Here is a 57671-nt window from a genome sequence, read left to right on the forward strand (position 1 = left end):
CGCCCGCGCCGAGGCCCTGGGCCAGGGCGACATGTTCGGGGTGCTGGTGGAAGAGGACAACATCGAGCACGCCTTCGCCGATGTGCCGGCCTGGCCGGACCAGGTGTGGCTGGAAGGGGAGCGGGACACGCTCGGGCTCTACCTCACCGGCCACCCCATCAACCAGTATGCCAAAGAGCTGCGCCACTACACCGGCGGCCGGCTGAACGAGGTGCAGCCCACCGGGCGGGATCGCAGCACCACCGTGGCCGGGCTGGTGATCGCCGCCCGGGTGATGACCACCAAGCGCGGCAATCGCATGGGCATCCTCACCCTGGACGACAAGTCCGGCCGGTTGGACGTGACCCTGTTTTCGGATGCGCTGGATCGCTATGAGTCTTTGCTGGAAAAGGATAAAATCCTGGTCATCAGCGGACAGGTCAGCTTTGACGACTTCTCCGGCGGACTTAAAATGTCGGCACGGGAAGTGCTTGACATCAATGAGGCGCGCGAGCGGTTTGCCCGCGGGCTGCAGTTGAACATCGACAAAAGCCAGATCGATCAGGGCTTTTTCACCCAATTATTGGACATTCTCACGCCGGTGAGGGCGGGAGTCTGTCCTGTTCGAGTGACCTATCACAGACCGGGAGCACGGGCGCAGCTTCAGCTTGGAACCGAATGGCGGGTAACCCCCACCGATCAGATGCTGGAAGCGCTGAGACAGTTGCTGGGTCGGGATAAGGTCGAACTGATTTTTGAATAGAGGGGACCTATGAGCCACCATTTTCTGGATTTTGAACAACCCATCGCAGAGCTTCAGGCCCAGATTGAAGAACTCCGTCACGTGAGTGAGGGCGATGGCCTGGACATCGACCTGGACGAAGAGGTCAAGCGCCTGGAGATGAAGCGGGACGAGCTGACCCGCAAGGTGTTCAGCAACCTGGGCCCCTGGCAGATCTCCCAGTTGGCACGCCACCCGCGCCGCCCCTATACCCTGGACTACATCGAGATGATGTTCGGCGAGTTCGACGAACTGGCCGGTGATCGCGCCTACGCGGACGACAAGGCCATCGTCGGCGGCGTGGCCCGCTTCGAGGGCCGCCCGGTGATGGTGATCGGCCAGCAGAAGGGCCGGGAGACCAAGGAGAAGATCAAGCGCAACTTCGGCATGCCCCGGCCGGAAGGCTACCGCAAGGCGCTGCGGCTGATGGAAATGGCCGAGCGCTTCAAGATGCCGATCCTCACCTTTATCGATACCCCCGGCGCCTACCCGGGCGTGGGCGCGGAAGAGCGCGGCCAGTCCGAGGCCATCGCCCGCAACCTCAAGGTGATGGCCGGGCTCAAGACCCCCATCGTCTGCACCGTGATCGGCGAGGGCGGCTCCGGCGGGGCGCTGGCCATCGGCGTGGGCGACCGGGTCAACATGCTGCAATATTCCACCTATTCGGTGATCTCGCCGGAGGGCTGTGCCTCCATCCTGTGGAAGAGTGCCGACAAGGCCTCGGTGGCGGCGGAAGCCATGGGCATCACCGCCGGCCGTATCCACGAGCTCAAGCTGATCGACAACGTGGTGGAAGAGCCCATGGGCGGCGCCCACAGCAACCCCTGGCTGATGGCCGAGCGGCTCAAGGCCCGCCTGTTGGCGGATCTGGGCGAGCTGGATGCCCTCGACACCGACAGCCTGCTGGAGCAACGCTACCAGCGGCTGATGAAATACGGTTACTGCTGATTTGGGGCGCGGGCGAGCCGCCTGCGCTCCAAAACGGCCTGCGCCCTAAATGCCGGGGCCGTGCACGCCCTGGGGCGCGGGCGGCCCGCCCGCAAAGGAGCCTTGCACCCACGCCAAGAGTCCCCGCTGTGCTCCTGTTGTAGGGTCGAATTTATTCGACCGGACCACTGCGCCGGTGGCGGGACGGTCCACTAAAGTGGACCCTACAAGTTAGAAATGCAGGCGAGCCGCCTGCGCTCCAGGCAAAGTGCCCCCAAACGGCTCGAACGTATTGGACCAGAGGTATGAAGTTCTCGCCATGAAGCTCAAGATCCCGCCGCCTCTCCTTCGTCGATTCCACCGGATCTTCGGCCTGCTACTGCTGGTATTGTCATCCGCTCTCGCCGCCGCCCAGGCGCCGCTTTCCCACTACTATCAGGACGTCTGGACCACCCGCAACGGCCTGCCCCACAACTCCATCAACGCCATCGCCCAGACCAGCGAAGGCTACCTGTGGTTTGCCACCTGGGAAGGGGTGGCCCGCTACAACGGCCGGGAGTTCAGGGTGTTCGAGCGGGGCGAGCACACCGGCCTGCCCGACTCCGGGCTGCGCAGCCTGACGCCGGACGGCCAGGGCGTGCTGGTGGCCGGGGCGCGGGGCGGCGTCAGCCGCTACGAGCAGCAGCGCTGGACGGCCGAGCCGGTGGTGGCCGCCATGGTCAACCATGTGTTGCGCGACCGCCGCGGCCGCTTGTGGTTCGCCACCGAAGGCGAGGGCATCTATATGCGCGACGGCGGGGGCGAGCACCACTACGGCGCGGCCGAGGGCCTGCCCGGGGCCGGGGTCTACCGCCTGCTGGAGGACGAGGACGGGCGGATTTGGGCCGGCACCTCCCAGGGCCTGGCCTGGATCCGGGAAGGCGAGGTGGCCGTGGTGCCCGGGGTGCCGCCGGTGCCGGTGTTGGCCCTGCTGCACGACGAGCGGGGGCGCCTGCTGATCGGCTCCGAGCAGGGGCTCTATGTGTGGGAGGACGACAGCGCCCGGCCCCATTCACCGGCCCTGGCCGGGGAGGCCGTCAGCAGCCTGCTGCTGGATGACGAAGGTTCCCTCTGGCTGGGTACCATCGACCGGGGGCTGGTCCGGGTCAGCCGGTTCGGCCTGGAGCGCCTGGGGCTGGCGCAGGGGCTGCCGGACAAGCGGGTGGTGTCGCTGTTCCAGGACGCCGAGCGCAGCATCTGGGTGGGCACCAATGGCGGCCTGCTGCGGCTGCGCGACGCCCCCTTCACCAGCTACACCCAGGACGACGGCCTGGCCGGCAACTATGTGCGCACCGTGCTGGCCCACAGCGACGGCTCGGTCTGGGTGGGCAGCAGCAACGGGCTCAGCCAGATCCGCGGCGACACCATCACCAGCCTGCCGCTGCTCCTGCCCGATGGCGGCATTCCCTCCGTGCTCAGCCTGGCCGAAGGCCGGCGAGGCGAGCTGTGGGTGGGGACCTATACCCATGGCCTGCTGCGGCTGCAGGACGGAGAGTTGGCGGAGATCCTCGACCGGGAGAGTGGCCTCGGCGCCAACGAGGTGCGGGCCGTGCTGCCGGCCCGGGACGGCAGCCTCTGGGTGGGCACGGCCAAGGGGCTGAACCGGCTGGCGGAGGACGGCATCCGCACCTATACCCAGGCGGACGGCCTGCCCGGCGACTTTGTGATGAACCTGTTCGAAGCGGTGAACGGGGATATCTGGGTGGGGACCGGGGTGGGGGCGGCCCGGGTGCGCGACGGCACCGTCACGCCGCTCTACCTCAACAGCCAGGAGAATGCCGAGTACGCCTTCGGCTTTTACCAGGAGCCGGATGGCCGCCACCTGTGGATGGCCACCGACCGGGGACTGTTGCGCTACCGCTACCGGGACGGCAGCCTGGCGGTGGTGGGGCGCCGGCACGGCCTGCCGGTGGAGAAGATGTTCCAGCCCGTGGCGGACCGGCTGGGCGGGCTCTGGCTGACCACCAACAGGGGCATTATCCGCATCGGGCTGGCCGAGGCCCACCGGGTGGCCGACGGCGAGCTGGCACGGATAGACTTCGAGCTGTTCGGGGAAGGGGACGGCATGGCCAGCAGCCAGGCCAACGGCGGCTCGGGCCCGGCGGCGGTGCAGGCCGCCGACGGCAGCGTCTGGATTGCCACCGCCAAGGGCGTGGCCCGGGTGCAGCCGGAACGGCTGGCCGACTTTGGCCGGAGCCGGCTGCCGGTGGTGCTGGAGGGGGTGGAGGTCAACGGCCAGTCGACGGGGATAGCGGGCCCCCAGCGGCTGGCGGCGGGCAGCGAGCGCCTGCAACTGCGCTTTGCCGGCCTGGGCTACGTGATGCCGGAGCGCATCCGCTACCGTACCCTGCTGGAAGGCTTCGATCAGGATTGGGTGCCGCGTGAGCACCAGGCCCAGGCCGAGTACACCAACCTGCCGCCGGGGCGTTATCTGTTCCGGGTGGCGGCGGCCTATCCCTACGGTGACTGGAGCGAACAGGAAGCCAGCCTGGCCTTTACCATAGCGCCCTTTTTCTGGCAGCGGTCCCTGTTCTGGTGGAGCCTGGGCATCCTGGGGCTGGGCGGTGTCTGGCTGCTGATGCGGTTGCGCCTGCGGCTGCTGCGGCGGCGGGCCGAGCAGTTGGAGCAGCAGGTGGCGGAGAAGACCGGCGAGCTGCAACGACAGTCCCAGGCGTTCGAGCGCCAGGCGCGGGAAGATCAACTGACCGGCCTGGCCAATCGCCGGGCCTTCGACGAAGGGCTGCAGGCGGCCTGGGCGGACCGGGGCTCGGCGGCGCTGTGCCTGGCGGTGCTGGACATCGATCATTTCAAGCAGGTGAACGATCGCTGGTCCCATGCGGTGGGCGACCAGGCCATCCGGGCGGTGGCCGCGGTCCTGCGGCACGAGCTGCGGGCCGGGGATCTGGCGGCGCGCTGGGGCGGCGAAGAGTTCACCCTGCTGTTGCCGGGCACCACCGTCGAGGAGGCCCGCCGCATCTGCGAACGGGTGCGCCGGGCCATTGAGGAAATGGACTGCGGCCCCATCGCCGCCGGCCTGCGCCTGAGCGTCAGCCTGGGACTGGCGGAGGCGGGCAGCCTGCCCGACGAAGACAAACTGCTGTCCTGCGCCGACAAGGCCCTGTACCGGGCCAAGCGCGAGGGACGCAACCGGGTGGTGTTATGGTCGTGAGCGCGCTTTACCCGCACTTTTGCCGCAAGATGCAGGAGCTGGCGCCGGCCGGGCGCTGGTTCGTGGCCTTCAGCGGCGGGCTCGATTCCACCGTGCTGCTGGCGCTGTGCGCCCGCCTGGCCGCCGAGCAGGGCAGGGCGCTGACCGCACTCCACGTTCATCACGGCCTGCAGGCGGCGGCGGACGCCTGGCCCGCCCACTGCGCCGCCGTGGCGAGCGCATTGGGGGTGCCGTGCCGGACCCTGTCCGTGCAGGTGGCGCTGGGGCCGCGCATCAGCCTGGAGGCGGCGGCGCGGGAGGCGCGTTACCGGGCGCTGGCGGCGGAGCTGGCGCCCGGGGACGCCCTGCTGACCGGCCACCACAAGGACGACCAGGCCGAAACCCTGCTGCTGGCGCTCAAGCGCGGGGCCGGGGTGGCGGGGCTGGCGGCCATGCCGGCGAGCCGGCCGCTCGGCGCCGGGGTGCAGCTGCGCCCCCTGCTGGACTGCGCCCGCTCGCAGCTGGAAGCCCATGCCCGGGAGGCCGGGCTGAGCTGGGTCGAGGATCCCAGCAACGCCGACAACCGCTTCGATCGCAACTTTCTGCGCAACGAGATCCTGCCGAGGCTGCAGGCCCACTGGCCCTCCTTTATGGATACCCTGAGCCGCAGCGCCGAGCTGTGCGCCGAGCAGCTGGCGCTGGCCTGCGAGCTGGCGGAGCAGGATCTGCCGGGGCTGCTGACCGCCGGCGGCGGCCTGTCGGTGGCGGGGCTGGCCCGGCTCAGCCCCGCCCGGCGCGGCAATGCCCTGCGCCACTGGTTGCAGGGCCGGGGCATCCATTGCAGCCGGGCCCAACTGACGGCCCTGTGGCGGGAACTGGCCCAGGCCCGTCCCGACGCCACGCCACGGCTCCAACTGGGCAGCAAAGAGATCCGCCGCTACCAGGGCGCGCTCTACCTGCCCGAGCCGGGGCCGGCGCCGATACCATTGCCGGCCTTGCAGGCCGGTACCTGGCTGGACTGCGGAGCCGGGCGGATAAGGCTGGAGTGGGTGGAGACGGGCGCGGAGCTGGCCGCCGGGCTGGATCCGGCCCGGCTGCAGCTGGCCTTTGCCGTGCCGGGCCTGCGCGCCCGGCCCCAGGGCAGGGCCGGCTCCCGACCGCTGAAGAAGCTGTGGCAGGAATACGCAATTCCGCCCTGGCAGCGGGAACGCATCCCCCTGCTGCTGGACGGCGACCGGCTGGTGGCGGCGGCCGGCCTGTTCATCTGCCAGGAATATGCCTCCCCCCCGGACCGGCCCGGCTGGCGACTGCAGTGGCAACCCCGGGATGGGGAAGCCCGCTGAAGTCTCCCCGGCCTCCCCGGTAACTGTTTGGAACTCTATCAGTTCATCTCGCTTTAACATACAAGGGTCGATTTCAGTCGACCAAACCACGGCGCCGTGGGTGGGAGGTCCATTGAAATGGACCCTTGTAAGTTAGAAATGCAGGCGAGCCGCCTGCGCTCCAGGAAGCGGCGTGCGTCTTAAACGCAAGACACTGCCATTCAGCCGGTTTTCCGCAGCGGCTCGTCCACCGCCAGGAAGCGGCACACCTCCTCCAGACGGGCGTGGGTGTCCCGGTAGCCCAGCTCGATCAACTCCTGGCAGTAGTCCTGCTCGAACAGCAGGAAGCTGGCCAGACCGGTGGCATCCCCCGCGTTGACCCCGAACAGCCGCAGCAGGCCGCGAATATTGAGCGGCAGCTTGTGGAAGTGATTGAGGGTGAGCTCGTCCAGGTTCTGGCTCGGCTTGAGCACCAGGTTGTCGATATGGCGCAGGGTGAGCTGCTCCCGTTTGCGCTCCGGCACCAGCTTGATGGTGCTGTTGATGCGCTGCAGCCGCTCTATGTCGGAGGTGAGCGCGTCGGTAAAGATGGTGTCGAGCAGGTGGCCGGCGATATCGGAGCTGCTGGGATCGCTCGGCAGCACGCCGGGCTCCGCTTCTTCCGATGCCAGGCTGATGATGAGGATCTTGCGGGCCCCCAGGTGGATGGCCGGGCTGAGCGGATTGAGCTGGTGGATGGAGCCGTCGCCGTAGTGGTGGTTCTGCAGCCGGCAGGGCTTGAACACGAAGGGCAGGGCGCAGCTGGCCAGCAGGTGGGGCGGGGCTATGATGGCGGAGCGCCCCGAACGCCCGGCCCTGGCCCAGGGCTGGTGGTAGGGCCGCCCCTGGAAGAAGGTGGTGGAGTCGCCGGTATCGTAGTTGGAGGCGGTGATGGCCAGCACCTCCAGGGCGCCGTAGAGCAGGTTGTTGTCGATGCGCTGAAAATCGATCAACCGCTCCAGCAGGCGTTCGAGCGGGCTGTTGTCGAACAGGGAAAGGCGGGTCTGGGTGGGCCTGCCGATCAGATCCAGCACCATGCCCTTGAGGGAATGCCACAACACCCGGCCGAGTTGCAGCCGCAGTATGTCCTCGGTATGCAGGTGGCGCCATACATACTCCAGCTTGCGTACCCCCAGGTGAAAGCAGGAAGCGTAGCAGGCCAGGCCGGTGGCGTTGATGGCGCCGGCGGAGGTGCCGCACAGTATGGGAAAGGGAATGGGCTGGCCGCGCGGGAAACACTCGGAGATGGCCTTGATCACCCCCACCTGGTAGGCGGCCCGCGCGCCGCCGCCCGTCATCACCAGGGCACAGGCGCTGCTTTCATCTTGTTCCATGGCGTCCCCCTTTTCTGCTTAGTATAAGTGCCTGTTAATGGAGCAGAAAGTGTCGATTAACCGGCATGTGAGCAAGCGCAGGTTGTCGGGGGAGAGGCGTGAAGGGTGAGGGGGGAAATGGTGGTGGTTCGGTCGAATTTATTCGACCGAACCCGGCGCCGTTGGTGGAAAGGTCCACTGAAGTGGACCCTACAACTCGAACTGCGCCGGCGACAACGCTTAGCCGGCCAGGGCCTGGCGGATCTGGGGTACCACGTCGTCGATGGCCACTTCCACCTTGTCGCCGTCGCGGCGACTCTTGTACTCCACCACGCCGTTATCCAGGCCGCGTTCGCCGATGACGATGCTGTGGGGAATGCCGATCAGCTCCATGTCGGCGAACATCACCCCCGGGCGCTCCTTGCGATCGTCGAACAGCACCTCGATGCCGGCGGCATTCAGCTCGGCATAGAGTTTTTCGGCGACGTCCTGCACCCGGTGGGACTTGTGCATGTTCATGGGGATGATGACCACCTGGAAGGGGGCGATGGCGTCCGGCCAGATGATGCCGCGTTCGTCGTGGTTCTGCTCGATGGCGGCGGCCACGATGCGGGACACTCCGATGCCGTAGCAGCCCATCTCCAGCACCACGGCCTTGCCGTCTTCGTTCAGTACGGTGGCGTTCATCTTGGCGGAGTAGTTGTTGCCCAGCTGGAAGATATGGCCCACCTCGATGCCGCGCTTGATCTGCAGCACGCCCTTGCCGTCGGGGCTGGGATCGCCCTCCTTGACGTTGCGCAGGTCGGCCACGGGCGGCAACGGCAGATCCCGTCCCCAGTTGAGGCCAAAGTAGTGCTTGTCTTCGATGTTGGCACCGGCACCGAAATCGCTCATCACCGCCACGGCACGGTCGATGACCACGGGCACCGGCATGTTGAGCGGGCCCAGGGAGCCGGGGCCGGCACCCACCAGGGCACGGATTTCCTCTTCGGTGGCGAAGGTAAGCGGGCTGGCCACCTGGGACAGCTTCTCGGCCTTGATTTCGTTCAGCTCATGGTCGCCGCGCACCATCAGCGCGACCAGGGGGCTGTCTTCGTCTTCGGCGGCGCGCACCAGCAGGGTCTTGACGGTTTTGGTGATGTCCAGTCCGAACTGCTCCACCAGATCGGCGATGGTCTTGGCGTTGGGGGTGTCGACCAGGGTCATGGCCTGGGTGGGAGCATCGGCGTGCTCCTTGGGCGCCACCGCCTCGGCCATTTCGATATTGGCGGCGTAATCGGACTCGGTGGAGAAGGCGATGTCATCCTCGCCGCTCTGGGCCAGCACGTGAAACTCGTGGGACGCACTGCCACCGATGGCGCCGGTGTCGGCCAGCACGGCGCGGAAGTCCAGCCCCATGCGCTCGAACACCCGGCTGTAGGCCTGGTACATGTCGTTGTAGGTCTGCTGCAGGCTTTGCTGGCTGGTGTGGAAGGAATAGGCGTCCTTCATCAGGAACTCCCGGGCACGCATCACTCCGAAGCGGGGACGCACTTCATCGCGGAACTTGCTCTGGATCTGGTACAGGTTGAGCGGCAACTGCTTGTAGGAGGCCACTTCGTTGCGCACCATGCTGGTGATCACTTCCTCGTGGGTGGGGCCCAGCACGAAGGGGCGGTCGTGACGGTCTTTCAGGCGCAGCAGTTCGGGGCCGAACTTGTCCCAGCGGCCGGTTTCCTGCCACAGATCGGCGGGCTGCACCATGGGCATGGACACCTCGATGGCGCCGGCCCGGTTCATTTCTTCCCGCACTATGGCGGCCACCTTGTTCAATACCCGCAGGCCGCTGGGCAGCCAGGTGTAGAGGCCGGAGGCCAGCTTGCGGATCATGCCCGCGCGCAGCATCAGCTGGTGGCTGATCACTTCGGCATCGCTCGGGGTCTCTTTGAGGGTGGAAAGCAAGTATTGACTGGTACGCATGCGCTTGAACCTTGTTGAGCTTAGAATCCATTAAAGAAGGCGATTGTAGCAGGGGGGCTGTGCAGCGTGAAGCGTGAGGGGGTGAGGTGTGAGGGAGCCTCACGCCTCTTCGGTAATACTCAACACCCGGGTCAGCTGGCCGAACACCTCGTAACGCACATTGTAGTGATGCAGGCGCACCCCGTACTGCTGCCAGCTCTGGGCGCTCCGCTTGTAGGCCGGGCGCGGATCCTGCACCAGCACCTCGGTAATGAACTCCCTGAGTTCGGGGATGGACGAACGCTCACAGGCAAGCGTTGCCGCCGGGCTGAAGATCACCTCCATGCTGATGTCCGGCGGGGCCGGCGCGAAGCCGCCGTGGGCGCCGGGTACCGCATCGGCCCAGGGCAGGTAGGGCTTGATGTCCACCACCGGGGTGCCGTCCACCAGATCGACACCGCCGAGCTCCAGCCACACCTTGCTGCCGTCCCGACACATCTCGTGCAACTCCACCACCGACAACCCGATGGGATTGGGCCTGAAAGTGGAACGGGTGGCAAACACGCCCACCCGTTCGTTGCCGCCCAGGCGGGGCGGGCGCACCGTGGGATTCCATCCTTGCTCTTGGGTCTGGTGAAACACGAATACCAGCCACAGGTGGCTGAACTCGGCCAGGCCGCGAAAGGCGCTGGGCTCGTTGTAGGGCGGCAATATCTCGAGCCGGGCACGGGCGCGGGTAACCAGACCCGGCTGGCGGGGCACGGCGAATTTTTCCTTGTAGGGCGAGCGGACTATCCCTATGGGGTCAAGGCTGACCGGCTCCATCAGTCGGCAACCACTATGGCCTGGCCGCTGCACAGCACCTGCTCGATACAGCCGGGCATGTCGTCGAAGCGGATACAGCTGTTGAGGATCAGGCCGTTGGCGCCCATGTCGGCGGCCCGGCGACGGATCTGGGTTCGAGCATCCGCCTCCTTGGGGGGAGCTTCATTGGCTTCCATCTGGCAGGCCTCGCCTTCGACCGAGCCCAGGGTCACGTAGTTGACTCCTTCCAGTTCGGCCTTGCTGTAGAGCCGGACCCCGTCGCCCTTGTAGTATTCCTTGATGCCGGTAGGGGAGACGTTGCTGTCGAAGCCCCAGCCGGCACAACCGGAGAGGGTGAGGGCTGCGAGGGTGAGACCGAGAAGACGCATGACAAGTCCTTAATATGAAAGTGAAGCCGTGCCTATTCTGCACCATGGTGACAAGGCTGCCAATGGTCGGGCGCAAGGGGGAGGCGTGGAGAGTGCAGCGGTGAATATATTCGAACGGTGCCCTCGACCGCTCCTGTCGCAAAAAAACACTGCCCTCGTGCCCGCAAGCCGGCACCGGACAAAACCCGTCCCCATCATCGCTCACTCCTTGCGCAATCAACCACTTGGGGGATTGCCCATTACACAAAACCAGTTATAGTGGAGTCCTGCAAGCACGCCTTCTTGCGGGTGTAGTTCAATGGTAGAACGGCAGCTTCCCAAGCTGCATACGAGGGTTCGATTCCCTTCACCCGCTCCAAATATTTGAAAAACAGCCTTTTTATTCTCCTAATTACAGTGCTTATATTTTCCATTAAATAATTCCTATTTGATTTTGATATTAATTCTCATTTCTGAATCGTGCCCCCGAGTGCAGCGCAGCAGCCAAAATTGCCTGATATCCAAGGTTTTATCACTTCAATAATTTCAGTACACTTGCCCGCAATTTCTGATTTGCAGCCCGGACAATTCGCAGAATGCAACGAAAGTGCAGTCTGGCATAGGCCTAAACTGAGTCCCTTTGTTGGCCTAGGCGATTGTCGGCAACACCGGCAGCACTGCTGCCGGCCGGGCTGCACCGCCGGCCGTGGGGGATTGGCCTATGCAACCCTACGGGCGGTAGCGTGCCTGACGTAAAAATCCTTGTCTAAAACCAACCCAGAAGAAACCCATGAACAAGCAGCAACTCCCGCAAGATGCCCAGTTCTCCCAGCCTTATCCGCCGTATCAGTACCGTGATGATGAGATCTCTCTGATCGACCTGGCCAAAATACTGGTCAGGCGTCGCAACTGGATGTTTGCAACCTTTATTGCAGTTTTTTCTGCCTCCTTGCTGGTAGCCTGGCTGAAGCGGCCACAGCCGGTGGATAATAGCAAGGTGGCTTTTACTACTCTTTTTGCGGTAGGTTATAAAACCCCAACGGTATTTATAGAACCGTTAAGCAGCATTAAAACTCAGCTGGAATCCGCCTTTATACCGGTTGCATCCGAGGGTAAACCCTTTAGTGCAAGGGTTGAAATAGAAAATCGACGCAATGTCAGCGAGGATGGTAACAATATCGTCAAGTTGATAACACTTGCTTCGTTGGACCAGAAAGAACAAGTTGCTGCATACCATAACGCAATCACTGAACCACTGCTGGCGCGCCATAATCAGTTGGCGGAATTGCTACAAGAGCAGTTAATGTCATCGGCTGAAGTAAGTAAAAGTATCCAACCTTTAAACTCATCCGTTGCTTCCAGTGCACAGCCTCTGCCATTATCCCCCCAGAAAGATAAGAGTAAGCTGATAGTGGCTGCCGGTATTTTTCTTGCGTCAATATTGGCCATCATGATGGCCTTTATTCGAGAGTTTTTAGGCCGATTACGCTCCAGCCTGAATGATTGAAAAACTATTCCAAATTGCAGAAGCTAATGTAAATAGCTGATCCTAATGGTATTGGGTGTCGCTGCTCTAGCGATGGAGAGAGCTGAAGGCATTTGATGATAATTGCTTTTCATAAAGGCGCTCACTTCATCTTGGAACTAAAAATTTAATGCTTTATGTTTAATGATAAGTAGACAGGAATCAATATGTCACAATCTCAAATAACCATTTCCAGACTGAATGGCAGGGAAGCTGTTATAGGTATACTGGGCCTCGGCTATGTAGGTCTACCGCTCATGCTGCGCTATAATGCCATCGGTTACAAAGTGCTGGGCCTGGATATCGACCAGGAAAAAGTTGCAAAACTGAACAGTGGAAAAAGCTATATTGAGCATATTCCCTCGAAGCATATTGAAAATGCGCGCGAGTCAGGCTTTAGCGCTACTACCGATTTCAGCCGGGCCGCCGAGTGCGATGCCCTGATCATGTGCGTGCCTACCCCGCTCAACAAATATCGCGAACCGGACATGAGCTTTGTTATCAGCACCATTGAAGCGGTCAAACCCTATCTGCGGGCTGGCCAGGTGGTGTCGCTGGAAAGTACCACTTATCCCGGTACCACCGAAGAAGAGCTGCTGCCGCGGGTAGAGGAAAACGGCCTGAAAGTGGGTGAGAACATTTTTCTGGTGTATTCCCCCGAGCGGGAAGATCCGGGCAACCCCGACTTCGAAACCCGCACCATTCCCAAGGTGATCGGTGGCCATACCCCGGCCTGTCTGCAAGTGGGTATCGCTCTTTATGAGCAGGCCATCGACAAGGTGGTGCCGGTCAGCTCCACCAAGGCGGCGGAAATGACCAAGCTGCTGGAAAACATTCACCGTGCGGTAAACATTGGCCTGGTCAACGAAATGAAGATAGTGGCCGACCGTATGGGCATCGATATCTTTGAAGTGGTGGACGCCGCCGCCACCAAGCCCTTTGGCTTCACCGCCTACTACCCCGGCCCGGGCCTGGGTGGCCACTGCATTCCCATCGATCCCTTCTACCTGACCTGGAAGGCGCGGGAATACGGCCTGCATACCCGTTTTATCGAGCTCTCCGGTGAAGTAAACCGTGCCATGCCCGAGTATGTGGTCAATAAATTGATGGATGGCCTGAACGACCACGGCAAGGCATTGAAAGGCAGCAAGGTATTGGTATTGGGCATTGCCTACAAGAAAAACGTGGACGACATGCGCGAGTCTCCCTCCGTGGAGATCATGGAGTTGATTGAAGCCAAGGGTGCCCGGGTAGCCTATAGCGATCCTCATGTACCGGTATTCCCCAAAATGCGCGAACACCACTTTGACCTTTGCAGCGAGCCGCTGACCGCCGAGAATCTGGCCAGCTTCGATGCCGTGGTGCTGGCCACCGATCACGACAAGTTCAACTATGAACTGATCAGCCAGCATGCACGCCTGGTCATCGACAGCCGTGGCAAATATCGCACGCCGGCTGAACATATCATCAAGGCCTGATCTTCAGTCGCCAGATATAAAGGAACATCATGAAAAAGTTTGGCCTTGTCGGCGCCGCCGGTTACATCGCCCCCCGTCACCTCAAAGCCATCAAGGAAACCGGCCATGAACTGGTGGTGGCCATGGACGTCAACGACTCCGTGGGCATTATGGACAGCCACTTTCCCAATGCCGAGTTTTTCACCGAATTTGAGCAGTTTTCCGCCTTTGTGGAGGATCTCAAACTGAAAGGCGAAAAACTGGACTACATCGCCATCTGCTCACCCAATTACCTGCACCTGCCACACATGAAGTTTGCCCTGCAGAACGGCATTGATGTGATTTGCGAAAAACCGCTGGTGCTGAACGAGGCGGATCTGGATGTGCTCAATCGCTATGAACAACAGTATGGCGCCAAAGTCAATTCCATCCTGCAGTTGCGTTTACACCCTTCGATTATCGCCCTGCGCGACAAAGTACAGTCTGCCCCGCCCGGCAAGGTGTTCGACGTTGACCTCACCTACCTGACTTCACGTGGCAAGTGGTATCTGAAATCCTGGAAAGGCTTCGATGAAAAGTCCGGCGGCGTGGCCACCAACATCGGCGTGCACTTTTACGACATGCTGCATTTTATTTTTGGTGACATTGTCAAAAACGAAGTGCACTACCGGGATGAGAAAACCGCCTCCGGCTATCTGGAGTATCAGCGGGCCCGGGTGCGCTGGTTCCTGTCCATCGATGCCGGTCACCTGCCGGCCAACGCCGTGCAGGGTGAAAAGCTGACCTACCGCAGTATCACCATCGAAGGGGAAGAGCTGGAGTTCTCCGGCGGGTTCACCGATTTGCATACCCAAAGCTACCAGCGCATTCTGCAGCACGAAGGCTACGGCGTGGAGGAGAACCGGGCGGCCATCGCCACTGTGGAAGTGATCCGCAAGGCCGCCATTACCCAGGAGCCGGCCGCCACTCATCCGCTGCTGAGCAAGGTGAAGCATGGCTGATTTTTACCGGCATGAAAGCGCCATTGTGGACGAGGGTGCCCGCATCGGCGAAGGCAGCCGCATCTGGCACTTTGTGCATGTGTGCGGCGGTGCCGTCATCGGCAAGGGCGTGTCGTTGGGGCAGAACGTGTTCGTGGGCAACAAGGTCACCATTGGTGACCGTTGCAAAATTCAGAATAACGTCTCGGTATACGACAACGTCCACCTGGAAGAAGGCGTGTTCTGTGGTCCCAGCATGGTGTTTACCAATGTCTACAACCCCCGCTCACTGATAGAACGCAAGGATGAATACCGCAATACCCTGGTAAAAATGGGTGCCACCCTGGGCGCCAACTGCACCATCGTTTGCGGCGTGACCATCGGCGAGTTCTCCTTTGTGGGCGCCGGCGCCGTAGTCAACAAGGATGTACCGGCCTATGGACTGATGGTGGGCGTGCCAGCCCGGCAGATTGGCTGGATGAGCGAATACGGCGAGCAGCTCGATTTGCCTCTCCAGGGAGAAGGGGAAGCCGTGTGCAGCCACACCGGTGATATCTATCAACTGCACAACAACAAGCTGATCAAGGTTAGCGCATAATGCAATTTATCGATCTCGCGGCCCAGCAGGCCCGTATTAAAGACAAGATAGACGCCAATATTCAAAAGGTACTGGCCCATGGCCAGTACATACTGGGGCCGGAAGTGGCCGAGCTGGAAGAGCAGCTGGCGATGTTTACGGGGGCCAAATACTGCATTACCGTGGCCAACGGCACCGATGCGTTGCAGATAGCCCAGATGGCGCTGGGCATCGGGCCCGGTGACGAGGTCATTACCCCCGGTTTTACCTACATTGCCACCGCCGAAACCGTCGCCCTGCTGGGGGCCAAGCCGGTGTATGTGGATATCGATCCTCGTACATATAACCTTGACCCCTCCAAGCTGGAAGCCGCCATCACGGCCAACACCAAGGCAATTATTCCGGTGTCGCTTTATGGCCAGTGTGCCGACTTTGATGCCATCAACGCCATTGCCAATAAATACGGCATTCCGGTCATTGAGGATGCCGCCCAGAGCTTTGGCGCCAGTTACAAGGGCAAAAAGTCCTGCAACCTGAGCACCATTGCCTGCACCAGTTTTTTCCCGAGCAAGCCACTGGGCTGCTACGGGGATGGCGGAGCCATCTTCACCAACGATGACGAGCTGGCCAAGGTGATACGGCAGATTGCCCGCCATGGCCAGGACCGGCGCTACCACCATGTTCGCGTTGGCGTGAACAGCAGATTGGATACCCTGCAGGCTGCGATACTGCTGCCCAAGCTGGACATCCTGAGCGACGAAATAAGCCTTCGTAATGCCGTGGCCAAGCGTTATTCGCTGTTGTTGGAAGAGGCCGGTATCAAGACAATGCCTGTGATAGAGGCGGAGAATATTAGCGCATGGGCGCAATACACCATTCGTGTCGAAGACCGTAGTAGCCTGCAGCGGTCCCTGAACGCTGCCGGTGTCCCCACCGCCGTTCACTACCCTATTCCGCTGAACAAGCAACCTGCCGTTGCAGATCGGCACGCTGATTTGCCCGTGGGAGACGAAGTGGCAGAGCAGGTGATGAGCTTGCCGATGCACCCGTATCTGTCGGAAAGGGTACAAGTTGACATCACCCGAGCAGTGCTGGCAGGTATCGGGAAAGGAACGTGAACCAGACAAGGTGTATATTTATTCAGTACGGTAGAGTACTAAAACTACTGACGCTGGTGTTAATTGCGCTTGCAGCAGGATGGTTGCTTAGCATGGGTGCGCCATATTCTATTCGTCATTTTCATAACTCCCTTTTTGCTTGTATCCGCCATTGATGATACCGGCATCCTTTCGTAACGATATCCAGGGCTTGCGAGCCCTGGCTGTTATCTCGGTCATCTTGTTCCACTACGATACGGCTCTGCTACCCGGCGGTTTCGTTGGTGTGGATATATTCCTGGTGATTTCTGGGTATTTGATTACTCAAATCCTATTATCGCGCAAGGCAGCAGAGCATTATCGGTTAATCCCGACACTCGGCGGCTTTTACCTTAGCCGCATCAAGCGCATTGTCCCAGCCTATTACACCATGATAGTGATGGTGTCGGTATGTGCTGCGGTATTGTTCATCGAGTCGGATTTCGATATCTATGCAGAGGGGCTTCGCCAAGCCCTCTATTTCAACAGCAACAGTTATTTTGCCGGTTTTGGGGACTACTTTGCTCCGGCAACGCATGAGCAGCCTTTGTTACACAGCTGGTCCCTCGCTGTTGAAATGCAGTTCTATCTGTTTTTTCCCCTGCTGATTCTATTACTGCCGTTGAAATGGGCACAGTGGCTGCTTCCGGTTGCGTTGATTGCCTCGCTGGGAGTATCCGAGTACATGCTGCGAGTAGAATCCGAAGAGCAAAGTACCTACTATGCACTCTACGCCCGGACACCTGGGTTCCTGGTGGGGGCAGCCATCGCATTATTCGGTATTGGAAAACGCTGGACACCACGCCAAGCCAGCGGTCTTTGGATCTGTGGTTTTCTGCTCATTCTGGCAAGTGTTTTGCTGGTAAGTGGTCCTTTTCCTGGTTTAATGGTGTTACCGCCAATTCTTGGTGCGGCACTGATGATTGCAGCGACTAATTCGAACCTTAGTCGCTGTCTCACCTGGGCTCCATTGATCTGGTTGGGGACATTGTCCTACTCACTATACCTTTGGCATTGGCCGGTTCTGGCCCTGATCCGGTATTACAGCGGTGAGCAGAACCTAAATATGATAGCCAGTCTGAGCTTCATTATACTCACCTTGCTACTATCGCTCATTTCCTACTACTGTATTGAAAGTCGCTTTCATGGCCGTCGAGTCAATCAGAAACGGGTCATATCCTTACCTCGCAGTGTGATCTTCTCTCTAGCTGCTCTGAGTGTGGTTGCCATTGCCTGTCAGCAGATAACCAAAGTGGTCAATGAGGCTTTGTCGCCTCCACCTTTGGCTATTGAATATCGCCGTTATGCCGATCCTGCCACTATCTGTCATGGGAAGATCCTATATGAATGTCTGCGTGGTGACTCTGCAAGTAATCACGAAGTTCTGGTGATCGGTGATTCCCACGCTGCGATGCTGAATCATTTCTTTGACCTGTTGGGCCAAGAGTTGGGATTCAAGGCCCGTATCATTACCGCCAGTAGCTGTATTACCATGCCGGGCTTCGATTACCAGCGACTACCTAGATGGGCTCAGCAACCTTGTGTTCACCAGATAACCGAGGCAAGGAAATACATAGAGAACACGAATATGATTTTCATGGCTGGGATGTGGAGTTACCAAACCCAGAGTGAGGATTTCAATAAGGCTTTAGAAATTTTCCTAGGTGATATGGAGCAGCAGGATATACAGGTTTACCTGTTACCACAGGTTGTTCAGTTTGACAAAAGTCCTCTGCGGGCCAGGCGTTTTCAACATTTAGGGCTACCAGATCAAGTGAAACAAGGTACAGCCTGGCTAGAGGCCAATATTCACCTGGCCAGCATTGCTCAGCGTTACCCGAATGTAACCTATCTGGATCTGGAAAAACTGGATCTCTTTGAAGAGGCGCCATTTTACAACAATGAATTGATCTATTTCGACGAGCATCACCTTAACGAAGTGGGTGCAAAACTTTACGTACAGATGGCTCGTGAAGGTGTTGCAGCATCAATTCTTTCAGGGCAACAGTGATATCTAAAATTAATATTAGAATGATAGTTTTCGACTCGATGTATATTAACCTGGCGACAGATACAACCTACCACGAGGTTAATAAACTTGTCAGTGTACCAAAAAATTGAAGGTAAGGGGAATATCTATTTCTGTTCATGCCATACCAAACAAAAATAAACTTACGATGCAAGGCGAAAAAGCTAAACTTTTAGTTGTCGATTAAGGTGGACGAGAGAATGATGAATCTGTCTATGTACCTCTATCTGCAAAGAGTTAGCAGATAAAAGTTATCAACAATATATTAAGATTATAAAAAATATGCTGAATCGTTTTCGAGCCGCTGCAGTACAACTAGTAGTGCCAAAGAGCAGTTTTTTTCGTAATGTAGGCATGCTCGTAGGTGGGACTGCTTTTTCTCAAGGACTGGTAGTGTTAATGCTCCCAATCCTTACTCGTCTTTACAGTCCGGAAGATTTCTCGCTTTTGGCTGTATATATGGCCATATTAGGCCTGGTTACTGTCATCTCATGTTTGCGATTCAATTTGGCAATTCCCATACCAGAAGATGATGAAGAAGCAATTAATTTGTTGGTGTTATCTCTTGTTTCAACATTTATTTTCTCATTTTTTATTTTTTTAATTATTTTTTTGATCCCTGACTTTGTCATACTTATGCTTGAGCAACCTAATATAGAACCATACCTCTGGATGGTTCCACTTGGGGTGTTTCTAGCCTCCAGTTATAACGCTGTGCAATATTGGAGTTCTCGAAAAAAGAAATTTTCATTAGTGGCCAAGACAAGAATGACTCAGGCTTTAGGTGGTACAGGTTTTCAGCTAGGTAGTGGTTTTTTTTCCACATCTCCATTTGGTCTTATCTTCGGGCATATGATCTATGGCGGACTTGGTACTGTTGGTTTACTTCGATCACTTTATAAAAACGATAAAAATGTATTTCGTTCAATAAATACAAATAGTTTGATTTCGGCTTTTTGTAAGTATCGCCACTATCCAATATATTCTGTACCTGAATCGTTGTTTAATACTGCCAGCGTTCAACTTCCAATTTTAATTATTGCTTCAATTGCAGCAGGTCCAGAGGCCGGTTTTTTGATGTTGGCCATGCGCGTAATGGGTATGCCTATGACATTAATAGGAAGTTCTATTTCTCAAGTCTTTTTGTCAGATGCTTCACAAAAATTTAGGGATGGTGATTTAAAAAAATTCACTTACCGGATTATATGGAATGTTTTTAAAATTGGTGGATTTCCAATTATTATTTTTGGCGTTCTTTCACCATGGTTATTTCCATGGGTTTTTGGAGATGAGTGGTCAAGAGCGGGAGAAATCGTAGCTTGGGCAACCCCGTGGTTTTTACTTCAACTTATAACATCTCCTATATCATCAGTCTTGCATATTCTTGGGAAAATTCATTGGTCTATGTGGCTGCAGTTTTGCGGATTTTTTTTTCGTGTTGGGGTTGTTGTTATTATATCATGGTTTGACAAGGATCTTGTTGTTGAGGCATTTTCATTATCTGGGTTTGTTTTTTATTTGAGTTATTTTTTTGTTATAGTGAAGGCTGCTCAGTCTGTAAAATAAAAACTAACTTCAGTTTTTCGGATGCCGCCTTTTAGTATGATCCCTTTGTCTCTTTTTGATGTTTATGTTGATGAACTCGAAGATTATTAAGTTTTTTTTAGCGCTATTTTTTTACTTGTTGTTGTCTGTTGTCTATGTGTACTATATAAGTCCTTTATATGGCTATAGCGGATTCGCACTGAGTCCAGCTGTTGGCAAGATCATTCTGTCAATCTTTTCTATTTTAATATTCTGCTTTCTATCAAAAGATGAAAATATCTTGGGGTGGTATCATTGCCTAGTACTTTCTTTAATATTGATACCATCGATGGTGCTATATTCTTTTAGTGTTTCATCGTTTTCGTTTTTTGTTGCTACATTATTATGCTGTGCTGTGGTTATGTTCTTTTCATCTATTGATATAAAGAAAACACCTAGACTATGCTGTTTTAAAGTGAATGATCTGCTTAAGGTTGCTTCTTTTTTAGCTTTGTTGTACTTGGTCAGTATAGTACTTCAGGGGGGGGGGAAGTATTTGAATTTTGATATTTCATTAGTTTATGATCTCAGAAGTGCATCTGCTGATAATTTAAATCCTATATATAGTTATATATCTCCGATTGTTGGGAAGGTTATTGTTCCTCTAATTATTGTTATCTCTGTAATTTATAAAAAATGGTTTTATACCATTTTAGGTGTTGTCTTTTCAGTTTTGATCTTTGGGTTTACTGCTCATAAGTCGCCACTTTTCTACCCTTTAGTTATTGTCTCTGTTTATTTTTTATCCAAAGGAAATATGAGCAGGTATATTCTCCTGGGGTGTGTGTGTTTGGTGTCTATAAGTCTTGTCGATTTCTTTTTGTCTGATCACGATAATGGTGAATTAGCATGGCTAGGTAGCTTGTTTTCTCGAAGAGCAATTATGGTGCCTGTTCTACTGAATAGCTATTATGTTGATTTTTTTATGAGTAATCCTGTTTATTATTGGTCTGACAGTAAATTCTCCTTTGGTTTGGTTGAATCACCCTATGTATTGAGATCAGTTAACTTGATCGGTGATGTCTACTTTTCAAGATCAGAAATGTCAGCTAATGCTGGATGGATAGGGAGTGGTTTTGCTAATGCATCTTGGTTTGGGGCTTTTATTTATTCTTTTTTTGTTGGGGTTGTTTTATCTTTCTTTTGTGCCATTGGAAGAAAGATAGGTGAGCGTTTTGTTTTTTCTTCATCATTAGTGGTTGTGATAGCCGTCCTTCAATCCACTGACCTGACAACATCATTGCTTACTCATGGTTTGTTGTTTTTAATTATTGTATATCTGGTTATTCCAAGAGGAGTGTTAAAGTGAGTGTGAGAATATTGTTATGAATGTAATCCATATGACATCAGTTCATCCTCGCTATGATACTCGAATCCTTTTAAAGGAATGCAAATCTCTTGCTAAGAGGGGCTATGGTGTTTCTCTAATCGTAGCTGATGGAAAAGGTTATGAGGAGAATGATGGCGTTAAAATTCACGATGTTGGAGGCTCGAGAGGTCGGCTGGATCGTATTAAAAATGCCCCTGCTAGGGTCTTTAAGAAGGCATTGGAACTAAATGCTGAAATTTATCACTTGCATGATCCTGAGCTTATTCCCATTGGACTTAAACTGAAAAAGTGTGGCAAGAAAGTTATCTTTGATGCCCATGAAGATGTACCAAAGCAGCTGTTGGCTAAACCTTATCTAAATAAGTCTGCTAAATGGTTGCTGTCTAAATTTTTTTCAGTGTATGAACGTTGGGCTTGCCGCAGGCTGGATGCTGTGATTGCAGCTACGCCTTATATTCGCGACAAGTTTATATCGATGGGCATACACTCAGTAGATATCAATAACTATCCACTGCTTGGTGAGCTTTCTGTAGATGAAGTTGACTGGTCTAAAAAGCGGGGGCAGGTGACTTACGTTGGTGGGCTGGGACGCGTACGAGGCATACATGAAATGGTGAAGGCTATGGCTTTGACGAAATCGGGTGTTAGCTTAGCTCTGGGTGGTAATTTCAGTGAGGAACAGTTTGAAGCTACTGTCCGTGCCGAAGACGGCTGGGAAAAAGTTGACTTTCGTGGTTGGTTAAATCGCGATGGTGTCAGAAAATCATTACACGAATCTGTTGTTGGCTTAGTCACGTTACATCCTATTATTAATTATCTGGATGCTCTGCCAGTAAAAATGTTCGAGTACATGGCTGCTGGCTTGCCTGTAATTGCTTCCGATTTTCCCCTTTGGAAGAAAATCATTGAGGGTAATCAATGCGGCTTTTGCGTCGATCCAATGGATCCAAAAATGATTGCCGAAATGATTGATTACTTGGCAACTCACCCTGAAGAAGCGGAACAGATGGGGCGAAATGGCCAGAAGGCAGTTCAGGAAATGTATAATTGGTCAATTGAAGAGAGAAAGTTGTTCGATTTTTATCGTTCACTTACTAAATAAATTATATCCTCGCATTAGCAATAATATTGTCGCAAGATCCAGATTCTGCTCATGGTTAACTTTATCGAGTTTTAGCTGATTAAGCTGCCGGACTGTGTCAGGCCGGTACTTATTAATAAATGTGCAGAAAGGAAGCTTCTTCGGTAAGCTCTGTGTGACTTGACTGTGTGTGAATAAGTCGAGTGGATTGAGTTGGTCGAAGAAGGAGTATTACCCTACGGGTAATCCATGTCTGGTAAATATGGTTCTAAAGTAATGCTATGTGATTACTACTTTTTAGCCAATGTAAAGCACTTCTGAATCATAAATTTCTGGTTGTGTTGATATTAGAACTACTGAGATGGTGTTTGAAATCTATTGTGATCATAAATTCGTGGGTGATCTAGAAATATTTCAGTTACAAGACATCTAGAACTGTAGTTGATGTATTAATTCATGAGGTTTTGCTTTGAAAATAATTTATTTGCATCAGTATTTTAATACGCCTGAAATGTCTGGTGGAACAAGATCTTATGAAATGGCCCGACGCATGGTATCTGCAGGACATGAGGTTCATCTGATTACCAGTGATCGAGCGATTAATAAAAAACCTGTTGGTTGGTATACTACTAACGAATCAGGTGTTAACGTGCATTGGTATCCTGTGCCATATTCTAACCATATGAGTTATCGTCAGCGAATTTATGCTTTTTTTGCGTTTGCTTTAGCTTCAAGAAGAAAAGCTGCAGAGCTGGATGGTGATGTCATTTTTGCTACAAGTACGCCCCTTACTATCGCTCTGCCAGCAGTATCAGCAGCAAGAAAGAAAAAAATACCAATGGTATTTGAAGTGCGTGATCTTTGGCCTGAAATGCCCATTGCTATAGGTGCACTTAGAAATCCAATGTTATGTTTTCTAGCTCGAAAACTTGAAGTTTGGGCATATAACAACTCGTCTGCAGTGGTTGCTCTTTCACCGGGTATGAAAGAAGGAGTGGTCTGTGCTGGATATTCTGCGGAAAGGATTGCAGTAATACCAAATGGTAGTGATAATGTGGAGTTTAAGTTTGATGCTAAGGCGGCTGAAAGATTTAAAAATGAGAGAGCTTGGTTAGATGATAAACCCTTGCTGGTCTATACGGGTACATTCGGAAAGGTTAATGGCGTGGGGTATATGATAGACCTTGCCGAGGAGCTTTTGGCTATAGAGTCTGATATTCGTATTTTGCTTATAGGTGATGGTGCTGAGTGGGAGTGTTTAGTAAATGCAGCAAAGCGTAAAGGAGTTTTTGAGAATAATTTATTTATTGAAAAGTCATTGCCTAAAAAGGATATGTCTGCTTTGTTAGGGGCTGCAACGATGGCGTCAAATCTTGTGATTGATTTACCTCAGGCAAGAGCTAACTCTGCTAATAAATTTTTTGATACGTTAGCGGCAGGAAAGCCAATATTATTAAATCATGGGGGTTGGATGCATGACCTAGTTCAGTTACGAGAGTGCGGGCTGACCATGTGGCAGCGATCTATCTCTGATGTTGCAGTGGAGCTTGAGCGAAAAATGCATGATGTAAATTGGTTGGCTAGTGCCGGAGCTGCAGCACGAAAGCTTGCAGAGGACTACTTTGACCGGGATGTTCTGGCAAATCAGTTGATGTCTGTGCTGGAGGTCGTTGCTGAGGGTGATGTAGATAAAGTGGAATCTATTGCACCAGGTCTCTATTTGTAAAGAAACATGGTTTATAATGTTGTAGTGATAATGGGTTAAATATGCTGAAGCGTATTTTTGATATTTTTTTATCTGCACTTTGTGTTTTTTTTCTATTTCCTGTTGTCGTGATCGTCGCTTTCTTAATCCAAAAAAAACTGGGCTCTCCGGTTTTTTTTCGTCAGGTTCGACCGGGCAAGGATGGTAAACCTTTTGAAATGATTAAATTCCGCACCATGCGCGATGCAGTGGACGAGCAGGGCAACCTGCTGCCGGATGCCGAGCGCCTTACTCCCTTTGGTCAGTTTTTGCGCTCCACCAGCTTGGACGAGCTGCCGGAGCTGTGGAATGTGCTGAAAGGCGATATGAGCTTGGTGGGGCCGCGCCCGTTGCTGATGGAATATTTACCGCTTTACAGCGCCGAGCAATATCGCCGCCACGAAGCTCGCCCCGGCGTTACCGGCTGGGCGCAAATCAATGGCCGCAATGCCCTAAGCTGGGAAGACAAGTTCAAACTGGATGTATGGTATGTAGACAACCAGTCGTTGTGGCTGGACATTAAAATCCTGTTTTTAACCGTTAAAAAGGTGCTGGTGCGCGATGGTATCTCCGCCGCTGGCGAAGCGACCATGGCCAAGTTTACCGGTAGCAAAAGTGAATAAGCTCGCTCTGCTGGGGGCCAGTGGCCATGGCAAGGTGGTGGCCGATATGGCCGAACTGCTGGGCTGGCAACACATTGACTTTTTTGATGATGCCTGGCCGCGAATAACCCAAAACGGCCCTTGGCCGGTAGTAGGCAACACCGCCGCCCTGTTGGCTTACCTGTCAGAGTACCAAGGGGTGGTGGTGGCGATTGGCAACAACGCCATTCGCCTGGCCAAGCTGGCCGAGCTAAGGGAAAAAGGCGCGAGCTTGGTCAGCCTGGTGCATCCGGCGGCAGTGATAAGCCGCCACGCTTCCTTGGAGATGGGCACCGTGGTGATGGCCGGCGCCGTTATCAACACCGGCTCTCAAGTGGGCGAGGGTTGTATTATCAACACCAACGCCAGTGTGGATCACGACTGTGTGCTGGCGTCGGGAGTGCACATCAGCCCTGGGGCCAGCCTGGCCGGTGGGGTGATGGTGGGGCAGGGAAGCTGGGTGGGCATTGGCGCCTGCGTGCGTCAGCTTGTTGCCATTGGCCAGGGCGTGGTGGTGGGGGCCGGAGCCGTGGTGGTGACACCCGTTAACGATTTTCAAACCGTGGTCGGCAATCCGGCCAAGACAATAACAAAGAATCATCAGGATAATCCATGCTGAACACCGCCTTTTCTCCCTGGCCTTCGTTTACCGAAGAAGAGGCCAATGCCGTAAGCCGGATACTGCTTTCCAACAAGGTCAACTACTGGACCGGGCAAGAGTGCCGTGAGTTTGAAAAAGAGTTTGCCACTTGGGCTGGATGCGATTATGCGGTGGCGCTGGCCAACGGCACCCTGGCGCTGGACGTGGCGCTAAAGGCGCTGGGTGTAGGCCAGGGAGATGATGTTATCGTTACCCCGCGCACCTTTTTGGCCTCGGCTTCCAGCATTGTTACCGCTGGCGCCAACCCGGTGTTTGCGGATGTAGACCTCAACAGCCAAAACATTACCGCCGAGAGTATTGCCGCCGTGCTAACCTCGGCCACCAAGGCGGTGGTGGTGGTGCACCTGGCCGGTATGCCGGCGGAAATGGACCCCATTATGCAGCTTTCCGAGAAGCACGGTTTTTATGTAATTGAAGACTGTGCCCAGGCTCATGGCGCCCAATACAAGGGGCGTCCGGTGGGTAGTATTGGCCATGTGGGCGCCTGGTCGTTCTGCCAGGACAAGATCATGACCACTGGGGGCGAGGGGGGCATGGTTACTACCAACGACGAAGCGCTATGGCGAAAAATGTGGAGCTACAAGGATCACGGCAAGAGCTATGAAGCAGTCTATGAGCGGGCTCATCCGCCCGGTTTCCGCTGGCTACACGAAAGCTTTGGTACCAACTGGCGCATGATGGAAATGCAGGCGGTGATCGGTCGTATTCAACTTAAGCGCATGCAGGATTGGACTTTTTCCCGCCAAGCCAACGCCGCCCGCATTGAGGGTGTTGCTGCTGGCTTCAAGGTAGTACGGCGGGTAGAGGTACCGGAATACATCCTGCATGCGGAATACAAACACTATCTGTTTGTTAACCCCGAACAATTGGCTGAGGGCTGGAGCCGGGATCGGATAGTGGATGAAATTGTGGCGCGGGGTGTTCCCTGCTACCAGGGCAGCTGCTCCGAGGTGTATCTTGAAAAGGCCTTTGATGGAACTCCATGGCGGCCGGCTCAACCTTTGCCTAATGCCAAACTGCTGGGCGAAACCAGTCTGATGTTTTTGGTTCATCCCACACTTACTGAAGCGGAAATCAATAAAACCTGCTCAGTACTAAAGGACGTGCTGACACAAGCGCAAGCCTGATAGGGAGGTCTGGATGAATAATGTAGTGGGATGGTTATTTCAGCAACCCCGTTCGGTTAAGCGGCTGATAAGCCTGCTGTTGGACTCGCTGTTTATTACCCTGGCTTTCTGGGCAGCCTATGTCGTAAGGCTGGACAGTTCCTACCTGCTGGGCTCTTACAAGCACTGGCTGATGCTGGCCACCATGCTGCCGGTAACGCTGTTTTGTTTTATCAAGCTGGGCTTATATCGGGCAGTGCTGCGCTACCTGGGTCACCATGCCACCATGGCCATGCTCACCGGTGTTGCCGTGTCGGCGGTTACCATGGTGCTGGCGGCCTATTATTTCAGCGCCTTTCTGCCGCGCTCCGTACCGGTGATCTACGCGGCTTTTGCTCTGTTGTTGTGCGGTGGCGCCCGTACCATGGCGCGGGCCCTGTATAACCAGAGCACCAAGCGGCTTAAAACACCGGTCATCATCTATGGGGCCGGGGCTGCGGGTCGCCAGTTGAACACCTCCTTGATGCATGGTAATGAATATCGTGCCGTTGCTTTTGTGGACGACAGCCCCAAACTGCACAAGGCCATGCTGCAGGGGTTAACCGTGTATCCTCCTTCCGATATCGCCTGGCTGATGGAGCGCCATAATGCGGAAAAGCTGTTGCTGGCCATGCCCAGCATCTCCCGCCAGCGGCGACGAGACATCGTGGAAAGATTGGAAGAGTTACCACTGGAGATCCTGACCATCCCTGGTATGGCCGATTTGGTGAGTGGCCAGGCAAAAGTGAACGAACTGCATGAGGTAAGCATCGAGGATCTGCTGGGGCGGGATCCGGTCGAGCCTTTTCCCGAGCTGATTGCGGCCAATATCAAGGGCAAGGTGGTCATGGTGACCGGGGCTGGTGGCTCCATTGGCTCCGAGCTGTGCCGGCAAATCGTGCAGCAGCAACCCGCCACCCTGGTGCTGTTCGAGTTGTCGGAATATGCCCTCTACCAGATAGATCAGGAGCTTAACGGTCTGTGTCGGGAAGGGGGGTATCCGTTGCGAATCGTACCTATCATGGCTTCGGTGCAGCGGCAAAACCGGCTGGAAGCGGTGATGCGTGCCTTCGGCGTGCAAACCGTGTATCACGCTGCTGCCTGCAAACACGTGCCCCTGGTGGAATACAACGTGGTGGAAGGGGTGCGCAATAATGTATTCGGCACCTGGCGTGCGGCCGAGGCGGCCATCAATTGCGGGGTGGAAACCTTTGTGCTGATCTCCACCGACAAGGCGGTAAGGCCCACCAACGTGATGGGCACTACCAAGCGCCTGGCCGAGCTGGTGCTGCAGGGGCTGGCCCTGCGCCAGACCCACACCCGTTTTTGCATGGTTCGTTTCGGCAACGTACTGGGTTCAAGCGGCTCGGTAGTGCCGCTGTTTAAAAAGCAAATTCGCGCCGGCGGCCCCGTTACCCTTACCCACCAGGAGATCACCCGTTATTTTATGACCATACCCGAGGCCGCCCAGCTGGTGATCCAGGCCGGCGCCATGGGCCGGGGAGGGGACGTCTTTGTGCTGGACATGGGCGAACCGGTCAGGATTATCGACCTGGCCCGTAAAATGATCCGCCTGATGGGATATGAAGTTAAAGACGAGCAGCACCCGCACGGTGATATTGAAATCAAGATAACCGGCTTGCGCCCAGGGGAGAAGTTGTATGAAGAGCTGCTGATCGGTGGTCACGAGCGGCAGACTCTGCATCCCCGTATTCGTACTGCCAATGAAGTGCATCTGTCTTGGCCTGAAGTGCAAGAACTCTTGGAGGCACTAAATGAAGCCTGTGAGCGATACGATCAGACGAAAATTCGTGAATTGCTGTTAAGCGCTCCGGCCGCGTTCAACCCCCAGGATGGCATCTGTGATCTGGTATGGAGGCAAAATACCCAGTCCGGCGGGCCACAGCAGGAGGATGTTTCCACTTCCCCTGTGGTGGTTAATGCCGTGGCTTTACATTGAACCGCTGCCGTATGCGGATCCCGTTAAATAACTGATCCTAATATAGTGCTACATCGACCGGGCCCCGCACGCAGACACGCCGTGAACCCATCCCTGGGGGCTCCGCCGCGCCATCCCTGGCGCGGAGGGTCTGCTTAGCGGAACCCGGTCGTTGCCGACAGTGATCTACTCTTCGGAACAGCTATTTAACCTGTTACCGAGCCGGCGTTGTGGCAGCTATGGCCTTGCCGCCGCGACTCGGTTTATATGGCGATGATTCCGCTGCTGAGCCTTCGCGTACCTTGGCGAGAATGGCTATGAAACCGCTTTTGGTGAAGGTATAAGCAGCAGTATGCCCAGCAGCAGGCTGTAAACATAGACCAGGTGGGTATGGTGAAAGGGCACATCGGTTAGGCCTGCCACCAGGATCAGGCTCAGAGTGCTGGTGCTGATATTCCTTGCCAGGGTACCGTGTTTGGTAAAGAGTTGTGTGGCCGGCAGCGCCGTCCAGGCCAGCAGTAGCAGAAGGCCGGCAAGGCCGGTACGCACCAGCGTGTCGATATACTGGTTATGAAAATGCACATCGGCCAGTGGCGCGGCTCTTGCGGTTATGTCCCCTTCCACCACGTCTTCTTCTATTAAGTCGGGGTAGTGCTGGGAACCAATGCCAAGCAGGGGCGCCTGGCCGACATAGTCCAGGCCCCGCTCCCACAGCTGCAGTCGGATACCGATGGAGGTATTCAGATTATCGGCAGTTATCTGTCTGAGTTCAGCCAGGGTTTGCTTGTAACGGTTATACACTCGATCATCCAGAGTGTAAGTGCTGGCACCGGCCAGCACGATAACGCCAATCATGGTGAAAATGGCGGCTCTCGTCTTCCAGCGCGACATGGAGATGATTGCGGTAATCACCAGCGCCACCAGCACACCAAGCCAGATCCCCCGGGTTCCGCTCAGGATAACGGCAATAATGGCCCCGGTGGCACCCAAAAAGTACAGGGCCCTGTCTCTGGAACTGACCGTACTGCTGCTGAGCAGGGCGCATAGGCAGGCTAACAGTATGATGGCGGCAAAAGTAGCATAGGGAATGGGGTTGGCCGCCAGTGTACCTGCTCTGGATATGCCCCTGAGCATTACCTCGTAAACAGCACCGGCTCCCACGACCATGCCGCTGAGGGCGCAGAGCCGAGTAAGGGTGGATAGGGTGAACTGTTGCCAGGGCACCACTAGCAGGTAGAGCAACACGGCCAGCAGGGTGCGGGTAAAGCTGAACGATTCCCCCCGCATCAGGTGCTGTATGGTCAGAAACAGCAGCAGCAGTCCGCTTATCACGGCAAAGCGCTTGAACTCGGGCCTGGCCAGGTTGAGGCGCCACTGTCCCTTGAAGCGTACCAGACAGTAAACGACCACCAGCGGTATCAGCCGGCTGAGCACCGCCTTGCCACCGGGCACGTTAAAAATTCCCAGCAGGGTCCATATCAGGGGGCTGAGCAAAAAAATGCTTTCTCCCCGGCTGATCAAAGTGGCTTTTTTGATTCTGAACATTTGTTAGCCCGATGCTTTAAGGCTTTTTTTGATTTTTTTATTGTGTAAATAACGTTTTAGTTTGCGGTACGCCGAATACAGCTCACGACTCGGCTTGCGGTAAAACGGAGTTTTTTCTCTCTCGTAAAATTGAATGGTTGTTTCGAAGGCGTCGGTGTTTTCTACAAAATTTGGGTGCAGATGGTAAGACTCCATGCCATGTGTAAAGGCGTCACCAAGGTAGTTGTCTACCGGTAACGACCAGCGTTGGGAAGCACTCAATAGTTTTTGGGCTGCCCAGGGCGCTATGGCATAGGCACGCAAACCACCAAAATTGTCGCTCATCCAGCTGATGCGATAGTCGTCGCCCTGCTCCATGGTGACGGTTTCGCCTCTTAGCACGCTTTCCATGCGCAAAAAGCCGTAGTTGTCGATTTTTTGGCTGGCCAGTTCAAGCGTACCGGCCGCATTGGGCTGAAGTTGGGCATCGTCTTCCAGCACGACTAGCGCCTGGTTCATCTCCACGCACTTTTGCCACAGCGAATAGTGGCTGGCATAGCAGCCAATTTCACCGTTGGTGGGCATTTTGCCGCTGGTCAGCCAGAGCCGCTTGGCGTAGTTGTAGCGCTTTAACAGCGGGTTGTGCTTATCGCTGCCGTCAATCGCATCAAAGAACTCGAATGAGACTCCTTCTCGTGCAAACTGGGCGCTGATGTACTCACGTCTGTCTTGGCTGCGTTTGAGGCTTATTACAAAAACTGGTACTGGTGTCATGAGTTCATCGGGATCTGAAAAGTCGCCGCATGTTACCAGATAACGTCGTCGATTTTTAGTGCTAATCGGTCATGCCGAGCCAGGTGGGATGCCGCTTCTGGGGCAGGGGATCAAGGTCATTGCGCAGGGGCCGCTTGATAGCGCCCGCAGCCCCGGAATTTTGGTTTATAGTTAGCCTCAATTGGGTTCTTAAGCCGGGGGCGCGATGATCGAGGTACTGCACCACGGGGCGGTGAAGGGGGTCACCGGCTCTTGCCACGAGTTGCGGGTGAATGACGCCGGCATCCTGATCGACTGCGGCCTGTTCCAGGGGGCGGAGGCCGGGGCCAGCCCGGCCATCGACTTCGACATCGGCCATATCCGGGCGCTGGTGGTCACCCATGTGCATATCGACCACGTCGGCCGCCTGCCTTATTTGCTGGGGGCCGGCTTCAAGGGGCCCATTTACTGCTCCCGGCCATCGGCCCTGCTGCTGCCGGCCATGCTGGAAGATGCCCTCAATATCGGTTTCACCCGTGACAAGGCGCTGGTGCGGCGGGTGCTGGCCTTGCTGGAATCGCGTCTGGTGCCCTTGCCCTATGGCCAGTGGCAGGCGATGCCCGATTGTGCGGTGCGGATAAGGTTGCAGCGAGCCGGCCATATTCTGGGTTCGGCCTATGTGGAATGCGAGGCGGAGGGGCGACGGCTGGTATTCAGCGGCGATCTGGGGGCGCCCCATTCTCCCTTGCTGGTGGCGCCAAGGCCGCCGGAAGCCTGCGATCTGCTGGTGCTGGAAAGCACCTATGGCGACAAGAACCACGAAAGCCGGCAGCACCGCCGGCTGCGGCTTAAGGCGGCCATAGAGCATGCCCTGGCCGACGGCGGCACCCTGCTGATCCCGGCCTTCAGCCTGGGCCGAACCCAGGATATCTTGTATGAGCTGGAGAGCCTGATCGCCGAATTCGGCACCGAGGCGGCCGCCCCCGGCCTGCCCTGGAACCAGCTGGAGGTGGTGGTGGACTCGCCCCTGGCGGCCAACTTCACCGCCCTTTACCGCAAGCTCAAGCCGTTCTGGAATGACGAAGCCCAGGCCCTGCTGGCCAAGGGCCGTCATCCGCTTTCCTTCGAGCAGCTGACGGTGGTGGACAGTCACCGGGATCATCTCAACGCCGTGGGCTATCTGGCACGCTCGCACCGACCCTGTGTGGTGCTGGCGGGCTCGGGCATGTGCGCCGGCGGACGGGTGGTGAACTACCTCAAGGCACTGCTGAGCGAGGCCCGCAACGACATTCTGTTTGTGGGCTATCAGGCCGAGGGCACGCCGGGACGCGCCATTCTGGACTACGGCCCCCAAGGCGGCTGGGTGGAGCTGGATGGAGAACGTTACCATATCAGGGCCCGGGTGCATCAGGTCAGCGGTTATTCGGCCCATGCGGGGCAGCAGGATTTGCTGGATTTTGCGGTCGGCATAGTGCCGCCGCCCGGGGAAATCCGTCTGATCCACGGGGAGGAACAGGCCAAAAGGGCACTGAAACAAAAGCTGGAGGAGAGCTTGCCGAACACCAGGGTGGTGATTGCACGTCGGGGGTAACAAAAAGCCCGGGCTAGCCCGGGCGTTGCCGTATCAGGATTCCAGTTCGCCGCAGAAGCGGTAACCTTCGCCGTGGATGGTGGCGATGATCTCGGGCGTGTCCGGCACCGATTCGAAATGCTTGCGAATGCGGCGGATGGTGACGTCCACGGTGCGGTCGTGGGGCTTGAGTTCGCGGCCGGTCATCTTCTTCAGCAGTTCGGCACGGCTCTGGATCTGGCCCGGGTTTTCGCAGAAATGCACCATGGCACGGAATTCGCTGCGGGGCAGCTTGAACACTTCATCGCTGGGGCTGATCAGGGCGCGGCTGTTGATGTCCAGGGTCCAGCCGTTGAAACGGTAGGCTTCCACCAGTTTTTCTTCGTCCTGGGCTTCGGGCGCCTGCATGGTGCGTCCCAGCAGGTTGCGGGCGCGAATGGTCAGCTCGCGGGGGTTGAACGGCTTGGTGATGTAATCGTCGGCACCGATTTCCAGACCCAGGATCTTGTCGACCTCGTTGTCGCGGCCGGTGAGGAACATCAGCGCCAGGTTGTGCTGCTCGCGCAGCTCGCGGGCCAGCAGCAGGCCGTTTTTGCCGGGCAGGTTGATGTCCATGATCACCAGGTTGATCTTGTTGCTGGACAGGGCTTTGTACATTTCTTCGCCGTCGGTGGCTTCAAGCACCACGTAGCCTTCGGCCTCGAAGATGCCCTTGAGGGTGTTACGTGTAACCAGTTCGTCTTCAACGATAAGAATGTGAGGTGTCTGCATGAGCGTACCCGTTTTAGATGTAAAGATAATTCAGTGCCAACAGCCGCCGGAGTCAAGCAGGCGTTACTCAGAAATAGTGTAACTAAATTACGCCATCTACCACCAAATGAATAGTGCGTAGGTCCGGTGTTACTGCTTTTTTAAGCCGTTTTTACTTGCATCCCATGCGGTTACTGCTTCATGCCCAAAAAACAAACGGACGGGACGAACAGAGGTCCATTACGTAAAGTTGTCTTATTTTAACAGTTAACAGGGGCATAACAACAGTCTGCGGCCGATAATGTTAAATAGTTTTATGGCCCGGTTTGATCCAGGTCAAGGGGCGATTTAACAAAAAGCGTGGAATGTTATACAAAGGCCATGCTGTTCAAGTGGCCGATGCCGGGCCATGGGAGGGAAGCGCCCGACCCGGTGCGGCCTGACATTGTGCCCGAGAAAGGAGGTATAGGATGCTGGATTTATTGCCGGATTTATGTGACGAGCACGCCGACAAGGTCACCGTGCTGGAGCCTCTGTTCCGTGATTTTGGCGGAGAGCACATTTTCTGGGGCCAGGTGGTGACGGTACGTTGTTACGAAGACAATTCCCGGGTGCGGGAGCTGGTGGCCAGCCCGGGCACCGGCAAGGTACTGGTGGTGGACGGTGGCGCCATGGTGCGCCGGGCCCTGCTCGGCGATCAACTGGCTGAAAAGGCGGTGGAAAACGGCTGGGAGGGCATAGTGATCAACGGTGCCATCCGCGATGCGGGGACCATCAGCACCATGGCCCTGGGGGTCAAGGCCCTGGCCACCTGCCCGATGAAAACCGAAAAGCGTGGTCTGGGTGACGTGGGGGTACCGCTTTCCTTTGCCGGTGCAACCATCTATCCCGGTGATTTCATCTACGCCGATATCAACGGCATCCTCGTTTCGAGGGAGCCCTTGAGTCATCCCCTGCTCTGATTCCCGGATCCTGGGAGTGTCGCATCGGGCTCCGCGCGCGGACACGCCCTGGGCCCATCCCGGGGCCGCTCGCTCAGTCCCGGGTGCGGCAGCGCTCGGCGGGCACGCTCAGGGCGCGCAGCAGATACTGCTTGAAGTCCTCGGCGTAATCCTGCTGCGTCAGCGCCTCGGCCATGCAGGCCAGCCAGGCGTCGCGCTCGGCGGGGCCGATGTCCAGGTGGGCATGGGCCCGGGGGATGCTGATGGGGCCGTATTTTTCCCGGTAGCGGGCAGGGCCGCCCAACCAGCCGCACAGGAAGCGGGCCAGCTTGTCGGTGCTTTCTTCAAGGTCGGCCGGGTGCATGGCGCGAATGGCGGCAGCGTCGGGACGGTGCTCCATGGCGGCATAGAAGGCTTCGGCCAGGCGGCGCAGGCCGGCTTCGCCGCCGGCGGCCCGGAAGGAACTGTCACCCTGCCCGTAGGCGGAAGGCACTAACATAAGCGGCTCTACTATTCCGATATCTGAAATGCCGGTTATTCTCGCCCAAAACGCCCGGCGGGTGAAGCCCCGGGCGTAGCCGTCAGGTCATCTCGCTCGGCGACTTGGGATCGGCAGGGTTATGTTGTCCGGCCAGGCGCTGCAGTATCTGCCCGAGCTCCATGGGCAGGGGAAAGACGATGATCTTGCTGTTCTCACTGCTCACCTCGGTCAGGGTCTGCAGGTAACGCAGCTGGATCGCTTCGGGCTGCTGGGCCAGGATATGGGCGGCCTCCAGCAACTGTTTGGCGGCTTCCAGTTCGCCGGTGGCGTGGATCACCTTGGCCCGCCGGGCCCGCTCGGCTTCCGCCTGGCGGGCGATGGCGCGGATCATGGATTCATCGAGATCGACGTGCTTGATCTCCACCGCGGTCACCTTGATGCCCCAGTTGTCCGTGCTCTGATCCAGGATACGTTGCAGATCGGTGTTGAGGGTGTCGCGGGCCGAGAGGATCTCGTCCAGCTCATGCTGACCGAGCACGGAGCGCATCGTGGTCTGGGCCAGCTGGCTGGTGGCCTCCAGGTAGTTTTCCACGTTGATGATCGCCTTCTGGGGGTCCAGCACCCGGAAATAAAGCACCGCATTGACCCGCACGGTGACGTTGTCCCTGGAGATCAGGTCCTGGGAGGGAACGTCCATGGTGACGATACGCAGGTCTACCCGCACCATTTGCTGCACGAAGGGGATCACCAGGATAAGGCCGGGCCCCTTGATCTTGTAGAAGCGGCCGAGCAGGAAGATGACGCCGCGCTCGTACTCCCGCAGTATGCGGAACATGCTGGTAAGCAGCATGACCACCAGCACCACTATCAGCAACTGAAAATACAGAAAATCGATCATCATGACTTGGTCTCCTCCAGCGGGGCCACGTTGAGGGTAAGGTCTTCCACCGCCAATACCACGATCGCCTGATGCTGGGCGATCGGGTGCTGGCTGTGGGCCAGCCAGCGTTCGCCCTGCACCAGCACGGTGCCGGTGGGGTCGATGGGGGTGAGGGCGATGCCCTGTTCGCCGACCATGGCGGCGGTGCCGGACACCGGGGCCGCCCGGCGTTGTTTCACGATGAGCCGCACCACCACCAGGACCAGGGTGAGCGAGAACAGGGTGAAGGCGGCCACGAAGGGCCAGGCGACCCTGAATGCCTGATCCGGGGTGTCGAACAGCAGCACAGAACCGATGGCGAAGGCCACCAGGCCGCCGCCGCCGAGAATGCCGAAGCTGGGGGACAGGGCCTCGGCCACCATCAGTGCCAGCCCCAGCAACAGCAGGGCCAGGCCGGCGGTGCTGAGCGGCAGCATCTGCAGGGCCAGCAGGGCCAGCAGCAGGCAGATGGCGCCAATCACGCCGGCTACCCCGAAACCGGGGCTGTAGAATTCCAGCAGGAGGCCGTACATGCCCACCAGCATCAGCAGGTAGGCGATGTTGGGGTTGGTGATGATCATGATGAAGCGCTGGCGCCAGTCGGGCTGGCGCTGCTCGGCCAGCAGCCCGGCGGTGGCAAAGGTATAGGGCTGGTCATGGAGGCTGATTTCCCGCCCGTCCAGGGCCTGCAACAGGGCGGGGATGTCCACCGCCACCAGCTCTATCACCTGTTGCTCCAGGGCCTCGGAGGCGGTAAGGGTGGCGGCCTCGCGCACCGCCTGCTCGGCCCAGTCGGCATTGCGTCCGCGCAACTGGGCCAGGGACTTGATATAGGCCACCGCATCGTTCAGGGTCTTGCGCTCCATGGCGCCGCCTTCGGGGGCCGGCTGATCGCCTTCCTGCTCTTCCTCCGTCTGGTCCCGCGGGCGCTCGGTGCTGCCGGGAGGGCCTATCTGCACCGGGGTGGCGGCGCCCAGGTGAGTGCCCGGGGCCATGGCGGCCACATGGCTGGCATAGAGGATGTAAGTGCCGGCCGAGGCGGCCCTGGCACCGCCCGGGCCCACATAGACCACGACCGGCACCCGGGATTCGAGCATGGCGCTGATGATATCCCGGGTGGCACTGTAGAGGCCGCCGGGAGTGTCCATGGTCAGCAGCAGAAAGGCGGGGCTATCCAGCTGGGCCTGGGCCAGTTCGGTCACGATAAAATCCGAGGTACCCGGGCCTATGGCCCCCTTGATGTCCAGTTGCCAGTAACGTTCCTGGGCCAGGACGGGCGTGCCCAGCAGCAGTAACACCAGTAATAAGCCGCGCCAGTTCATACTCCCAGCTCCAATGCAGTCTCCCTTAGAGCTTAGTGCATGAGCCCGGGAGGTGGTTCTTTAGCCGGCAAGGACAAGGTGCACGGCGGTGTTGCACCGCTTTCCGCGAGCAGGCACCATCGACCTTTCGCCACCAGGAGCCGCCCAAGCGGCCATGCATCTTTACGGGAGCGCATATGCGTATCAGAACGGCGACCAGGGGGGATCTCGCGGCCATTTACGCCCTGGAGCGAGCCGCCTTCGGCGGCCACTGTTATCCGGATTTCTTTTTTCGCCAGGCGCTGGATCTGTGGCCCCGCTATCTGCTGGTGGCGGAAGACGACGAGGGCGCACTGGCCGGTTACGGCCTGGGCGGAACGGGCGCGACCCCCGACGAGGGCTGGATATTGTCCCTGGCGGTGGTCGCGTCCTGCCGGGGACGGGGCTTCGGCAAGGCGCTGCTGCGCCAGGCGACAGGAGCACTGGAAGCGGGTGGCTGCCGCGCGGTGCGGCTCACGGTGGCGCCGGACAACCCGGCGCTGGGGCTCTATCTCTCCCTCGGTTTCGTGGAGGAGCGGCGGGAAGATGCCTATTTTGGCCCGGGCGAGCCCCGGCTGGTGCTGGTGAGGGGTTAGACCCTGGCCGCCTGCTCCAGGCTGCGCCAGTCGCTGAACAGGTGCACCGGGTCGCACAGCTGGCGCATGGCGTGCAGGGCGGTGGCATAACCCAGCTGCAGGCCGAACAGCCGCACCCCCAGGCTTTCCTTCGCCTGCGCGACCTGTTGGCGCAACGCGGCGGACACCTGGAATTCGCCGTCGCTCACCAGCAGGATGTCGGCCTGCCGCCACTCCTGTTGCTGCAACCGGGTGAGCGCCGCCTGCAGCGGCGTACCGACGTCGGTGCCGCCGCTGAAGGCGGTGCGCAGCAGATCCAGCAGCTCGGGCAGGGTCAGCCGGCGGTTGTCCAGCACCCGTAGCTCGCCGGCCCCGCCGAACAGGTACACCAGGCAGCCCCGGCGCTGGCGCTTGGCCAGGCGCAGGGCTTCGAGCACCATGGCCTTGGACACCTGCTCGGCCAGGCCGTGCATGGAGGCGGAGGTGTCCAGGCAGAGCAGTATGGGACCCTGCTGGCTGCCCTGGCTCCGCCCTTCCCCCTGACCGGCCCGGGGCTGGGGCCAGTCGTTGCCGGCATCGATGGGCATGACGCCGGCCACCGCATAGCTGAGCAGGCCCTGCTCGGCCCGGCGGGCGTGCCACAGCAGGTGTAGCACCTCGTGGCCGAGAAAAGCCGCCTCCAGCGGCAGCATCCGCGCCAGGTTGTCGGAGCGGGTAATGCCCTGGGTTTCCATGGGCATGCCGGGCAGTTGCCGTTGCTGCGGGCCCGTTTCTCGGGGACTCATCTGTTGCCGTAACTGGCTCAGGGTGGCGCTTTGTGCCGGATCCGGGCGCTGCTGGCCGAGTTGCTCCAACAAGCGCTGCAGCCGGTGGATCTGGGCAACCCATTGCTGCAGGCGCAGCAGGTCGAACCAGGCCCGGTCCCGCAGCCGGCCGCTGTCGGTATCGGTGCCGAGGGCCGGCGCTATGCCGAGCTCTTCCGCCACCTGATCCAGGGTCTGCCACAGGCTGATACGCCGCTGCCACTGTTCGGCGAGGCGGCCGAGCTCCCGCCGGGTATGGCGGGCCCGGGCGCGCCGCTCGGCGCGCTGCGGGGCCTGCCCGCCCCCCACCAGCAGCTCGGCGGTGGCCGGCCACTGCAGCTCCACCTGCTCCAGCACCAGCAGGATGTCCTGGACCACGGCCCGAGCCACTTCCGGAGTCTGCTTGCAGTAGCCGAGCGCTTCCGAACGCACCAGCAAGTGGCGAATGCGCCGCTCGGTGCTGCTGCCGAGCCACCGGCCGGGTGCCGGCAGCTGACCCCGATCGAGCCGCGCCAGCAGCTCGACCACATGGTCGGCCCGGGGGCGCAGCCGGCCCAGGGGGTGGGTCACCACCAGGCTGAACAGCGTCTCCGGCAGTTCGGCCAGGATACCCAGGCCGGGAGGCAGGGAGGCGGACAAGGCCCTAGGCCTCGACCGGCAGGGCGGCGAAATCGCGGCGCAGGGCCAGCAGCCGCTCCCGTTGCCGGCCCAGGGCCTGCTGCTGCTGCTCCAGCTGGTGACGGGCCTGGACAGCGAGCGCCGGGCTCAGCCACAGGTGCTGGCGCAGCCGGGGCGCCAGCTCCCGCTGCTGTTGCGTCAGCCAGTCCAGGTATTGCCCCAGCTCGCCGATGCGTTCGTCCAGCTGAGCCAGTCGGGCGGCCAGGTGGGCCGCCGGCCAGGCGCGCGGGCGCAGGGCGGTGGGGCGCTGATAGGGCTCCAGCACCGGTTCGTACTGATCCAGGTTGCCACCCAGGTTGCGGATTTCCTGCTCGGTGAAGCTGGTGTCGGGCAGGCGGGGCTGGCGGTAGAGCGCTTCGCCGGCGGCATTGTGGCGGGGCCTGAAGCCATCCCGCTCGGTCACCGGCTGGCCGGCCTCGTCCAGGTAGAGCTGGTAGCCCTGCTCGTTGAGGGCCGGCAGCACCGGATCCGCGTCCTGCGCCAGCCGTTGCTGCCAGCTGTCCACCAGCTCGGCCACCAGCTGTGGGCTGAAGCCCGGATCCGCGGCGATGTGCTCCTGCAGCCAGGCCTCCAGGCGGGGGTACTGCTCCGGCTGCTGCCACAGGCAGTGGGGCAGCAGCCAGGCGTCGAACAGCCCGGCTTCGGTTTCGCCGTTGCAGCAGGCGGACACCTTGAGCAGCTTGACCACCTTGCGCCAGCGCCGGTCCGAGACGGTCATCTCCTGCTCGGCGAGGAAGGCGCGCAGGCGGGTGAGCAGTCGCACCAGCGCCGGGGCAAGGGGCAGCCGCTCGGCCAGGCGGCGGATGGCGGCCAGCTCGGCACCGCTCAGGCGTAGCTCCGGCGGCGGCGCCTGGTAGCCGTGGTTGAGGGTGAGCAGGGCCGTGAAGGCCTGATCGCTGACCGGCGCTACCTGGTAGCGCAGCAGGAAACGGTCGTACAGGGCGTTGAGCTCGGCACCTTCCGGCAGCTCGTTGCTGGCGGCGATCACCGATACCAGGGGGACCTCCCGCCGTTCGCTGCCGTTATCGAACTGGCGTTCGTTGAGCAGGGTGAGCAGGCTGTTGAGGATGGCGCTGTTGGCCTTGAAGATCTCGTCGATAAAGGCGACGGAAGCCTCGGGCAGGTAGCCCTTGGTCTGGCGCAGGTAGCGGTCCTGCTCCAGGGCCTTGATGGACAGGGGGCCGAACAGCTCCTCTGGCACCGAGAACCGGGTCAGCAGCCGCTCGAAGTAGGCGCCGTCGGTGAGCAGGGTGTGCAGCCGGCGGGACAGCTCGCTCTTGGCGGTGCCGGGCGGGCCCAGCAGCAGCAGGTGTTCGCCGGCGAGTGCGGCCAGCAGTGCCAGCCGGGCCGGGGTATCCCGCTCCAGCAAGCCCTGCTGCAGGTGTTCGATCAATGCCGCGATACGGGGTTTTACATCCATGTGCCAGACCTGTGAGTTAATTGTATTAAAAATATTTTGATATTGTACTCAAAAAAGGCGGGATGGCCAGTGCGGGACGGATATCAAGCCAGGGCATGCCTGCGCGGGAGCAACCGGACAGTTGCGCCAGCCGTTCCAGTTGAAGGGGGTCATCCAGGTGCTGGTGGATATGCTGGAGCAGGCGGTCCGGCCTGGACTGGGGGGATAAGGGGGTGGGGGCTGTCATGGTGCCTCCGGCAAGAGCCGGCCCGGGGCCGGCTCGGTCGTTATTCCTGTTTAGAACTTCCAGTTGACCGTCAGCTTGGCGTTACGGGGTTCACCGTAGTAGCCCTGGGGGGTGGCCCAGTAGAAGCTGGTGAGGTACTTTTCGTCGGTCAGGTTGTCGACATTGAGGGTGGCGTCAAGCTGGGAGGTAAACTCGTACTTGGCCATCAGCCCGAGCAGGGCATAGGCATCCTGGCGGACTATCCTGCCGCTGCCGTAGTCCCGGTAGGTGTCGTCCTGCCATTTGATATTGGCACCCAGCTTCAGCTGCTCGACCATGGGCAGGCGATAGGTGGTGGCCAGCTTGGCGCTCTGCCGCGGGGTATAGGTCTTGGTGGTGTTGCCTTCGCTGTCTTCGATATCCACGTAGCTGTAGCCGGCGCTGGCTTCCCAGCCCGGCAGCAGCTCGCCGGCCAGCTCCAGCTCCACGCCCTGGCTGGCGACGCCGTCCACCGGGCGGAAATAGGTTCTGCCGTCGACAACGCCGGCCGCCTCGGCCAGGTTGGTCTGCTCGATCCGGAACAGGGCCAGGTTGGCGTAGAGCAGGCCGTCGAGCCATTCGCCCTTGACGCCGGTCTCCATGCTGCTGCCCTCGATGGGATCCAGGCGGTTGCCGTCGATATCCGCCGCCACCTGGGGAGTGAAGATTTCGGTGTAGCTAGCATAGAGCGAGTAATTCGGGGTTAGGTCGTAGACCAGGCCGGCGTAGGGCACCAGCACATTGTCGTGGCGGGTGGCCTTGTCTTTACCATAGCTGGTGCCGTGGCTGTCCCAGTTGGAGAGGCGGGCGCCGGCCAGCAGGCTCAGATCCTCGGTCAGGCTGAAGCGGGCGGCGGTATAAACGCTTTGCTGTTTGTCGGTCCAGTCGCTGCCACCGCCGTCGCTGGTGAAGTTGGGTCTGGGATAACTGCCATCCCAGCCGTGCAGATCCGGTACCGGGCTGCCCAGGGTGTCGCCGTACCAGGAGTGATCCCGGGTATTGGCCATGGACCAACTGGTGCCGGCCACCAGCTCGTGTTCCCGGCCGGCGAGCCGGAAGGGGCCGCTGGCGTAGAGGTCGACCAGATCCTGGCGGGTGCTGAAGTCGTACTGGCTGGGCCAGCTGAACACCCCGGTGTTGGTGCCGCGCTCCGGGGTGCCGTAGACGTAGAACAGCTCGGAGTCGGACTCGATTTTCACATGGGAGTAGGCCGCCTTGGCGGTCCAGCCCCCGCCCAGCTCCTGGGCCAGCTCCACGAAGCTGCGGTTGTCCTCGTTATTCCAGTAGGCCCAGTCGGCGGCGCTGCTGTCGGAGCGGCTGTAGTCGGTGCGGCTGCCGTCGGTATAGAACAGCGGCAGCGAGCCCCACAGCGGGCTGTCGGCGTTGTTTTGCTGGTAGCTGTGGCCCAGGGTGAGCAGGGTGCTGTCGGTCAAGTCCGCCTCCAGCACGCCGTAGGCCAGGCCCCGCTGCTGCTCGTAACGATCCAGGTAGGAATTCTTGTCCTGGCCGGCCACCACCAGGCGGGCGCGTACCCGCTCGCTGAGGGCGCCGGAGATGTCGCCGTCCAGCCGGCGATAGTCCCAGGAGCCGACGCCGGCCTTGGCCGAAGCCTGGAATTCCTCGGTGGGGCGCTTGCGCACGAAGTTGACGGTGGCGGCGGGGCTGCCGGCGCCGCTCATCAGGCCGTTGGCACCCTTGAGCACTTCCACCTTGTCGAACAGGGCGGTGTCCAGATCCCCCATCACGTTGCCGTAGGTCAGGGGCACGCCGAGGCCGTCCACCTGGAAGTTGGTGATATCGAAGCCGCGGGCGGTGAAGTAGGTGCGATCGGTTTCCACCTTCTCGACATTGACGCCGTTGGTGTTTTCCAGCACGTCATTGACGTCGTTGAGGGCGAAGTCGTCCATCTTGGTGCGGGTGGTGACCGATACCGTCTGCGGGGTTTCCCGCGGCGACAGGCTCAGCTTGGTGGCGGTACGGCTGCTCTTGGTGGTATAGCGGTCGCTGCCTTCGGTGACGTCGTTCTCGCGCTCGGCGTTGACGGTCACGGTGCTCAGCACCAGGGGATCCTGCTGCTGGGCCAGGGCGGGGGTCAACACACCGCCGGCCAGCAGGGCGGCAATCACACGGGACAGGTGTTTCTTCTGAAACGGCATTCTTTGAAATCTCCTCAATAGTAAAATTACAAAAGCAAATGATTTTTATTTAGTTATTTGCGCCTTTACCCGGCCCGCTCGGGGATCCGCGCGGGCGGCGCCTTCTATCCCGTGGTTATAGGGCCCGTTTCCGGGCCAGCAGGTAAATAAAGTAGGTCCCGCCCATGATGGAGGCGAGGGTGCCGGCGGGCAGCTGCATGGGGTAGAGCAGCACCCGGCCCAGCCAGTCCGACAGCAGCATCAGCGCCATGCCGAGCAGGGAGGCCAGCAGCAGCTGGCTGCCGGCCTTGCGCGCGCCCAACAGGCTCGCCATGTGCGGCGCCAGCAGGCCGACGAAGGCCACCGGCCCCATCACCGCCGTGACCAGGGCGCAGATCACCGAGACCAGCACCAGCAGCAGCACCCGGGTGCGATCCAGGGCCAGGCCGCGGCCGAGGGCGATGCCGTCGCCAATGGACACCAGGGTCAGGCCGCGGCCCGAGGCCAGGGCCAGCAGCCAGGTGAGCAGGATGCCGGCGGTGAGCCAGCCGGCCTGGGCTTCGCTCACCCGGTAGGTCGAGCCCGACAGCCAGCCGAGAATGGCGAATACCTGATCGTTGCCCTTGGCCAGGGTGAACTGCAGCAGGGCGTCGAGGAAGGCGGCGAGAGCGATGCCCACCAGCGCCATCATCGCCGGGGCGTAGCCGTGGCGGCGGCCGAGCAGCAGCAGGATGGCCAGCACCGCCATGCTGCCGCCGAAGGCCAGCAGCGGGCCGCCGTCGTGGATGGAGTTGCCGCCGAGCAGCACGCCCAGCACCAGCGCCAGGGTGGCGCCGGCGGAGATGCCCATGATGTCCGGGCTGGCCAGGGGATTGCGGATCAGCCGCTGCAGTATCACCCCGGCCACCGCCAGGCCGGCGCCGGCGCCGGCGGCGGTGAGCAGGCGCGGCCAGCGCAGCGACCACAGCAGCTCATCGGGCCAGGACCACTGCCAGCCCTGGCCGGCGGGTGCCAGGGTCAGGTTGACCAGGAGCAGGGCCAGGATGGCGACCGCCACCGCCAGCCAGCTGGACCGGGTGACTCGCCAGCGCTCGCCGGGCAGGCGGATGGCGCTCTGATCCTGGGCATGCATCCGGCTGCGCAGCAGCCACAACAGGGCGGGCGCGCCGATCAGCGCCGCCGCCGCGCCGCTCGGCACCAGATCGGTGGAAACCCGGCTGAAGCCCAGGGCGATGGCGTCGGTGGCCAGCAGCAGCAGGCCGCCGAGCAGGGTGGAGAAGAGCAGCTCGTCGCGGGCGGTGCGGGCGCCGAAAAAGCGCGCCATATTGGGGGTGAGCAGGCCGATAAAGCCGATCAGGCCGACGGCGGTGATGGCGAGCGAGCTCAGCCAGAGCGCGGCCACCAGCAGGGCAAGCAGCACCGGCCACAGGCTCATGCCACGGGCGCGGGCGGCATCGTCCCCCAGGCGCAGCAGGGTCAGCGGCCGGTGGGCGAACAGCGCCAACAGCACCGCTACCGGCAGCAACCGGGGCAGCAGCCAGAGCACCCAGTGCCAGTCGGTCTGGGCCAGATCGCCGGCGCCCCAGATAAAGAGGTTGCGGGTGTACTGATCGTTGAGCAGCACCAGCCCCGAGGCCAGGGCGCCCAGCAGCAGGTTGACCGCCATGCCCGCCAGCACCACCGGCAGGCCTCGGATACCGTGGCGGCCGGCGATCAACAGCACCAGCGCCGCCGACAGCGCCGCCCCCAGCAGGGCAATCCAGTGGCCGTGGCTGGCCGCCAGGGCGGGCGCCCAGACGGCGGCGCATACCAGCGCCAGCCAGGCGCCGGACGAGGCACCCAGGGTCATGGGCGACACCAGCCGGTTCTGGGTGAGCTGCTGCAAGACACTGCCGGAGAGTCCCAGGGCGCCGCCCACCAGCAGCGCCATGGCCACCCGGGGCAGGGCGCTGTAGAAAAACTGGAATTCCTCGAACAGCTCGGGCTCGGCGCCCCACAGCAAGGCCCATTGCCCGGCGAGGGGGACCGTCGGCTCCAGCTGCAGGTGCAGCAGGGCCAGCCCCAACAGGGCGGCCGGCAACAACAGGTATCGACTCATTCCTTCGGCACGCTCAGCAGGGCCCGGGTCAGGTTCTCGGCCAGGTAGCCGAGGGACATGACGCCGCCGTAGGTCCAGGTGGAGGGAGCCGCCGCCAGTCGGCCGGCACGGGCAAAGGGCATGGCCCGCCACAGCGGAGTGGCGAACAGCTTGTCGGCCTCGGGGAAGGGCTCGATATAGAGCACCACGCCGTCGCGGATGGCGCCCAGATCGGTCAGTTTCTTCTGCACCTGGCCCCACTGGGTGGCGGGCTGGGGCAGGGCGGGGGCGATGCCGAGGCGTTCCAGGGCGTACTGGGGCATGCCGTTGTCGCCGTAGATGCGCACATGGCTGCTGTCCATCAGCCGCACCACGGTCACCCTGGGCAAGGTGTCGCCGAAGTGGGCGTGCAGCCGGGCCTTCAGTTGCTCGAAGCCCTGCTCCAGCTCGGCCAGGCGTTGCTCGGCCCGCTCCTCCCGGTCCAGCACCCTGGCCAGGCTCAGGAACACCCGGCGGGCGGCCTCGGCGTTGTTGTGCCCGCTGCTGAAGCTCTCGAAGTGCAGCACGGGGGCTATCTGGGACAGGCGGGGCACCAGATCCCCTTGCTGGTCACCGCTGATGATGAGATCGGGCTTGAGTTCCGCCAGCCGCTCCAGGTTGGGCTCCTGGCGCATACCGACGTCCTCGACCCCGGCGGGCAGGGCCGGCTGCACCACCCATTCCCGGTAGCCGGCGGTATCGGCGATGGCAAGGGGCGTCACGCCGAGTTCCAGCAGGTGCTCGGCGGCGGCCCAGTTGAGGGCGACCACCCGCTGCGGTGCAGAGGTGAATTCGTGGCGGCCCAGGCTGTCGGTGACGTCAATGGCCTGCGCCTTGAAAACGGCAAGGAGGAGCAACAACAGGGTAAGGGGTGTTTTCATCAACATGGCTCAGGCGACAACGGCGATCTTTTCATCCTGGTCCGGATGGTCGATCAGGCGAATGGGAATGTTATAGAGTTCGGACAGCAACTGCTCCGACATCAGCTCGGCCGGGGCTCGGTCGAACAGCAGCCGGCCCTGTTTCAGTGCGACGATGCGATCGGCGAAGCGCAGCGCCAGGTTGAGATCGTGCAGGATCACGATAACCCCACGGCCCTGCTCCCGGTTGAGGGTTTGCAGCAGCTTGAGCAGTTCGTACTGGTGGCTGAGATCCAGCGCCGAGGTGGGCTCGTCCAGCAGCAGCAGCGGCGACTGCTGGGCCAGCAGCATGGCCACCCAGGCCCGCTGGCGCTCGCCGCCGGAGAGCAGGTCGGCCTGGTGCTCGGCATGCCGGTCCACCCTGGTATGGCTCATGGCTTCTTCCACCAGGGCATGGTCATTGCGCTGCCAGCGCCCCAGCATGCCGCGCCAGGGAAAGCGGCCCAGGTGCACCAGCTCGCGCACGTTCAGCCCGGCCACTTCCGGCAGGCGCTGGGGCAGGAAGGCGATGCGGCGGGCGAACTCCCGCTGGGAGTAGTGGCCGAGGGGCCGGCCGTCGAGGGCGATACGGCCTTCGTCCGGCGGCATCTGCCGGGCCAGCAGCTTCATCAGCGTCGACTTGCCCGAGCCGTTGTGGCCGAGGATGACGGTAAAGGCGTCCGGCGCGAACGACAGTTCGTCCAGGCTCAAAATGGTCCTGTTGTCGCGGTGTACGCGGATACCTTGCAGTTCCAGCATGGCGTATCGATGGTTGTGATTGGTGGTGCGTATGATAGTGAGATTGATTATCACTTTTCAAGTTGTTTGTCGGGAGAAAGGACGGTCGCCGGGGGAATGACACAACACCGTCATGCCCGCGAAGGCGGGCATCCAGGGAGTGGGACGCCGATCCGGGCAACGACGCCTGGTCCGCCGGCTTTATGGACTCCCGCCTGCGCGCTGAGGGATCCCCAAAAAAATCGGCAGGCATGGTAGATTGCGTCTTTATTAATCGCCAAAAAAACAAAGACGTTCCGCCATGCCTGCCGTGTCCTCAGTTTGCCATAAATTCTTCGCGTCTGCCTTCGCTCCTTTTCATCAGGCTCGGGTAAAAACCCTGCTGAACTGTGCCGAAGGACTCATTACCGGCAACACCCTCTCCTTGACCCGGATTGGACGACATCTGCCCGGCAAAGCCTGCGTCAAGCACAAGATAAAACGCGTCGACCGCTTTCTTCGTAATGAGAAGGCCCACCAGGACTGCGTCACCATGAGTGCCGCCCTGACCCGCCGCATCACCGATTGCTTGCCCTGCTGCTTCATTGCCATTGACTGGAGCGGCTGTTGCAGCCAGGACTTTCATGTCTTGCGCGCCAGCCTGGTGTATGAAGGTCGCAGCCTGCCCTTGCTGAACCGTGTTGTGCCCTCTGCGCGGCAAGAAAATCATGATGAACATCAGCAGTTTCTGCTCGATCTGCATGCCGCCCTGGGGGCACACCAGCGGGTCATTCTTCTGTCGGACGGTGGCTTTAAAACGCCGTGGCTGAATCAGGTGCGGGCGTTGGGCTGGGTGTTTGTAGGGCGAGTGCGCGGGCGCATCCATGGCAAGTTGGATAACGAGAAAGAGTGGTATCCCGCGGCCACGCTGGCCCAGCAGGCGACGGCCACCCCGGAGGCGCTGGGAGCGGGCCTGTTGGGTAAGACAGTGAAGCCGGCCTGCCCGGTTTACTATCACCAGTACCATGCCCCCTCGAAGGGACGGCACAAGAAACGGGGCAAGAAGCAGCCCATGTATCCCCAGGCAGAGAAGCAGTATCGCGACGCGGCGGAAGAGCCGTGGCTGCTGGTGACCTCGGATGCGGAACTCACTGCCCAGCAGGTCGTCTCGCTGTATCGGAAGCGGATGCAAATCGAGCAGAACTTCCGTGATGACAAGAGCCAGCGTTACGGTTTTGGCTGGAGCAACAGTAAAAGTCAGGGGGAGGGTCGCTTGGGTCAACTGTGCCTGATAGCCCAGGTAGCAACCCTGTTCCTGTGGTTGGTGGGGTTCGAGTGCGAACAACAAGGGCTGCATCGGCGATACCAGGCCAACACCGAGGAGCGTCGGGTGCTTTCCTTTTTAACCTTGGGAAAACAGGTGCTTATCCATGAGCCGAGGAGAGTAACGGGCTCGCTACTGGAGCGAGCCTTAACACGCTTGAGCCGTATCTACACCCTCATGGAAGAGGTCGCGGCATGACCAGAAAAAACTGGGGAGCCGTCAGCGCCTGCGCGGGAGTGACGAGGAAGGGCGCGGACATGACTAGGAAGGGTGCAGACGTGGCGAGAGGGGGCGTGGGAGCGCGGCCAATAAAAAGCCCCGCGCGGGACGGGGCTTTTTACCGGTGTGCCGTTCAGGCGGCCTTGTTGAGCATGGAGTCGTCGAAGCTGGCCTTGTTGACCACCAGCTCCAGTGGATCGAAGTCGTCCACGTTGATGGTGCGCAGCCGGCTGGCCTCCGCTACTTTCAGCAGGGCGGCTTCCTCCTGGCTGATGGCATCGACGGCCAGGGCTTCTTCCGCCAGCTGGTCGAGCATCGTAAAGGGGCGGCGGCCGACGGCCCTGGTGGCCTTGTCGAACACCGGCTCGGCACGCAGGATGTCGGTGAGCGCCTGCTCCAGCATGCCGAGTGGGTTGCCCTCCTCGGGGGTGAGGTAGAGATCGCCGGCCAGGCTGTTGCGGGCCAGGCCCGGGGTTTGCAGCAGGCGGGCCACCTGCTGATCCAGCTTGTCGGAGGGGCGCTTGAGCGGCGCGCCAAAGGGCATCAGCAGCCACTTGAGCACCCTGCCGAGGCCGCGGGCGGGGAAGTTGTCGAGCAGCTCCACCAGTGCCACCTGAGCCCGGTAGAGGCCGTCCTGGCAGGCCCAGTGCACCAGCGGCAGCACCTCGGCCTGGCGACCCTCGTCGTTGAAGCGCTTGAGGGTGGCGGACACCAGGTAGAGCTGGCTGAGGATGTCGCCGAGGCGCGCCGACAACCGTTCCTTGCGCTTGAGCTCGCCGCCCAGGGTGGCCATGGCCAGGTCGGACAGCAGCCCCAGGTTGGCAGACAGCCGGTTCATCTGGCGGTAGTAACGGGCGGTGCCGTCCTTCACCGGCGCAGGGCTCAGGCGGGCACCGGTCAGGCCGAACCAGGCGCTGCGCACCAAGTTGCCCAGGGTGAAGCCGAGGTGGCCGAACAGGGCCCGGTCGAACTGGGCCAGCGCCTTCCTGGCGTCCGGCTCCTGCACCGACAGCATCTCCGCCAGCACGTAGGGATGGCAGCGGATGGCGCCCTGGCCGTAGATGATCATGCTGCGGGTGAGGATGTTGGCGCCTTCCACCGTGATGGCGATGGGCGCGCCCTGGTAGCCCCGGGCCAGGTAGTTGTTGGGGCCCATGCAGATGCCCTTGCCGCCGTGGATGTCCATGGCGTCGATGATGCTGCGCTGGCTGCGGTCGGTGAGGTGGTACTTGACGATGGCCGAGATCACCGAGGGCTTTTCGCCCAGATCGATGCCGGTCACGGTGAGCATGCTGGCCGCGTCCGACAGGTAGGCGTTGCCGCCCAGGCGGGCCAGCGGCTCTTCGATGCCTTCCATCCTGCCGATGGGAAGCCGGAACTGGCGGCGGATACGGCTGTAGGCACCGGAGGCCAGCGCCGACACCCGGCTGCCGGCGGTGCCGTTGGAGGGCAGGGTGATGCCGCGGCCGACGGACAGGCACTCCACCAGCATGCGCCAGCCCTGGCCGGCCATCTCCTGGCCGCCGATGATGTAGTCTATGGGCACGAACACGTCCTTGCCCTGGGTGGGCCCGTTCTGGAAGGGCACGTTGAGCGGGAAGTGGCGGCGGCCGATGTTCACCCCCGGGGTACTGGTGGGGATGAGCGCGCAGGTGATGCCGAGCTCTTCCTCGCCGCCCAGCAGCCGTTCCGGGTCGCGCAGCTTGAACGCCAGCCCCAGCACGGTGGCCACAGGCGCCAGGGTGATGTAGCGCTTGTTCCAGGTGATGCGCATGCCGAGTACCTCTTTACCCTGCCACTCACCCAGGCACACCACGCCATAATCGGGAATGGCACCGGCGTCCGAGCCCGCCTCCGGGCTGGTGAGGGCGAAGCAGGGGATCTCCTCGCCCCGGGCCAGGCGGGGCAGGTAGTGGTCTTTCTGCGCCTTGGTGCCGTAGTGCTGCAGCAGCTCGCCCGGGCCGAGCGAGTTGGGCACGCCCACGGTGGAGGCCAGCACGGCGCTGGTGCTGCACAGCTTCTGCAACACCCGCGACTGGGCGTAGGCGGAAAATTCGAGGCCGCCGTATTCCTTCTTGATGATCATGGCGAAGAACTTGTGTTCCTTTAAATAGGCCCAGACTTCCGGCGACAGATCGGCGCGCTCGTGGGTCACTTCCCAGTCGTTGGTCATGCGGCACACGGTTTCCACCGGACCGTCCAGAAAGGCCTGCTCCTCCTCGCTCAGGTGCGGCCGGGGGTAGTTGTGCAGGGTCTGCCAGTCGGGCTTGCCGCGGAACAGCTCGGCCTCCCACCAGGTGGTGCCGGCCTCGATGGCCTCCTTCTCGGTGCGCGACATCTCCGGCATCAGCCCCTTGTACACCTTGAACAGCGGCCGGCTCAGCAGGCCGTGGCGCAGGGCCGGCAGGTTGAGCAGCCCGGCCACCAGGGCGAACAGCAGCCAGACAACCGGGCCCACTTCTCCGAGCAGGGTGCCGATGGCCAGGATCAGAGCGGTGAGCAGCGAGGCGATCACCAGCCGGCTCTGGCGATAGGCCAGTCCCCCCCAGGTGAGCAGCAGCAACAATGCGGTAACCATAAACGACTCCTTGTGCAGATTTAAAGGTAAGAGGTCAGACCTGTGCATTTCCCCTAGTTGTAATTCATACGAGTGTTTAAATCAAGCTGTGCGGCCGTTAAAAAAGTGTATATCCTGAACCGGACGGGGGGACAGCCGCGCCGACCGGGCTCAAGCCTGCCTGCTCCCCCGGCTTCCCGCCCCTGGCGACTTGTGCCAAAATGCCCCCTTTACCGCAAGTGAGAGGCCATTTCATGTACCAGGATCTGATCCGCAACGAACTCACCGAAGCCGCCGAGGTGCTGAACCGCTTTCTGGCCGATGACGCCAACATCGCCGCCATCGAGCGGGCGGCCCGGCTGCTGGCGAACAGCTTCAAGGCCGGCGGCAAGGTGCTCTCCTGCGGCAACGGCGGCTCCCACTGCGACGCCATGCACTTTGCCGAAGAACTGACCGGCCGCTACCGGGAAAACCGCCCCGGCTACCCGGCCATCGCCATTTCCGACCCCAGCCATCTCTCCTGCGTGTCCAACGACTTCGGCTACGAGTACGTGTTTTCCCGCTACCTGGAAGCGGTGGGCAGCAAAGGAGACGTGCTGTTCGGCCTGTCCACCAGCGGCAACTCCGGCAATATCCTCAAGGCCATAGAGGCGGCCAGGGCCAAGGGCATGCAGGTGATCGCGCTCACCGGCAAGGATGGCGGCAAGATGGCCGGCCTGGCGGACGTGGAGATCCGGGTGCCCCACTTCGGCTACGCCGACCGCATCCAGGAGGTGCATATCAAGATTATCCACATCCTGATCCAGCTGGTGGAAAAAGAGATGGAGCAAGGGTAAGCCGCATGTGTGAACTGTTAGGGATGAGCGCCAACGTACCGACCGACATCTGTTTCAGCTTTACCGGCCTGATGCAGCGGGGCGGGCGTACCGGTCCCCACAAGGACGGCTGGGGCATCGTCTTTTACGAAGGCAAGGGGCTGCGCACCTTCAAGGATCCGCAGCCCTCCAGCCAGTCGCGCATCGCCCAGCTGGTGCAGGAATATCCCATCAAGAGCTGTGCCGTGGTCAGCCATATCCGCCAGGCCAACCGGGGCGGCATCGCCCTGGAAAACACCCATCCCTTTACCCGTGAGCTGTGGGGCCGCTACTGGACCTTCGCCCATAATGGCCAGCTCAGCGGCTACAAGAAGCTGAAGACCGGCCGGCACAAGCCGGTGGGCGACACCGACAGTGAGCTGGCTTTTTGCTGGCTGCTGCACGAGCTGGAGTGCAAGTATCCGCGCAGGCCCGGCAACATGGCGGCCATGTTCCGCCATGTTGCCAAGTTGTGCGACCGGCTGCGTACCCTGGGGGTGTTCAACATGCTGCTGACCGACGGTGAGCACCTGATGACCTACTGCACCAACAACCTGCACTGGATCACCCGGCGTGCTCCCTTCGGCCCGGCGCGCCTGATCGACGAAGAGGTGGAAATCGACTTCCAGCAGGAAACCACCCCCAACGACATCGTCACCGTGATCGCCACCCAGCCGCTCACCAACAACGAGCAATGGCACAAGATGCAGCCCGGCGAATTCAGCCTGTTCCACCTGGGCGAGCGCATCGCCGGCAACGGGGCCGAGCCCTGCTGAATGTCCGTAACACCGGGTCGCCTTGATCTGCATCGCGGCGGGCCCGGCAATTTTGGCTACGCTTTGAACAGCACTGTTCAGCGAGGCCGGCCATGGAATTCCTTTCTCCCCTAGCTCCCGAGCGGCTTTATCGTGCCTGCGACGAGGCCATCTTCAGCTTTGCCACCACCGACGAACTCACCGATTCCGGCGCCTTGGTGGGCCAGGAACGGCTGTTGGAAGCCCTGTCCTTCGGCACCGGTATCCGCAGCGTGGGCTTCAACATCTTCATGATGGCGCCGGAAACCTGCGCCCGTCATTCCCTGATCCAGCGTTTTCTGAGCGGCCGGGCCTCACTCGAGCCGGTGCCGCCGGACATCTGCTACGTCTACTGTTTCGAAGAGCCGGTGCGGCCGGCGCTGCTGACCCTGCCCGCCGGGGTGGGACGCCGCTTCAAGGCCAGCCTGGAAAAGCTTATCGAAGAACTGCTCAGCGCCATTCCGGCAGCGTTCGAAACCGAGGAATACCGTCTGCGGCTGGAGGAGCTGAATCAGCAGCTGGCCGAGCGGCAGGCGGCGGCCATGGCCGAGATCAGGGCGCTGGCCAAGGCCGAGCAGGTGGCCCTGCTCAGCACGCCCACCGGCTTTACCCTGGCGCCGCGCAAGGGGGACGAGGTGCTGGACGCCCGTGCTTTCCACCAGTTGCCGGAGCAGGAACGCACGGCCATGGAGCAGGCCATCGCCCGGGTCGAGGCCAGGCTGCAGGAGGTGCTGCAGCAGTTCCCCCAGTGGCGGCGGGAAACCCAGTTGCATATCCAGTGGCTGAACGAAGAGATGGTGATGTTCGCCGGCGGCAACCTGATCGACGAACTGCGCCGGGAATACGGTGGCTGCGATCCCGTGCTCCGCCAGCTGGAGGCGATACAGCAGGATCTGAGCGGCAACGTCAATCTGCTGCTCGGCCACATGCGCGAAGGGGCGTTGCCGGCCCAGCTGCTGGCCCGTTACCAGCTCAACCTGCTGGTGGACAACGCCGACACCAGCGGCGCCCCCGTGATCTATGAAGACCTGCCCAACCTGTCCCGCCTGCTCGGCCGGGTCGAGCACCACGTGCAGCAGGGCGCCCTGGTCACCGACTTCACCCTGATCCGTAGCGGCGCCCTGCACCGAGCCAACGGCGGCTACCTGATCCTGGACGCGCGCAAGCTGGTGATGCAGCCCATGGCCTGGGAAGCGCTGAAGCGGGCCCTGTTCGCCCGGGAGATCCGCATCGAATCGCTCGAGCAATTCTACAGCCTGGCCAGCACCATCTCCCTGGAGCCGGAGCCGGTGCCCATGGAACTGAAGGTGGTGTTGATCGGCGAGCGCCAGCTCTATTACCTGCTGGCAGCCTACGATCCCGACTTCGGTAAGCTGTTCAAGGTGCAGGCGGACTATAACGACGAGGTGGAGGTCAGTCCCGAAAACCTGCAGCGCTATGCCCGCTTCATCGGCTGGCTGGCCCGCCAGCAGGACTTGCGGCCCCTCACCCGGGGCGGGGTGGCCAGGATGGTGGAGTACGCCGGCCGGCTGGCCGACGATCAGCAGCGGCTGTCGGCCCATACCCAGGAACTGACCGACCTGTTGCACGAGGCCAACTACTGGGCCGAGCACGGCGGTGAGCAGAGCATCTCGGCCTCGGCCATAGAGCAGGCGCTGGACGCCGCCCGGCGCCGGGCTTCGCGCATCCACCGGCAGATGGAAGAATCGGTGCTGCGCGGCAGCAAGTTCATCGACACCGACGGCGCCGTGGTGGGCCAGGTCAATGGCCTGACGGTGCTGGATCTGGGCAACTACCGCTTCGGCCAGCCGGCACGGATCAGCGCCACCGCCCGGCTTGGCACCGGCTCGGTGCTCGACATCGAGCGGGAGGTCAAGCTCAGCGGTGCCATCCACGCCAAGGCCACGCTGATCCTGTCGCGCTTTCTCGGCAGCCGCTACGCGCCGGAGGGACCCATGGCGGTGTCCGCCAGCCTGGCCTTCGAGCAATCCTACGGCATGATCGAGGGCGACAGCGCCTCGGTGGCGGAGTGCTGCGCCCTGATCTCGGCCATCGGCCGGGTGCCGCTGCGTCAGGCGCTGGCGGTGACCGGCTCCATCAACCAGTACGGCCAGGTGCAGCCCATCGGTGGGGTCAACGAGAAGATTGAAGGCTTTTTCGACATCTGCCGGGCGCGGGGCTTCGCACCGGGGCAGGGGGTCATCATCCCCAAGGCCAACGAAGACAACCTGATGCTGAACCGGGAGGTGCGCCGGGCGGTGGCCGAGGGGGCCTTCCGGGTGTACGCGGTGGCGCACCTGGACGAGGCGCTCGCCCTGCTCGCCGGCCTGCCGGCGGGGGAGGCGGACGAGCGGGGCAATTACCCCGAGGGCTCGGTCAACGCCAGGGTCCGGGAGCGGCTGGCGAAGCTGGCCGAGCTGCAGCGCCGCCAGAAGGTGGCGGAGCATGAGGAGGGGGCCAAGGGCCCGGACGAGGAAGCATGATCAGGCATATCGTATGGTATCTGGATCTCAGCCAGGCCGAACTGGAGATGTTGGAGCAGGTGGCCGAGTTCGCCGCCCGGCACGGGGCCCGGCTGCGCGCGGTCTTTATCGAGGATGAAAGCCTGCTGCGCTGTGCCGAGCTGCCCTGCACCCGGGAGGTGAGCCTGACCACCGGCCGGGTGCGGGCGTTGGACCCGGAGCGGGTACGGTTGCAGCTGCGTCGCCGGCGCGAACATATCCGCCAGCGGCTGCGGCAACTCGCCCGCCGCGAGGCACTGGAGTGGAGCCTGGAAGTGCAACACGGACGGCGCGAACAGCTGTTGGCCCGGCCACCGGCCTCACACGATGAAGTGCAGGTGCTGGTGCTCGATTCATCCGCCGAGTTGCCGCCCTGGAGCAGCCCGCCGGGCTATCCGCTGCTGCTGCTGAGCAACCGGTTCAGGCCCGTGGAACTGGTGCTGGCGGTATTCGAAGAGGCGGCGCGGGATGTGCCCGTGCTGGCGCGGGCCAGGCAACTGGCCCACCAGGAGCAACTGCCACTGTGGATAACGGTGCCGGCGGCCCGGGCCGACGAGCTGGGCGCGCTGCTGGAGTCACGGGGACTGGGGGGGACCATGCTGCCGATCACCGGCTGGAGCCTGTTGGGGGTGATGGCCGCCGCCAGCGACCGGGCCTCGCTGCTGGTGCTGCACCAGGACAGTCCGCTGCTGACGGGAGCCCGGATGAAGGGCATCAACGCCGCCCTGCTGGTTGCGTCCGAATGGGAGAACGGGGAGGGGGCGGAGCCCTAGGGTCGATGTCAGTCGACCGGGTGCCGGTAAAGGTCCACCGAAGTGGACCTACCAAGGACCCGGCAGCCCGGCGGAGCAAGGGTCGACTTTAGTCGACCAGGGGCGGGCCTCAGTCTTCGGCGTAGCCCTGGGCGGGCAGGGCCTTGCCGTCAAGCACCGCCAGGCCGTCCCGCATCGCGAGCCGGCCATCGCAGAACCAGCGCGTCACCAGAGGATAGATGGCGTGTTCCTGCACCAGCACCCGGGCGGCCACGGCGGCTTCGTCGTCGCCCTCGAAGATGGGGACCCGTGCCTGCAGGATCACGGGGCCGCCGTCCAGCTCCTCGGTGACGAAGTGCACGCTGCAACCGTGCTCCACGTCGCCGGCCTCGATGGCGCGGCGGTGGGTATGCAGCCCCTGATACTTGGGCAGCAGGGAGGGGTGGATGTTGAGCATGCGGCCCTGGTAGTGGCGTACGAAGGCCGGGGTGAGGATGCGCATAAAGCCGGCCAGCACCACCAGATCCGGCCGGAAGCCGTCGATAAGCTGCATCAGGGCGGCATCGTAGCCTTCCCGGTCCGCATAGCCCTGGTGGGACAGCACGGCGGTGGGCACGCCCGCGATGCGGGCACGCTCCAGGCCGTAGGCCTCGGCCTTGTTGCTGATCACGGCGACGATGTCGCCGCCCAGCTGGGCGGCCTCGGCCTGATCCAGCAGCGCCTGCAGGTTGCTGCCGCTGCCGGAGATCAGTACGACGATGCGTTTCATTGGATCTCGACCTGCTCTTCACCCTCGGCGGCGGCGTCGATGCGGCCGATCAGCCAGGCATTTTCACCGGCATCCTGCATGAACTTGACCGCGGCCTCGGCCTGCTCGGCGGGCAGGGCGATGATCATGCCCACGCCGCAGTTGAAGGTGCGGTACATTTCAAAGGTTTCCACGTTGCCGGCCTGCTGCAGCCAGCTGAATACTGCCGGCCACTGCCAGCTGGCACCGTCGATCACCGCCTTGGCGTCGGCGGGCAGTACCCGGGGAATGTTTTCCCAGAAGCCGCCGCCGGTGATGTGGCTCAGGGCGTGGATGTCGAACTGCTTGATGAGCTCCAGCACCGGTTTGACATAGATGCGGGTGGGGGCCATCAGGGCATCGGCCAGGGTGCCTTCGCCCATCGGCTGTTGCAGGTCGGCCTGACTCACTTCCAGGATCTTGCGGATCAGGGAGTAGCCGTTGGAGTGGGGGCCGCTGGAGCCCAGGGCGATCAGGGCGTCACCGGCGGCCACCTTGGAGCCGTCGATAATCCCGCTTTTTTCCACTACGCCCACACAAAAACCTGCCAGGTCGTAATCACCGGCTTCGTACATGCCGGGCATTTCCGCGGTTTCGCCGCCGATCAGCGCGCAACCGCTCAGTTCACAGCCGGCGCCGATGCCGGTCACCACGTCGGCGGCGGTGTCCACGTCCAGCTTGCCGGTGGCGTAGTAGTCGAGGAAGAACAGCGGCTCGGCGCCCTGCACGATCAGATCGTTGACGCACATGGCCACCAGATCGATGCCCACACCCTGGTGGCGCTTGAGGTCGATGGCCAGGCGCAGCTTGGTACCCACGCCGTCGGTACCGGCCACCAGCACCGGCTCCTTGTAACCGGTCGGCAACTGGCACAGGGCGCCAAAGCCCCCGAGGCCGCCCATGACTTCCGGGCGTTGAGTACGACGGCTAACGCCTTTGATGCGTTCAACCAGGGCGTTACCGGCATCGATGTCTACGCCGGCGTCTTTGTAGCTCAGGGGTTTGTTCTGCGTCACGGGGGATCACCTTGTTTTTGGATTCAAAGGCCGGCGGGGCGATTGGCGCCTGTTCCGGCTGGTACTGATGTGTTCGGGCGCTATTCTAATTTAATGGGCAGGCCAGTGCCACAGCCGTGAGCAGCCTTGTGGTGCGGGATGCCACCCTTTGCTAAAATTTGCCCTGCATCTCTGCCGCCGAACACTATTTTATGCTAGCATTCCGCGGTTTTTATACGTCGGGAGAATCGGTTGATGAAAGTCGTTGAGGTTAAGCACCCTTTGGTGAAACACAAGCTGGGCCTGATGCGGGAAGCCGACATCAGCACCAAACGCTTTCGTGAACTGGCAAAAGAAGTGGGCAGCCTGCTGACCTACGAGGCCACCGCCGATTTCGAAACCGAAAAGACCACCATCAACGGCTGGAACGGCCCGGTCGAAGTCGACCAGCTCAAGGGCAAGAAGGTGACGGTGGTGCCCATACTGCGTGCCGGCCTCGGCATGCTGGATGGCGTGCTGGAACACATGCCCGGCGC

46 protein-coding genes and 1 tRNA gene (2 of these 47 cut by a window edge) are annotated in these 57671 nt (G+C 60.2%); 28 read left to right on the forward strand and 19 right to left on the reverse strand.

The window, feature by feature from the left end:
- The 4 genes from dnaE to tilS form a co-directional block, all read left to right on the forward strand.
- Window positions 1-742: the final stretch of a DNA polymerase III subunit alpha gene (gene dnaE / locus ACT7DK_RS06335; RefSeq protein WP_445397413.1), read on the forward strand. Its footprint begins 2732 nt before the window's first position; the window shows 742 of its 3474 coding nt (coding positions 2733-3474); its start codon lies beyond the left edge, outside the window; its stop codon occupies window positions 740-742.
- 9 nt (window positions 743-751) lie between these two features.
- Window positions 752-1708: an acetyl-CoA carboxylase carboxyl transferase subunit alpha gene (gene accA, locus ACT7DK_RS06340; RefSeq protein WP_445397417.1), complete on the forward strand. Its 957-nt coding sequence runs from the start codon at window positions 752-754 to the stop codon at window positions 1706-1708.
- 298 nt (window positions 1709-2006) lie between these two features.
- Window positions 2007-4895, forward strand: coding sequence for a ligand-binding sensor domain-containing diguanylate cyclase (locus ACT7DK_RS06345; protein ID WP_445397419.1), 2889 nt, complete (start codon window positions 2007-2009; stop codon window positions 4893-4895).
- The gene (gene tilS / locus ACT7DK_RS06350; protein ID WP_445397422.1) at window positions 4892-6217 is read left to right on the forward strand and encodes a tRNA lysidine(34) synthetase TilS; all 1326 of its coding nucleotides are present in this window, start codon (window positions 4892-4894) and stop codon (window positions 6215-6217) included. The genes ACT7DK_RS06345 and tilS overlap by 4 nt, the downstream gene beginning before the upstream one ends.
- Window positions 6218-6417: 200 nt before the next feature.
- Here tilS and ACT7DK_RS06355 read toward each other — a convergent pair whose 3' ends face one another.
- The 4 genes from ACT7DK_RS06355 to rcsF all read right to left on the reverse strand — a co-directional run bounded on the left by ACT7DK_RS06355 (window position 6418) and on the right by rcsF (window position 10679).
- Window positions 6418-7569: a patatin-like phospholipase family protein gene (locus ACT7DK_RS06355; RefSeq protein ID WP_445397424.1), complete on the reverse strand. Its 1152-nt coding sequence runs from the start codon at window positions 7567-7569 to the stop codon at window positions 6418-6420.
- A 219-nt stretch (window positions 7570-7788) separates the two neighbouring features.
- Window positions 7789-9507, reverse strand: a complete 1719-nt coding sequence (locus ACT7DK_RS06360; RefSeq protein WP_445397426.1) for a proline--tRNA ligase — start codon at window positions 9505-9507, stop codon at window positions 7789-7791.
- Between the two features lie 99 nt (window positions 9508-9606).
- Window positions 9607-10311, reverse strand: a complete 705-nt coding sequence (gene tsaA, locus ACT7DK_RS06365; RefSeq protein ID WP_445397428.1) for a tRNA (N6-threonylcarbamoyladenosine(37)-N6)-methyltransferase TrmO — start codon at window positions 10309-10311, stop codon at window positions 9607-9609.
- The gene (gene rcsF / locus ACT7DK_RS06370) at window positions 10311-10679 is read right to left on the reverse strand and encodes an Rcs stress response system protein RcsF (RefSeq protein WP_445397430.1); all 369 of its coding nucleotides are present in this window, start codon (window positions 10677-10679) and stop codon (window positions 10311-10313) included. Before rcsF ends, tsaA begins: the two co-directional genes overlap by 1 nt.
- Window positions 10680-10963: 284 nt before the next feature.
- Between rcsF and ACT7DK_RS06375 the strand changes: the two genes are divergently transcribed.
- The 15 genes from ACT7DK_RS06375 to ACT7DK_RS06445 all read left to right on the forward strand — a co-directional run bounded on the left by ACT7DK_RS06375 (window position 10964) and on the right by ACT7DK_RS06445 (window position 28508).
- Window positions 10964-11037, forward strand: a tRNA-Gly gene (locus tag ACT7DK_RS06375).
- A gap of 411 nt (window positions 11038-11448) precedes the next feature.
- The gene (locus ACT7DK_RS06380) at window positions 11449-12165 is read left to right on the forward strand and encodes a hypothetical protein (RefSeq protein ID WP_445397432.1); all 717 of its coding nucleotides are present in this window, start codon (window positions 11449-11451) and stop codon (window positions 12163-12165) included.
- 185 nt (window positions 12166-12350) lie between these two features.
- A complete protein-coding gene (gene wbpA / locus ACT7DK_RS06385) occupies window positions 12351-13661 on the forward strand; it encodes a UDP-N-acetyl-D-glucosamine 6-dehydrogenase (protein WP_445397434.1) in 1311 nt (436 codons plus the stop codon).
- 29 nt (window positions 13662-13690) lie between these two features.
- Window positions 13691-14641, forward strand: a complete 951-nt coding sequence (locus ACT7DK_RS06390; RefSeq protein ID WP_445397436.1) for a Gfo/Idh/MocA family protein — start codon at window positions 13691-13693, stop codon at window positions 14639-14641.
- Window positions 14634-15218 (forward strand): acyltransferase, encoded by a 585-nt coding sequence (locus ACT7DK_RS06395; RefSeq protein ID WP_445397438.1) that lies wholly within the window; start codon window positions 14634-14636, stop codon window positions 15216-15218. Before ACT7DK_RS06390 ends, ACT7DK_RS06395 begins: the two co-directional genes overlap by 8 nt.
- On the forward strand, window positions 15218-16315 hold the full coding sequence (locus tag ACT7DK_RS06400; protein WP_445397440.1) for a DegT/DnrJ/EryC1/StrS family aminotransferase: 1098 nt from the start codon (window positions 15218-15220) through the stop codon (window positions 16313-16315). Before ACT7DK_RS06395 ends, ACT7DK_RS06400 begins: the two co-directional genes overlap by 1 nt.
- A 154-nt stretch (window positions 16316-16469) precedes the next feature.
- Complete coding sequence (locus ACT7DK_RS06405; protein WP_445397442.1) at window positions 16470-18344, forward strand: acyltransferase family protein; 1875 nt, start codon at window positions 16470-16472, stop codon at window positions 18342-18344.
- Between the two features lie 300 nt (window positions 18345-18644).
- The gene (locus ACT7DK_RS06410) at window positions 18645-19928 is read left to right on the forward strand and encodes a lipopolysaccharide biosynthesis protein (RefSeq protein ID WP_445397444.1); all 1284 of its coding nucleotides are present in this window, start codon (window positions 18645-18647) and stop codon (window positions 19926-19928) included.
- A gap of 433 nt (window positions 19929-20361) precedes the next feature.
- Window positions 20362-21255 carry a hypothetical protein gene (locus tag ACT7DK_RS06415; protein ID WP_445397446.1) on the forward strand — a complete coding sequence of 298 codons (894 nt, stop codon included), beginning with the start codon at window positions 20362-20364 and terminating at the stop codon, window positions 21253-21255.
- A gap of 16 nt (window positions 21256-21271) precedes the next feature.
- On the forward strand, window positions 21272-22378 hold the full coding sequence (locus tag ACT7DK_RS06420; protein ID WP_445397448.1) for a glycosyltransferase family 4 protein: 1107 nt from the start codon (window positions 21272-21274) through the stop codon (window positions 22376-22378).
- A gap of 448 nt (window positions 22379-22826) precedes the next feature.
- Window positions 22827-24083 carry a glycosyltransferase family 4 protein gene (locus ACT7DK_RS06425; RefSeq protein ID WP_445397450.1) on the forward strand — a complete coding sequence of 419 codons (1257 nt, stop codon included), beginning with the start codon at window positions 22827-22829 and terminating at the stop codon, window positions 24081-24083.
- Between the two features lie 41 nt (window positions 24084-24124).
- A complete protein-coding gene (locus tag ACT7DK_RS06430; protein WP_445397452.1) occupies window positions 24125-24724 on the forward strand; it encodes a sugar transferase in 600 nt (199 codons plus the stop codon).
- Window positions 24663-25361 carry an acetyltransferase gene (locus ACT7DK_RS06435; protein WP_445397454.1) on the forward strand — a complete coding sequence of 233 codons (699 nt, stop codon included), beginning with the start codon at window positions 24663-24665 and terminating at the stop codon, window positions 25359-25361. Before ACT7DK_RS06430 ends, ACT7DK_RS06435 begins: the two co-directional genes overlap by 62 nt.
- On the forward strand, window positions 25355-26530 hold the full coding sequence (locus ACT7DK_RS06440; RefSeq protein WP_445397456.1) for a DegT/DnrJ/EryC1/StrS family aminotransferase: 1176 nt from the start codon (window positions 25355-25357) through the stop codon (window positions 26528-26530). Before ACT7DK_RS06435 ends, ACT7DK_RS06440 begins: the two co-directional genes overlap by 7 nt.
- Before the next feature lie 13 nt (window positions 26531-26543).
- On the forward strand, window positions 26544-28508 hold the full coding sequence (locus tag ACT7DK_RS06445) for a polysaccharide biosynthesis protein (protein WP_445397458.1): 1965 nt from the start codon (window positions 26544-26546) through the stop codon (window positions 28506-28508).
- 294 nt (window positions 28509-28802) lie between these two features.
- On the opposite strand, the gene ACT7DK_RS06450 is transcribed toward ACT7DK_RS06445, so the two are convergent.
- Both ACT7DK_RS06450 and ACT7DK_RS06455 read right to left on the reverse strand, forming a co-directional pair.
- Window positions 28803-29981: an O-antigen ligase family protein gene (locus ACT7DK_RS06450; RefSeq protein WP_445397460.1), complete on the reverse strand. Its 1179-nt coding sequence runs from the start codon at window positions 29979-29981 to the stop codon at window positions 28803-28805.
- A 54-nt stretch (window positions 29982-30035) separates the two neighbouring features.
- On the reverse strand, window positions 30036-30785 hold the full coding sequence (locus tag ACT7DK_RS06455; RefSeq protein WP_445397462.1) for a glycosyltransferase family 25 protein: 750 nt from the start codon (window positions 30783-30785) through the stop codon (window positions 30036-30038).
- A 205-nt stretch (window positions 30786-30990) separates the two neighbouring features.
- On the opposite strand from ACT7DK_RS06455, the gene ACT7DK_RS06460 reads away from it, so the two are divergent.
- Window positions 30991-32355 (forward strand): MBL fold metallo-hydrolase RNA specificity domain-containing protein, encoded by a 1365-nt coding sequence (locus tag ACT7DK_RS06460; RefSeq protein ID WP_445397464.1) that lies wholly within the window; start codon window positions 30991-30993, stop codon window positions 32353-32355.
- A 33-nt stretch (window positions 32356-32388) separates the two neighbouring features.
- Here the strand turns inward: ACT7DK_RS06460 and arcA are convergent, their stop codons facing one another.
- A complete protein-coding gene (gene arcA, locus ACT7DK_RS06465; protein ID WP_445397466.1) occupies window positions 32389-33105 on the reverse strand; it encodes a two-component system response regulator ArcA in 717 nt (238 codons plus the stop codon).
- A gap of 449 nt (window positions 33106-33554) precedes the next feature.
- On the opposite strand from arcA, the gene ACT7DK_RS06470 reads away from it, so the two are divergent.
- The gene (locus ACT7DK_RS06470) at window positions 33555-34046 is read left to right on the forward strand and encodes a putative 4-hydroxy-4-methyl-2-oxoglutarate aldolase (RefSeq protein ID WP_445397468.1); all 492 of its coding nucleotides are present in this window, start codon (window positions 33555-33557) and stop codon (window positions 34044-34046) included.
- 73 nt (window positions 34047-34119) lie between these two features.
- Here ACT7DK_RS06470 and ACT7DK_RS06475 read toward each other — a convergent pair whose 3' ends face one another.
- The 3 genes from ACT7DK_RS06475 to ACT7DK_RS06485 form a co-directional block, all read right to left on the reverse strand.
- Window positions 34120-34524: a group II truncated hemoglobin gene (locus ACT7DK_RS06475; protein ID WP_445397470.1), complete on the reverse strand. Its 405-nt coding sequence runs from the start codon at window positions 34522-34524 to the stop codon at window positions 34120-34122.
- 82 nt (window positions 34525-34606) lie between these two features.
- Window positions 34607-35407 (reverse strand): slipin family protein, encoded by an 801-nt coding sequence (locus ACT7DK_RS06480; RefSeq protein WP_445397472.1) that lies wholly within the window; start codon window positions 35405-35407, stop codon window positions 34607-34609.
- Complete coding sequence (locus ACT7DK_RS06485) at window positions 35404-36747, reverse strand: NfeD family protein (protein WP_445397474.1); 1344 nt, start codon at window positions 36745-36747, stop codon at window positions 35404-35406. Before ACT7DK_RS06485 ends, ACT7DK_RS06480 begins: the two co-directional genes overlap by 4 nt.
- Window positions 36748-36923: 176 nt before the next feature.
- Here ACT7DK_RS06485 and ACT7DK_RS06490 point away from each other — a divergent pair, with 176 nt between their 5' ends.
- Window positions 36924-37361, forward strand: coding sequence for a GNAT family N-acetyltransferase (locus ACT7DK_RS06490; RefSeq protein WP_445397476.1), 438 nt, complete (start codon window positions 36924-36926; stop codon window positions 37359-37361).
- Here the strand turns inward: ACT7DK_RS06490 and ACT7DK_RS06495 are convergent.
- The 6 genes from ACT7DK_RS06495 to ACT7DK_RS06520 all read right to left on the reverse strand — a co-directional run bounded on the left by ACT7DK_RS06495 (window position 37358) and on the right by ACT7DK_RS06520 (window position 46394).
- The gene (locus ACT7DK_RS06495) at window positions 37358-38782 is read right to left on the reverse strand and encodes a vWA domain-containing protein (RefSeq protein WP_445397478.1); all 1425 of its coding nucleotides are present in this window, start codon (window positions 38780-38782) and stop codon (window positions 37358-37360) included. The genes ACT7DK_RS06490 and ACT7DK_RS06495 overlap by 4 nt on opposite strands.
- A gap of 4 nt (window positions 38783-38786) precedes the next feature.
- A complete protein-coding gene (locus ACT7DK_RS06500; RefSeq protein ID WP_445397480.1) occupies window positions 38787-40241 on the reverse strand; it encodes an AAA family ATPase in 1455 nt (484 codons plus the stop codon).
- Between the two features lie 276 nt (window positions 40242-40517).
- A complete protein-coding gene (locus tag ACT7DK_RS06505; RefSeq protein WP_445397482.1) occupies window positions 40518-42641 on the reverse strand; it encodes a TonB-dependent siderophore receptor in 2124 nt (707 codons plus the stop codon).
- A 115-nt stretch (window positions 42642-42756) separates the two neighbouring features.
- Window positions 42757-44718 carry a Fe(3+)-hydroxamate ABC transporter permease FhuB gene (fhuB, locus tag ACT7DK_RS06510; RefSeq protein WP_445397484.1) on the reverse strand — a complete coding sequence of 654 codons (1962 nt, stop codon included), beginning with the start codon at window positions 44716-44718 and terminating at the stop codon, window positions 42757-42759.
- Window positions 44715-45617, reverse strand: a complete 903-nt coding sequence (locus ACT7DK_RS06515) for an iron-siderophore ABC transporter substrate-binding protein (RefSeq protein WP_445397486.1) — start codon at window positions 45615-45617, stop codon at window positions 44715-44717. The genes fhuB and ACT7DK_RS06515 overlap by 4 nt, the downstream gene beginning before the upstream one ends.
- A gap of 9 nt (window positions 45618-45626) precedes the next feature.
- Window positions 45627-46394, reverse strand: coding sequence for an ABC transporter ATP-binding protein (locus tag ACT7DK_RS06520; RefSeq protein ID WP_445397488.1), 768 nt, complete (start codon window positions 46392-46394; stop codon window positions 45627-45629).
- Between the two features lie 280 nt (window positions 46395-46674).
- Between ACT7DK_RS06520 and ACT7DK_RS06525 the strand changes: the two genes are divergently transcribed.
- Complete coding sequence (locus tag ACT7DK_RS06525; RefSeq protein ID WP_445397490.1) at window positions 46675-47874, forward strand: IS4 family transposase; 1200 nt, start codon at window positions 46675-46677, stop codon at window positions 47872-47874.
- 154 nt (window positions 47875-48028) lie between these two features.
- Here the strand turns inward: ACT7DK_RS06525 and fadE are convergent, their stop codons facing one another.
- Entirely contained in the window at window positions 48029-50473 is a 2445-nt protein-coding gene (fadE, locus tag ACT7DK_RS06530) for an acyl-CoA dehydrogenase FadE (RefSeq protein WP_445397492.1), read from the reverse strand.
- 233 nt (window positions 50474-50706) lie between these two features.
- Here fadE and lpcA point away from each other — a divergent pair, with 233 nt between their 5' ends.
- From lpcA to ACT7DK_RS06550, 4 genes are all read left to right on the forward strand, one after another.
- Complete coding sequence (gene lpcA, locus ACT7DK_RS06535) at window positions 50707-51288, forward strand: D-sedoheptulose 7-phosphate isomerase (protein WP_445397494.1); 582 nt, start codon at window positions 50707-50709, stop codon at window positions 51286-51288.
- Window positions 51289-51293: 5 nt separating this feature from the next.
- Entirely contained in the window at window positions 51294-52082 is a 789-nt protein-coding gene (locus tag ACT7DK_RS06540) for a class II glutamine amidotransferase (protein WP_445397496.1), read from the forward strand.
- 92 nt (window positions 52083-52174) lie between these two features.
- Window positions 52175-54583 carry a Lon protease family protein gene (locus ACT7DK_RS06545; protein ID WP_445397498.1) on the forward strand — a complete coding sequence of 803 codons (2409 nt, stop codon included), beginning with the start codon at window positions 52175-52177 and terminating at the stop codon, window positions 54581-54583.
- Window positions 54580-55374, forward strand: coding sequence for a hypothetical protein (locus tag ACT7DK_RS06550; protein ID WP_445397500.1), 795 nt, complete (start codon window positions 54580-54582; stop codon window positions 55372-55374). Before ACT7DK_RS06545 ends, ACT7DK_RS06550 begins: the two co-directional genes overlap by 4 nt.
- A gap of 109 nt (window positions 55375-55483) precedes the next feature.
- On the opposite strand, the gene purN is transcribed toward ACT7DK_RS06550, so the two are convergent.
- Window positions 55484-56122, reverse strand: coding sequence for a phosphoribosylglycinamide formyltransferase (gene purN, locus ACT7DK_RS06555; protein ID WP_445397502.1), 639 nt, complete (start codon window positions 56120-56122; stop codon window positions 55484-55486).
- Entirely contained in the window at window positions 56119-57156 is a 1038-nt protein-coding gene (gene purM / locus ACT7DK_RS06560; RefSeq protein ID WP_445397504.1) for a phosphoribosylformylglycinamidine cyclo-ligase, read from the reverse strand. The genes purN and purM overlap by 4 nt, the downstream gene beginning before the upstream one ends.
- Window positions 57157-57390: 234 nt before the next feature.
- On the opposite strand from purM, the gene upp reads away from it, so the two are divergent.
- On the forward strand, window positions 57391-57671 hold the start of the coding sequence (upp, locus tag ACT7DK_RS06565) for a uracil phosphoribosyltransferase (RefSeq protein ID WP_445397506.1). The gene runs 346 nt beyond the window's last position; the window shows 281 of its 627 coding nt (coding positions 1-281); its start codon is at window positions 57391-57393; its stop codon lies off the right edge, out of view.

The sequence above is a fragment of the Zobellella sp. An-6 genome, assembly GCF_052487945.1.

What these genes read in the sequence shown, in the direction of transcription:
- ACT7DK_RS06485 (WP_445397474.1), bottom strand. Translation starts at nt 36,747, where the DNA reads ATGAACTGGCGCGGCTTATTACTGGTGTTACTGCTGCTGGGCACGCCC.
- purN (WP_445397502.1), bottom strand. Translation starts at nt 56,122, where the DNA reads ATGAAACGCATCGTCGTACTGATCTCCGGCAGCGGCAGCAACCTGCAG.
- ACT7DK_RS06500 (WP_445397480.1), bottom strand. Translation starts at nt 40,241, where the DNA reads ATGGATGTAAAACCCCGTATCGCGGCATTGATCGAACACCTGCAGCAG.
- ACT7DK_RS06470 (WP_445397468.1), top strand. Translation starts at nt 33,555, where the DNA reads ATGCTGGATTTATTGCCGGATTTATGTGACGAGCACGCCGACAAGGTC.
- ACT7DK_RS06420 (WP_445397448.1), top strand. Translation starts at nt 21,272, where the DNA reads ATGAATGTAATCCATATGACATCAGTTCATCCTCGCTATGATACTCGA.
- ACT7DK_RS06475 (WP_445397470.1), bottom strand. Translation starts at nt 34,524, where the DNA reads ATGTTAGTGCCTTCCGCCTACGGGCAGGGTGACAGTTCCTTCCGGGCC.
- ACT7DK_RS06445 (WP_445397458.1), top strand. Translation starts at nt 26,544, where the DNA reads ATGAATAATGTAGTGGGATGGTTATTTCAGCAACCCCGTTCGGTTAAG.
- ACT7DK_RS06430 (WP_445397452.1), top strand. Translation starts at nt 24,125, where the DNA reads ATGCTGAAGCGTATTTTTGATATTTTTTTATCTGCACTTTGTGTTTTT.
- ACT7DK_RS06480 (WP_445397472.1), bottom strand. Translation starts at nt 35,407, where the DNA reads ATGATGATCGATTTTCTGTATTTTCAGTTGCTGATAGTGGTGCTGGTG.
- ACT7DK_RS06400 (WP_445397440.1), top strand. Translation starts at nt 15,218, where the DNA reads ATGCAATTTATCGATCTCGCGGCCCAGCAGGCCCGTATTAAAGACAAG.
- accA (WP_445397417.1), top strand. Translation starts at nt 752, where the DNA reads ATGAGCCACCATTTTCTGGATTTTGAACAACCCATCGCAGAGCTTCAG.
- rcsF (WP_445397430.1), bottom strand. Translation starts at nt 10,679, where the DNA reads ATGCGTCTTCTCGGTCTCACCCTCGCAGCCCTCACCCTCTCCGGTTGT.
- ACT7DK_RS06390 (WP_445397436.1), top strand. Translation starts at nt 13,691, where the DNA reads ATGAAAAAGTTTGGCCTTGTCGGCGCCGCCGGTTACATCGCCCCCCGT.
- ACT7DK_RS06525 (WP_445397490.1), top strand. Translation starts at nt 46,675, where the DNA reads ATGCCTGCCGTGTCCTCAGTTTGCCATAAATTCTTCGCGTCTGCCTTC.
- ACT7DK_RS06440 (WP_445397456.1), top strand. Translation starts at nt 25,355, where the DNA reads ATGCTGAACACCGCCTTTTCTCCCTGGCCTTCGTTTACCGAAGAAGAG.
- wbpA (WP_445397434.1), top strand. Translation starts at nt 12,351, where the DNA reads ATGTCACAATCTCAAATAACCATTTCCAGACTGAATGGCAGGGAAGCT.
- ACT7DK_RS06405 (WP_445397442.1), top strand. Translation starts at nt 16,470, where the DNA reads ATGATACCGGCATCCTTTCGTAACGATATCCAGGGCTTGCGAGCCCTG.
- ACT7DK_RS06395 (WP_445397438.1), top strand. Translation starts at nt 14,634, where the DNA reads ATGGCTGATTTTTACCGGCATGAAAGCGCCATTGTGGACGAGGGTGCC.
- ACT7DK_RS06550 (WP_445397500.1), top strand. Translation starts at nt 54,580, where the DNA reads ATGATCAGGCATATCGTATGGTATCTGGATCTCAGCCAGGCCGAACTG.
- ACT7DK_RS06515 (WP_445397486.1), bottom strand. Translation starts at nt 45,617, where the DNA reads ATGAAAACACCCCTTACCCTGTTGTTGCTCCTCCTTGCCGTTTTCAAG.
- ACT7DK_RS06355 (WP_445397424.1), bottom strand. Translation starts at nt 7,569, where the DNA reads ATGGAACAAGATGAAAGCAGCGCCTGTGCCCTGGTGATGACGGGCGGC.
- ACT7DK_RS06410 (WP_445397444.1), top strand. Translation starts at nt 18,645, where the DNA reads ATGCTGAATCGTTTTCGAGCCGCTGCAGTACAACTAGTAGTGCCAAAG.
- ACT7DK_RS06435 (WP_445397454.1), top strand. Translation starts at nt 24,663, where the DNA reads ATGGTATCTCCGCCGCTGGCGAAGCGACCATGGCCAAGTTTACCGGTA.
- ACT7DK_RS06545 (WP_445397498.1), top strand. Translation starts at nt 52,175, where the DNA reads ATGGAATTCCTTTCTCCCCTAGCTCCCGAGCGGCTTTATCGTGCCTGC.
- ACT7DK_RS06455 (WP_445397462.1), bottom strand. Translation starts at nt 30,785, where the DNA reads ATGACACCAGTACCAGTTTTTGTAATAAGCCTCAAACGCAGCCAAGAC.
- fadE (WP_445397492.1), bottom strand. Translation starts at nt 50,473, where the DNA reads ATGGTTACCGCATTGTTGCTGCTGCTCACCTGGGGGGGACTGGCCTAT.
- fhuB (WP_445397484.1), bottom strand. Translation starts at nt 44,718, where the DNA reads ATGAGTCGATACCTGTTGTTGCCGGCCGCCCTGTTGGGGCTGGCCCTG.
- ACT7DK_RS06380 (WP_445397432.1), top strand. Translation starts at nt 11,449, where the DNA reads ATGAACAAGCAGCAACTCCCGCAAGATGCCCAGTTCTCCCAGCCTTAT.
- ACT7DK_RS06460 (WP_445397464.1), top strand. Translation starts at nt 30,991, where the DNA reads ATGATCGAGGTACTGCACCACGGGGCGGTGAAGGGGGTCACCGGCTCT.
- ACT7DK_RS06345 (WP_445397419.1), top strand. Translation starts at nt 2,007, where the DNA reads ATGAAGCTCAAGATCCCGCCGCCTCTCCTTCGTCGATTCCACCGGATC.
- lpcA (WP_445397494.1), top strand. Translation starts at nt 50,707, where the DNA reads ATGTACCAGGATCTGATCCGCAACGAACTCACCGAAGCCGCCGAGGTG.
- arcA (WP_445397466.1), bottom strand. Translation starts at nt 33,105, where the DNA reads ATGCAGACACCTCACATTCTTATCGTTGAAGACGAACTGGTTACACGT.
- ACT7DK_RS06520 (WP_445397488.1), bottom strand. Translation starts at nt 46,394, where the DNA reads ATGCTGGAACTGCAAGGTATCCGCGTACACCGCGACAACAGGACCATT.
- ACT7DK_RS06360 (WP_445397426.1), bottom strand. Translation starts at nt 9,507, where the DNA reads ATGCGTACCAGTCAATACTTGCTTTCCACCCTCAAAGAGACCCCGAGC.
- ACT7DK_RS06540 (WP_445397496.1), top strand. Translation starts at nt 51,294, where the DNA reads ATGTGTGAACTGTTAGGGATGAGCGCCAACGTACCGACCGACATCTGT.
- tsaA (WP_445397428.1), bottom strand. Translation starts at nt 10,311, where the DNA reads ATGGAGCCGGTCAGCCTTGACCCCATAGGGATAGTCCGCTCGCCCTAC.
- ACT7DK_RS06505 (WP_445397482.1), bottom strand. Translation starts at nt 42,641, where the DNA reads ATGCCGTTTCAGAAGAAACACCTGTCCCGTGTGATTGCCGCCCTGCTG.
- ACT7DK_RS06490 (WP_445397476.1), top strand. Translation starts at nt 36,924, where the DNA reads ATGCGTATCAGAACGGCGACCAGGGGGGATCTCGCGGCCATTTACGCC.